The organism is Oligella sp. HMSC09E12, from assembly GCF_001808505.1.
In the GTDB taxonomy this organism is placed as follows: Bacteria; Pseudomonadota; Gammaproteobacteria; order Burkholderiales; family Burkholderiaceae_B; genus Oligella; species Oligella urethralis.
Window position 1 is genome coordinate 1 of the sequence record NZ_KV793577.1, and the last position, 57,671, is coordinate 57,671.

Sequence of the window (57,671 nt, forward strand, 5' to 3'; positions counted from 1 at the left end):
GTGTGTGCGTGGTTTTCCCCTCGTCGCTTCGCGTTTGACCCTGCCAGCCACCCTGAATATCAGCCGTGAGGTTAATGCCCACACTGCTCCCGTCATGCCCTGCGCGATTCACCAGTTTACTGGTCATTAAGGTACCCGTGATAAAGTGATTTTTGCCCTGTTGCTCTGCTTGGGCCGTCGAGGTCACCAGTCCGCCAATGAGTTCGGTATGATCGTTGACCACAATCTGATAGCCCCCGTCACCAGCATAAACGCCTGACGGCTGAATGACGCTTGCGTAATCGGCTTGGATCGTTGAGCGACTCAGGTTTGCACCCCCAGAAGCACCCACCCCCACCGTCAGCTGACCACCTAGGCTCTGTTGTTTGCCCTCATAAGTCGCTGTGTCCTGTACGCTCTCGATGTGAAGTCGCTCAGTGGCGATCTGCACCGTCTCGCCCAACACCTGCGCACCGCGCAAGGTGGTCGTATCCCCTGCCTGTAATGTCGTCAGGCTGGTGCTATCACCAGTCTGTGTCTGGCGGTGCCTGACGCTGTCGGCGTCGCTGTAACCTTTGCCTCGATTGGCACCCGCAGTGATACCCACGGTCGGTGCGCCTTCGCCTAAGCTCATCGCTACCCCAACGTTCCAGCCTGAGGTGCTGTTCTGACTGCGACTGCGCTCGGTTTCTGTGGCCGGCAGCAAGATAATATCGTTCTCAGCCACAAGGTGCGTACCCCCTAAACCCAACACATCTGAACCGATGACACGCAGATGAGAGTCCTCGCCCGCACCGTGCGCGATCACGGTGGCTGTCTTACCCGCCAGCATCTGACTAGGCGCCACCGTATGGCCACTGTGTTGTTGCGATACGTGACTTTTTTGCGAACCAAGGGTTACCGACACACTGGCTTTTTTTGCGGCATCAAGACCAATCGGCTGCCCCTGTAACAGCTCCACGCCCTCATAGAGTCGCCAAGCCCTATTCGCCACCGCCATGGCTTGAGTTCGATGGTTTTTACTCTCGCCAATCGACTCAATCGCATGCTGAATGTTCTTTGCCGCATCCACCACCGGTACACTCGCAGCCACGGTCAGACCACTTTGCTTATCCGTGCGTCGATAGTACTCAGAATACGGTTGCTCACCCGCAGTGATCGTGACAGCTTGGCCAGTGATCAGAACATCGCCTTGGGGTGCTGAGACCGTACTGGCTTCCTGCCTATAACGACGGCCTGCCTGAATCACCGTATCACCAGCTAAACTCCCGACAAGGCTACCACGTAAGGTGCCATCACGTCGGTCATGCTCGATTTCTGTTGATTGTCGACCAATCGTAAAGCCGAGACCACCAGTACCAAAAACACCTGATTTCTTCGTTTTCTCATAGTAATCACTAAACGCATACTCCTTAGCCGCACTAAGGCTAATGTCACCCGCAGCGTGCAACTGCGTGCCGTAATCCGAGATCAGGTCGCTACCCATAATCTGCATGTCTTTACCACTCTGTAGCACGACCTGAGCCGCGGTAAGCTCACTCGCCACGCTCTCATCTCGCTCACTGAACCAATGTGTTTCTTTTGATTTACTGCCCAAGAAGCGACGGTGTTTTGTCACATGGCGCTCATCATGACGCGACTCAGCACGCCCAGCTTCAATCGTGAGGTTATCCTTGGCTGTCACATGCAAGAGACCATGCTCGCTCGTCAGCTCTGCTGCTCGCAGCGTCGCTTGCTCACCGGCGTGCAAATGGATATCTCCAACGGTCTGAATCGCAGTCCCCGTCTCTTGCCAACGTGCTTCTTTAGTGTAATTGCGTGCATCCGCCACGCTGTCTTGACGATACCCCGTCGTTACCGTCCCCAAGCTAAGATCACGGCCCGCAACCAGTTGCGTCTGCCCGTCCTGACCCGTATTGCTCACTAACGCCGCCGTTAAGGTGAGGTCCTGAGCCGCGTCAAGTAATAGCTGCGCTGCGTCGTTGGTTACCTGCACACTGGCTAATCGGTCAATGCCTTGACGCACCCCACTAAAATACGTGCCACGATCACCAGTCACTTCCGCTTCGGTGTGATAAGTGGCACTTTCTAGCATGAGGTCCCTACCCGCACGAAGACTCGCAACCTCAGTCGCATGAACGCTACTACCACTTAAGGTCATATCCCGCTTCGCCGTCAGCCCCACGCGTTTTGCCTGCACTCGGGCCAAGGCCTGATCCATACGGCCCGCTTCAATCGTAACCAACTCTCGACCAGCCACCGTGCCACTGTTCACAAAGCCATCGGTCACGCTCAATTCAACGCGATGGCCTGCCAATAATGCACCGCTATGAGCTAGATCCCCTTGACGTGGTTTCACATACACTCGTGGCACCAGCACCTCTTGCCTTGTCCCATCCGGTAACGTTACTGTCTGCGCCTCTAACCAAACGATATCACTGGTTAAGCGCGACACCTGTGCCGCGGTTAACGCAATCCCTGGCGTTAACTGATGCGCCTTGGCAAAGGTCACGCCCTGCTGCATCAATGCTTTAAACTGCGCTTCGTCATTTTCATAACCGTCTAAAAAGCGCTGACCCGTCAATTGCAGAATTTGTTCATTTAACAATCGCTGCTCGTAGTAACCGTCGCCTAAACGTTTCATCATTCGCGCAGGGTCCGTCGCCAATGCCTGTAACATGTAGTCACTGCTTAGCCATTGGCGATGGTTTGTAAAGGCGGGATCGGTTTCAACTAAATAACTGCCATGTTGAGCATTCACGCGATAAAGACTCGAGTTTGGTAAATGTACTCGTAGCATCTCGCTAAGCGTGCCACCGATGGTTTGAACTTCACCGAGCTCACCTTGGGAACTCAATCGATCCTCCCAAGGCGCTTGATTCGCATCAGGCGCTGGCAGGCGCTCCAAGGAAGGTGCACCAATAGCCTCCGCATTACCCGCAACAACAGTCGATTGTTGCGCTCTCGTTACCACCTCAGCTTGCCTTGCTAAAGGAGTAGGGGTCTCTTTCTGCGTATCAACCCGAGTAAATGCCTGATAGACAGAAACGGGAAGATCAATGGTTTGTACTTCGATGGCTTCAAAAGGTACTATTGGGCCATACTCCCGTTGATGATAACGTCTGAAGCCTCCACGCCAGCGTTCCCAAGCATAACGACTGTTACCTTTATCCTCTATCGTCCGCAGCCCTTTTGCATCAATTTGCTCAATCTCACGCGCATTGACCTTTAAAGCCTGACCGGCCACAATGCGGCTTTTATCATTGCTCAGACGATCGGCATTAATCGTTAAATTACCGCCTGCAATCAAATCCCCAGGCCGCGATGTCACAATCTGGTCCTCAAACACCCTTCGCGTAATCCAGTATTCCGTATAGCGATGCCTAAATTGATGTTGGTACTGCTGATTATAGGAATTAAGTGCGTCATTTAAGGCATGCCAACGTTGACCATCAGTGGCCATCCATGCCTGATAGGCCTGCTCATACTCGGCCTGCTTGTGCTCATGGGTAGACAGCGCTTCTCGGTAAGCATTCCAAGTCTGCTGCGCACTACGACACGTTCTGCGATCATCAGTATCAAAAATAAAAGCGCAACTTGTCGGTTCAGCAACGGTTGGTGCAGAGGGCACCTGTGGTGCGACCGGTTCAGGCACAATACCTGGGGTAATACCGAAATAAGTCCACGCTGGGTTATCGGGCCCATATTTATCAAAATTAGTGAGTTGTGTCGATAAAAAGCAAGTCGCCCCAAAGCGTGGCATGCACGTATTTTTTATCGACCACAACGGCGTCTCACCGGGTATCAACTGCGCATAATCTTCTGGGCCCTTGCTGACAAATTCCGACGCACGACGACTCCATTTACGCTCTTTCAAATCCTTCTTATTCACACGTGTGTCATAGCTATTTGAATCGTGCACGATAAAGTCCATGCGTTCAGGCGTAGCCACTTCGACTCTTTCCAATGCAAATTGAGGATTTTCATTTGCAATCGTCTGCGCATTAAGCTGCATGTCCCCCACCGACTCAATCGTGGCGCCACGATTGAGGAGAAGGCGAGCTTGACCTTCTGCCTGCTGTTGATCATTTAAACGGCGACCAATCGCTAACTCACCCCCACTAAATATCAACCCCTCTGCTTGGTTTTGAAGCGTTTGCACACCGATATCCACCCGCTCACGACCGGCAATCACCGCCGCCTTCGTGGTGCCATCAGTTTGTTTTTCTTCGCGGTTAACTAAGGTCGTTGCTTGTAGTGCCACCATATCACCATAGAGGCGACCGCTACCAATATTATCGATAATGCCAGTGGCCGTCACTCTCGTCAGACCGTGGCTATTTATTAAGCCGAGATTGACCACATCCCCGTCATTGGCAATCACGCTAACCGCCGTCTCACCCAGCAGCTCGCCACTCGCCGTATTATCAATGCGCGCTGCTTGAGCCGTTAAGGTCTGTGCGCTATACACCGTGTCGCGATTCGTAAATTGCCCTAGCGTAGTCAACGATAAATCACCACCCGCTTGTAGGCCACCCGTGTTCGTCAAACTCTCTACCACATCCAAACGCAAGTCGCCCGGCGTCTCCAATCGCGCCTTACTTTGTAGATCACGCGCAACCAAGGTCGTTCCCACAGTCCCTTGAATGATGCCAGTCGCATCTTGCGCGATCACTAAACGACGTTGTGTTGGGGTGTGTGCGGGGTCACGAATTGTCACTGTGTTGGCAGCCAAGATTTCTCCGCCCTCATTCTTCAAGTGGCGACTGGCTTGAATCCGTACATCACGCTTGGCGTGAATCTGGCCCTGCTGATTGTCTACATGAGCCGTTACCACATCAATCGTCTGTTTGGCAACCAATACGCCGTGTTGATTATTGAGTTGAGCATTATCCCTCAGTCGCAAATCGGCTCCTGCTGACACCTGACCACCCTGATTATTTACCGTGGTCGCCTGCAAATGAACGTGCTCATCGGCGACAATCAGTCCCGATTGATTGTGAAGCCTTTGAGCTCCCTGCACGCTAAGACCATTTTGAGCAGATAAGGTACCCCCTTGATTATCCACCAATGCGGAGCTCAACTGCAGCTGTTCCTCCGCTAACAGCGTGCCCTCTTGGTTTCGAATGGCCTCTCGCGCTGTCACCGTCAAATCCTCAGCCGCCACCACATGACTTGCTTGATTGTTCACCGTCTGCGCTTGGATCTGGACCGATTGCTCCCCCACCATCACACTGTCTCGATGATTAAAAGCTTGATTTGCGCTCACACGGATGGTGCCTGCCACAGAACTCGTCTCGGTTACGTCAATCGCTTTCGCCTTCAACGTCAAGCTCTCATCGACTAGCCATTCGCTATGCGTCGCCTCTAAACGCTCCCCGGCATGGAATTCCACGTTCTTAGCCTGCGCTTGAAGCCCATGGAGGCGTAACTGTGTCTCAGCATGATGCCTCAACTGCTCCCCCGCTTGGAGCTGGCTCGTTTCTAAGCTCAGACTGCCGTCCGACAGCAAATCAACCGTATCCTGTCCTGACACCACCGTGTCGTGTAAATTAAGCGCACGATCAGCCGTCACACGCACCGACTTGCCAAGCAGCTGAGACTCTTGATGATGCATCTCCGTTGCGTCCATCACTAGACGGTCTTCTGCTGAAAAAAGCGTGCCTTGCGTCTGTCCCGTCGTCGTCCGAACGGTCAGTGCCTGCCCTGCTGACCATACACCTTGTTTCGTCTCCAGCGCACCGTCAAGCGTTACCAGCGCATCGCCTTTAGCACTGAGCGTGGCATTGCTCGCTGTCAACTGCCCAGCCTGCAAGCGCATGTCCTGATGACTCAGTAACTGCGCACCATCCGCCTGCACCGTTTGTGCCACCTGCAAATTCAAACTGCCCTGCGTTAAAAACAAGCCCTCTTGAGCCGCTAAAGAACCCGCCTCAATAGTAGCCGCCCCATCAGCCACTAACCGTCCAGCCTGATGCTGCAAACCGCCAAGCGCCTTGACCACCAAATCCCCTTGGGAACCAAGTAGTCCACTGGTATTATCCAGTTCTGTTTCAATGTCGACAGTCAACCCTCCTGCGCCTGCCGCTGAGATTATCCCTTGATTGGAATGTAAACGTTGCGCTGTCACGTGCATCGCTTGTTCTGCGAGTAACTGACCCTCACTATTATCCACATCGCCCGTCGTTGAAATACGTAAATCAGACGACGTGCTGATACTCCCTTGACGATTATCAAGTTTCTGAGCAGCAAGTGTGATTGTATTAGGGGAGTAGAGACGCCCTTGACTGTTATCAATTTGACGACTTGTTAATTTTAAATTTTCAACCTCAATCTTGCCGCGGTTCTGCCAATGCGTTCCAGATGTCTGAAGCGAGGCGACCCGAATGTCGCCGTGATTACTAAAGTCCTGATTCACCGCCAGATGGATATCCCCATTCGCTAAAAGCTGCCCACTTTCATTGCTCAGCATGCCTTTAATTTCGATCACACCGCTGGCTAAACTTGGTAGTTTCTTTTGTTCAAACTGAGATGTGCCCGCTGTCTTAGTGTCACTTGAGGGTGTAACGGCAACAGTTGAGCCGGTGTCAGAAACAGCGCCATGAGAAAGCGTTTGCTCGTCAGCAAGCTGTCTTGTCGTGCCTAACTCACCGCGTTGATTCAATTGCCCAGAGGAAATCGTCAGACATTGTGTGCCACTTTGCTCGATGGACGATTGTCGATTAAATAGCTCTTGGGCTTGAATATCCAAACGCGCAGCAACCACCTTGGCGTTATCAGTATTTGTCAATTGCTCAGTGTGCAGTCTTAGCTCATGACGCGCTGTGATTAAACCACTGTTATTTTTAATACGGCCCGCTTTTAAATTAACAGCCTGTGCCGCCATCGTGCCATGGTTTTCAATCGTTTGGCTCGCAACTTGTAACGCGGCAGATGGGTGACCCTCTGATCCAGCAGTGGCAACCATCTCCCCGCGATTTGTTAATTGCCCATCCGCACTTAATTGCAATTTCCCTTGACCAGCAAATAACTGCCCTGAGTTATTAACCCCGACCCCCTTGTCATTACTCACTAATACAATTGAATTAGCATACATGCCGCCTAAATGGCCAACATCAATTGCAATGCTCGCCTTGTCGGCGGAGCGCACTTGCTGGTTTGCCTCATTGGTATTGAGTGATTGCTGGGCGCTGTTTACTTGATGTGCTAAGGTTACCGACTGATTAAGATCAGACCCACTAAAGCTTACCGTTTGTGTACCCGTTGAGACACTTAGGTCATTAGCCCAAATACCACCTTGTATATCAGCGGTCTTGGCAATGAGTTGCGTATAATTGGCGTCCTTGCTATTAAGCCCATCAGCGCCAATCTGTACCGTGCCCTGAGTAACTGACATCCCAGTCAATTGGCCTTGTGCGTTTAATTGCACTTGGCCTGTGGCTAGGGTGACGCCCTGTGCGTTAATAAAGCCTGCGCCATTGACTGCAATGCCTGCTGGGTTAGCAATCACCACCTCGGCGCGACGACCCGCCACCTCGGTAAACCCATGTAAGTGGCTCGGCTCTCGACTATTGACCTGATTCACAATCACCTTGGCTTCACCACGCGCCAAATGTGGGTTACCCTGAACCCAACCGGCCAACTGGGTTGATACCGCTTGGCGACTATTATTTAAAATAACCCCTTGGCGCGCAATATCAAACTGACTGTACTGGTTAACCGACACCCCGGCCTTCGTGGGGGTCTGAATATTGACTTGTGGCAGACCATTTGCTGTTTGCAAAATTGTCGCTTGCTGATGCTTTGCCGCTGACTTATCCGCACGAATCTGGGCTAGCGCCTCGTGACTCATTGAGACAGCACTTAGGGCCAATAAGACACTAAATGTCAGTGCTCTAACCGGAACATACGTACAAATGGGTAACGTTGGCTTCGAACCTTGTTCTCTTGATGCCTTACCGTTGCGGCTGGCAATATCGCTCACCACCATTAATTGACCACGTGTTTTATTAAAAATAATGTGATAAAAAGACTGATTCATATGTATCTTGTTACGCCGTCAATTCAAACCGCGCCATTCTATTAAGTGAGATTAATACACTGTCTAATAAGAAAAATTTAAGCTAAATCCAATCACTACACGCTTCGTTTTAAAGCCTGACGGTTTTTTAATCGGTGTACCGACAAAGAAGTCGTAGTACCCTTGCGGGTTGCTATGAGGTGATGAGCCAAAAGTCAGCTGCCCACGTAAACCAATCACTGCCCCTGCCAAGGTTTGTCCTAGTAAGTAAGATGATGATGGGCCACTTACTCGACCCACGTCGGCGCCCACATAGACTTGATGATTGGGTCGATATTGCCAAGCCACGTCATTACGCCAATACCAACCGCGCTCAGCCATCAAATACAGCTCTCCATCAAAGCCGCGTACGCTATAACGCCCCCCGATCGCCAATTGATCTTGAGTAACGAGTGGGCTCTTATGCCACTGCGCATGGACACGACTATCCCAGACTAAACTTTCTTGACCCAAAGTGAATGGCATAGACCAATTCACGTCGGTGGTTAGCACACGCATGCGTGAGGTGCCTTCACCAAACAAGTGCTCAGCAGGCTGCTCACTATTGAATATGCCCGTGCCTCGACGGTAGGACAAATCAAGCCCTAAGGTATTGGCTCCTATGAATTCCTTATGAGAAACCGATGCTTGCCACCCGCCCATTTTTTTGCGTTGCACATCAATTTCGGCATCCGCAATGTAATTATTTGAACGACGTTGCCATAACTTAAAACTAGCTTGCGTTTTACGTCGTTGATCTCGGTATAAGGTGCGACTCACACCTAATTCACGATTTAAACTGCGTCCGTTATAGTCATAATGCTCATAAGCGCCAGCCACCGCCTGATGGTATCGATAGTAACTTTGATTATAAAAAAACTGCCAATAACCCCAAGGTATCGAGTAATGCAAAGAGTAACTGTCAGTTCGCCCTTTAGTTCGATGGCCATCGTCATCACGAAGGCTCAACCTATCACCTAGGCTACGGTTATATGACACATAAAACAAATCACTTAAACCCAAGAGACCATCGCCTGAGAAAGTGGTGGTGCCTATATAACGTCCAGTCTGTCGACTACCCGAATTATCAAAGCCCATACTGAGTCGAAATGGCACATGACGCTGCTGCCAATCCACATGCACATCACTGTACTGCGCCCTGTCTGCCGCTTCGATCCGTATGGATGTTTGCGCTGTAGGTAGACGTCGATAATTTTCTAGGCCTTGCTCAATATCGCGTAAATTAAACACCTCGCCGCGTCGGACTGGCATCTCATTTTGCAGCCATCGCATACGAGCATGTCCAAACCCTTGCGCACCGTCAGGACTAAGAATAACCTCCCCCACATAACCTGAGATAAGTGTTAGTCTTAGATGCCCCTGACTTAAGTCTTGCGCTTCAAGCACCACACGACTTGTGGTATAGCCACGATCAATTAAGGCATTTTGCGCATAGACACTTAAGAGCTCAATACCTTGAACGCCAACACATTGCCCCTCTTTAAACCCTGCGCGAGTTATTGCAGCCTCTAAAGCAAATTGAAAACGACTGGCCTCTTGGCCCTCCAAACTTAAGCTCTTGATCGGAAAGCATGGCGATTCCTCACCGATCGCTGCCAAGGTACGGAAAGACGGCTCCTCTAACTCAGGACCGACTAAACGCACATCGTCTTGGGATTGACGTGTTGCCTGCTGCAACGCCTCGCGTTGTTGCTGACGTTGCTCTTCAAATTGAGCCTCATTTGGGGAGGACACAACAGAACCAGATTGCGCCAAAGCGTTCGACATAAAAAAAGCCGACAGCCCAGCGACTATCGACCCACGTAAAAACAGAGAACTAACGACAACCAACGGATTTTCCTTATTCACTTTACGGGCTTAAATTAAGCAAACATCATAGACAAGTAATATGTAAAACTTATTAAATGGCAAATGATAGCTGCGAAAACCAACTTAACTATTAAAAATGGCAAACTCAAGCCTTGCTCTCGCTCTAACCCTAAAGTATGAGTCAATAACATTGATTTAAACACGCATTAATGGCGCATCTTTTACTTATGCAAATCAATAACTAAGCTATACCAAGGTTTAAATGCCATCTCTCATTTTATTGCCAACATGCAGCCTAAACCAATATTCTCTTTTTAATCTTATTATTGCTTACTGCAAAATGAGCACGTGCTTTATATGTTCAGTTCACTTATATTCAAGCCGTCTTAACCTGTCTCGCCACATAATTCGTCGGTCTATTTCCATGATAAATCCGACCCTGAGCATGCAAACGCCACCACGTCATAGCCGCCACTAAAATACCAAAGGTTTCAACCGCCCCCGCTGGCACCCACATAATCAAACCACCCCAGCCCTGATCCTGTACTGCTGAGATCGGAATAGCACGACCACAAATTTCAAACAAGGGATATAAATCGGTCGAGGTAAAAGCAATATAAGCACCTGCCACAATTTGCGGCGCCATGGTAAAAACAGGTGATAGCACACGCTCCAACGGTGACATCACCGCAGGACTACCAGGCAAGGTACGTTTTTGCCACCACCTACCCAAACTGCTTTTAGCCGTAATGACTGGTGGATGGTACGGCCGTCTATCCACAATCAAATTCCAATATAGAAGACCACTCACTACCACCGACCAGTTCATAAAACGATAGATATTGACATTTAACATCGAGTAAAACTGAATGGTCGGGAGCAACCAAATAATCACTAAAAAGACAAACAAAGAAGGGATAAAGAGTTTATGGGTGAGCCAATAGATCAACGCCTGACCAAAGGCGGTTTGATTAAAACGCTGAAGCTGTTGACGCATACCACGCGTCATGCCAGCGCGCATAACTTGACCTGGATAAGACAGCATAATCATCAGCGGCGCCAAGTGGTGTAATACCAAATGCTGCGCACGGTGAATAAAAAACACGCGCTCAGCATAGTAATCCACATGAGTATGCATCGAAAGATACAATAACACCCATCCCGACCAAAATAAAATCTGGCGAGATGCATTGATGTGCTTCCTGCGGCTTCCTATAAAAAACAAATAAGCCGAAAGCAAAAAACAAATAATTAAGGTCGGAGAAAATTCCCACGGCCTTAGCCAGTGAGCGAGTGTTAAGTTCATATTAAGAAGAAAAAGCGTTTACTACCATCTTTGTGATGTGAATGAGCGTTATAATGCTCCATCGATTTTACAACAAAATACTAATTTCCGTAATATTATTAAGCAGTTATGCAGATTGGTCCTTGGCAACTCCCCAATAATGTCTTTGTTGCACCGATGGCAGGTGTAACCGACAGACCTTTTAGGCGTCTTTGTAAACGCCTAGGGGCTGGTCATGCTGTGTCAGAAATGGCCGCGAGCAATCCCGAGTTGTGGAATACCATTAAAACAGCCAGACGCTTAGATCACCGTGGCGAGGTCGATCCCATTGCAGTACAAATCCTCGGTGCTGATCCTGAGATGATGGCACAAGCCGCCGTTTTTAATATTGAAAAAGGCGCCAAAATTATTGACATCAATATGGGCTGCCCCGCTAAAAAAGTCTGTAAGGTTGCCACCGGCTCTGCCCTATTACGTGACGAGGCACTGGTAGCACGCATACTTGAGGCCGTGCTGAGTGCCTGTCAACCTTATGAGGTACCGGTGACACTTAAGATCCGCACCGGTTGGGATGCTCAAAGCATTAATGCACCGACAATTGCCAAACTCGCCGAAAGCATCGGCATCAGCGCATTAACCATTCATGGTCGCACACGCTGTGACTTTTACCAAGGTCAAGCAGAGTATAAAACCATCGCTGCAGTGAAAAAAATTGTCAAAATACCTATAATAGCTAATGGTGATATTGATAGCCCTCAAAAGGCTAAGCAAGTGCTAGACTATACGGGAGCGGATGCCATTATGATTGGCCGCGCAGCCCAAGGCAACCCATGGATCTTCAGAGAAATTGCCCATTACTTAAGTAGCGGCAACTTGCTACCGCCCCCTACGCTCAAGGAGATGAAGGAGGTGCTCTTAGCGCATCTTGAGGAGCATTATCATTTTTACGGTGCACATACCGGTGTGCGCACTGCACGTAAGCATATCGGCTGGTATTTAAGTCGTTTCTCCGGCAGTGACACCCTACGTCGCCATTTAAATACGATCGAGTCTTGTCAACAGCAGAGCCAGGTGTTGGCTGATTGGTTTGAGCAACAAGCTGAGCTTGAACTAAGTGCTTAAGCCTCGATCACTCCAATGGTCATAACAAATAATCAGCTAATAACAATAGATTTTTCATCATGAATAAGCAGACCCAGACCCCACCATTGCATGATTGCGTGCGCGCTCATTTGGAGGCTTATTTCAACACCTTAGGAGACGAGGCGGAAGCCAGTCAGATCTGGAATATGGTCATGCAGTGCGTTGAAAAAGCCACGCTCGAAATGGTGATGGAAAAAAGCCAGTTTAACCAATCCAAAGCAGCGGAGATGTTAGGCATTACGCGCAACACCTTACGCAAAAAACTTCTTACCTACGACATTATTAATTAAACGACTATGAAACAAATCACTGCACTTCTTTCGGTATCCGACAAAACAGGTATTGTTGATTTCGCCAAAGCGTTAGCGGCACGGGGCGTAAAGCTTTTATCCACTGGCGGTACCGCCAAACTCCTCAAGGACGAGGGACTACGCGTGACTGAAGTGGCCGAGTACACCAACTCGCCCGAGATTTTGGACGGTCGCGTCAAGACTTTACACCCTAAGGTTCACGGCGGTTTATTGGCACGTCGTGATGATGAAAATCATCTACGTACCATTGCCGAGCATGGGATTGATACCATCGATCTCTTGGTGGTAAATTTATATCCTTTCCAGCAGACCATTGCCAAAGCTGACTGCACCTTTGCTGATGCGGTGGAAAATATTGATATCGGTGGCCCCGCCATGCTACGTGCGGCAGCGAAGAACCACGGCACAGAAAAAGGCGGCGTCACAGTGATTATCGATCCTAGTGACTATGCTGAGGTGTTGGAGGAATTAGACCAAAAGGGCGAGACTTCCTATGCTTTACGCTTACGCTTAGCGACCAAGGTTTATGCCCATACCGCTGCCTATGACGGCGCCATCGCAGCCTACCTTAGCAGCTTAGAAGCGGCTGAACCGGCACAACATGAGACCCCAGCGCAAAGCACATGGCCGGGTATTATCACGGTGCAAATGAAGCAGCAACAAGCCATGCGCTACGGTGAGAATCCACATCAAAGCGCTGCTTTCTACATCGACACGAATACCCGCGCCGCCGGACTACTGAGTACGTACAAGCAGCATCAGGGTAAAGAGCTTTCTTATAATAATATCGCCGATGCCGATGCGGCTTGGGAATGTGTACGCTCCTTTAAAGTACCCGCTTGTGTGATTGTTAAGCACGCTAACCCTTGTGGTGTGGCAATGGCCGAAGGTCCTTTACAAGCCTATCAAAAAGCCTTTAAAACCGACCCGACTTCTGCCTTTGGCGGCATTATCGCCTTTAACCGTGAGGTTGATTTAGCTACGGCCCAAGCGGTGAGTGAGCAATTCTTGGAGGTTTTATTAGCGCCAGCATATAGCAAGGATGCCTTAGCATTTTTAACGAATAAGAAAAATGTGCGCGTCTTGGAAATCCCTGCCGGCGACGGTCGTAACGCCTTTGATGCAAAACGTGTAGGCGGTGGTTGGTTAATTCAAGATCCGGATTTAACCCCTCTAGATCCAACCCAAATTGAAGTGGTCACCAAAAAACAACCGACTGAGAAGCAGATGAAGGATCTGTTATTTGCGTGGCAGGTAGCGCACTTTGTGAAGTCGAATGCCATTGTCTTCTGCGCTGATGGTATGACCATGGGCGTAGGTGCTGGTCAAATGAGCCGCTTAGACTCATCACGTATTGCAGCGATTAAAGCAGACGCTAATGGTTTAAGCTTAAAGGACACAGCGGTTGCGTCGGATGCTTTCTTCCCCTTCCGTGACGGTTTGGATGTGGTGGTTGAGGCCGGTGCCAATTGCGTGATTCAGCCGGGCGGTAGTATTCGTGATGATGAAGTCATTGCGGCCGCAGATGAGCACGGTATTGCCATGGTCTTTACCAAAATGCGCCACTTCCGCCACTAAGCAGCAGGGCAGAGGATGGTTAAAACTCAATGAGAATTTTGGGCGTTGACCCGGGACTTCGTAAAACCGGCTTTGGCATTATTGACTACCAGGATGCTAAGCTCAGTTATGTGGCTAGCGGCACCATTGTGGTGCCCACCGAAGCTGCACTTTACGAAAGACTACGGGCTATTGGCGACCACTTAGTTGAGGTGATTGACACTTACCAGCCCAATGTGGCGGTTATTGAAAAGGTCTTTCTCAATACCAATCCTCAATCCACCCTCTTACTCGGACACGCACGCGGTGCAGCCATGCTGAGCCTAGCGCAAAAGGGCTTAGCCGTGTCCGAGTACACCGCATTACAAATTAAAAAGGCCGTGGTCGGTCGTGGTCATGCTCACAAGGAGCAAGTACAAGCCATGGTGCAGTATATTCTAAAACTATCGGCACAACCTGCACCCGACCCCGCCGATGCCTTGGCTTGTGCCATTTGCCACGCCCATGCGGGCGCACTCTCGCACACATTACAAGCACATAAAAAAAGCTCGTTAACTGTTAAGCACCGTATTCGTCACGGTCGTTTAATTGGCTAGTTCAATACTCGGAGTACGATATGATTGGTCGTTTACGCGGCAAAGTAATTGAAAAATCCCCTCCCCTGATTTGCGTTGATGTCAATGGCATTGGCTACGATGTCTTTGTGCCAATGAATAATCTGTACGATTTACCGGCGCTAGGCGAAGAGATTGAACTTTACACCCATTTTGTGGTGCGAGAAGATGCGCAACAACTGTATGGCTTTTTGCAGGACGCCGAGCGTCAAACCTTTAGAACCCTAATTAAAATTAGCGGTATTGGTCCACGCACGGGCTTAGCGATTTTATCTGGGATCAGTGCTGAGCAATTAGCGATTGCAGTGGCTGAGGACGATCTGTCTTTACTCTGTAAAATACCGGGTATCGGTAAAAAAACCGCTGAGCGCATGGTCTTGGAATTACGTGGTAAATTAGGTGCATTACCTTCAGCCACAGCGACTAATAGCCCAGCACAACAACGGCAGGACATTGCCAATGCCCTTATGGCACTGGGTTACTCCGAGCGCGAATTACACAAGGTGTTGCAAGCACTAGCGCCTGAGATTGAAGTTGCCGAAGGTATCCGACAAGCGCTAAAGCTTTTGTCCAAGTAATTGATCGATAGGGTGATTATGGCGATATTTTCCGATAATTTAAGCACGCAAACAGAGGCTGATACACGGCTAGTCTCAGGCCATGCCACCTCCGGTGCAGAGGAATCGGTGGAGCGTGCCTTACGGCCTAAGCGCCTAGCCGATTACACCGGTCAGACTCGTGCCCGTGAGCAGTTGGAAATCTTTATTGAAGCCACTAAGCGACGCGGTGAGTCACTTGATCACGTGCTACTATTTGGCCCGCCCGGCTTGGGAAAAACGACTTTAGCCCATATTATCGCGCATGAGATGGGCTCGCAAATGCATCAGACCTCAGGGCCGGTGCTGGAGCGCGCTGGCGACCTTGCCGCCCTGCTGACCAATCTCAATAAAAACGATGTGCTGTTTATTGATGAAATTCATCGTCTTTCACCAGTGGTTGAGGAGATTCTCTACCCGGCGATGGAGGACTTTCAGATTGATATTTTAATCGGTGAGGGCCCAGCGGCACGCAGTGTCAAAATCGATCTGCAGCCCTTTACCCTGGTCGGCGCCACCACACGAGCCGGTATGCTGACCAATCCGCTACGCGATCGTTTCGGTATTACACAACGTTTGGAGTTTTATACCAGCCAGGAGCTGCAGCAGATTATCACGCGCAGTGCCCATTTACTCAATGCCGCCATCGCACCTGAAGGAAGTTTGGAAATTGCCAAGCGGGCGCGGGGCACGCCACGTATTGCCAATCGCCTCTTAAGACGTATCCGTGATTATGCGGATATTCGCAATAACGGTCTCATTGATGCCGCCACCGCCAGCGCCGGCTTAGCTATGTTGGAAGTGGATCCCGAGGGCCTGGATCTGATGGATAGAAAGCTCCTTGAGACCATCATTCATAAGTTTAACGGCGGCCCGGTCGGGGTGGATAACCTGGCCGCAGCCATTGGCGAAGAGCGCGATACCATTGAGGATGTGATTGAGCCCTATTTAATTCAAAATGGCTATTTACAACGCACCACTCGTGGTCGTATTGCCACCGCCATTGCCTGGCAGCACCTGGGCTTAAAAGCACCAAGCACCCTCGGCGCAGCGGATGATGAGGCACCAAGCCTATTTTAAGAGGGCTAAAATTGCCTCACCGTACTGACTGATTTTCTTATCACCAATACCTTCAATTTGGGCTAAATCGGCTTGCGTTTGAGGCTGCTTCATCACGATCTGATAGAGTGTAATGTCTTTAAAGATAACGTAGGCCGGCACCCCATTATTTTTCGCTTCTTGTAAGCGCCATGTTTTTAATGCCTCAAATAGCCTTGTCTCAGCCGGCCCTAAATCAAATAGCGGTCTATTCTGAACCGGCATTTGATTATTGGAATATGCTTTACTGAGTGGCGGGATTTTTCTTAGCCAAATCTTCTTCTTGGCAAACAATAAATCCTCACTTTTTTTAGTTAAGCTATAGGTATTTCTAAAGCCTTCAGAGTGCATATCCAAATAGGCTGCAGCTAGCAACTGACGAATCAGCCCACGCCATTGAGCCTCATCCAATTCACGGCCAATGCCAAAGACAGTTAGGGCATCATGCCCCTGCTGCATCACACGAGCGGTCTTTTTACCATGCAGAATATCCACCAAATGCTTCGCCCCGCTATACTCCCCATACTCATGCTGCAATCGGTAAATGGTTGATAACAACTTTTGAGCAGCAACCGTCGCATCCCACAAGACCGGTGGCTCTAAACAAATATCACAATTACCGCAAGCTGCAGCCGTCTCACCAAAATAGGCTAATAAACGCTGACGCCGACAAGACGTGGCCTCACAAAAAGCCAACATAGCATTTAAGGCATCCATAGATCGCTGCTTAAACGCCGCATCCCCTTGAGAAGACTCAATTAATTTACGTTGCTGCATCACGTCTTGTAAGCCGTAGGCTAACCAAGCCGTGGCTGGCAAGCCATCACGCCCAGCGCGCCCGGTTTCTTGATAATAGGCCTCAATCGAGCGGGGCATGTCGATATGCGCAACAAAACGCACATCCGGCTTATTAATCCCCATACCAAAGGCAATGGTTGACACCATCACCACGCCGTCTTCTTGTTGGAAGATGCGCTGATTTTCATAACGCACTTCAGCGCTCAGACCCGCATGATACGGTAAGGCTCGGATACCAGCTTGCTTTAAAAATGCGGCCACTGCTTCACTTTTCTGGCGCGATAGGCAGTACACAATGCCCGATTCACCTGCATGCCGCTGATTGATAAAGCTGAGTAACTGCTGCCTTTCTTTAGTTTTTTCTACCAGCTCGTAACGAATATTGGGGCGGTCAAAACTGCTAATAAACTGCTTCGCACCTTGTAATTGCAAGCGCTCAACAATTTCCTGACGCGTTAACTCCGTGGCGGTGGCTGTTAAAGCGACTCTCGGTGTGCTAGGCCAACGTGCAGGCAAAATCGACAAGTCCAAATACGCTGGTCGAAAATCATGGCCCCATTGCGATACGCAATGCGCTTCATCAATCGCAAAGAGCGCGATTTGCAAACTATCGAGTAGACGTAAAAAACGTGGATTATCAAAACGCTCCGGGGCCACATATAAAAACTTAACCTCACCCCGAGCAACGGCCGCTTCCGCAGCACGCATTTCATCCCAGTCCATCCCCGCATGTAAACTGAGGGCTGACAAACCAAGCGCCCGTAAGCCATCAATCTGATCGTGCATCAAGGCCACCAAGGGCGATACCACCACCGCAACGCCAGGTCGCAACAATGCGGGAATTTGGTAGCAAAGTGACTTACCAGCGCCAGTCGGCATTAAAATCAAGGCATCCTCACCTTGCGTTAGATGCGCTACAATCGCCTCTTGCTCACTACGAAATTCATCATAACCAAATACATGCCGCAACACTTCTTTGGCTGATAGCAAATCACTCTGCATTAATCATCTTTGATCGTCGTTTAGAAACATAGTAGTGTACCATTTCGCTTCACGCCTCAAGCAACGCAAGCGCATTTGCGGTAGGATATAATAATTCTTTGCTTTCACTGGATGTCTTATGCAAATTGGAATTGCCGGAGCCGGCTTAGCCGGACGTTTACTAGCCTATGCCTTATCGACACATGGCTATCAGGTAGCGGTTTTTGATCCAGCGCCTGACGCTCACGCACGGGTCGCTGCCGGTTGGACCGCTGCTGGGATGCTATGCCCCTTAGCAGAAATGGATACGGGTGATGATGATGTGTATGCCTTAGGTCAGCGCTCCTTAGCGATTTGGGCTGCGCTTGCCGAGCGCATGGACAATCGCATTGATCTACGTCTCAAAGGTAGTTTGATGCTTGCCCACCAGGGTGATGAGGGTGCCGCCGAGCAGATGATTCATTTATTACAGCGTAAGACGCCTAATCCAGAGGATACGCCCAGAGCCATCACGATCAAGGAGCTGAGGGACTTAGAGCCTGCTATTCAGGGTCCGGCGCATGCGTGGCTGCTACCGCAAGAGGGACAGGTTGACACAGGTCTAGCCATGCGTGCCTTATGCGCAGAAGCTAAGGACGTGAGCTGGCATTGGGGCGTGCAGGTGGATAGTTTACATCCCGGCGAGATAGTGGTGGGTGATAAACGGCATCATTTTGATTGGGTCTTTGATTGTCGAGGCGTTGGTGCCAGACGCTTGAAATACCCACATCCCACCGAGCTTTCCTGTCAAAATGTACGTGGTGTGCGCGGTGAAATTTTTTGGGTGCAAGCGCCCGAGGTGGCGTTACATCGACCGCTGCGCCTATTGCATCCACGCTATCAGGTCTATATCGTACCACGTCAAAACAATATTTTTGTGATTGGTGCGAGCTCCATTGAAAGCGAGGACCGATCACCGGTTTCTTTACGGACCACCGTGGAGCTCCTAGCCGCGGCACATAGTGTGTTACCTGGCTTAGCCGAGGCACGATTAGTTCACACTGAAACTAATTTACGCCCAGCCTTGGTGGATAACTTCCCACGCATTGAAACTGAGCAGGGTTTAAGTCGCATTAATGGTCTCTTCAGACATGGCTGGATGATTGCGCCCGCCATGATCGAGGATGCCCTCAATGCGGCTTTGGAGATACCCGTTTTAGCAACGCTTTAAGGTAAAGTTAAGCATGATTACGATAAAGATTAATGGAGAAGACAGACAGTTCCCAGCCGACATCACCTTGTCGCAAGTGGTCGAAGCATGGCAGCGTGAGACGGCACAAGCGCTCGACCCCAGCTTAGTTGCGACCGCCGTCAATGAGGTGTTTGTGCCGCGTCAGCAGCGCGCTGACTACATTTTAAAAGCACACGATGAAGTGTTTACCTTTTCACCGATCACTGGGGGCTAAGTCACGATGTCAACTACTTTTAACATTGGTGGCGTCAGCCTCAACAGTCGTTTTTTCCTAGGTACCGCACTCTACCCCTCGCCTGCTGTTTTAGCTCAGGCAATTGAGGCAGCCGAGACGGATGTAATCACCGTTGGACTTAAGCGTCAGCTACCAGCGGGGGCAAATCCTCTAACCCAAAGCACGACGGAGGGGGTGGATAATCCTTTTTTCCAGATTCTTAAGCAAAGTGGCAAGCACTTACTGCCAAATACCGCTGGCTGTAAAACTGCCCGTGAAGCCATTACCCTTGCCCATATGGCGCGTGAAATCTTTGAGACACATTGGATTAAGCTCGAAGTCATTGGTGACGACTACACCCTGCAGCCCGATCCGATTAACTTAATTGATGCGGCCGAGCAGCTAGTTAAGGACGGCTTTGAGGTCTTCCCCTACTGCACGGATGATTTAGTCACCTGCCGCCGATTATTAGATGTGGGTTGTAAGTTATTGATGCCATGGGGTGCGCCTATCGGCTCGGGTCAGGGCTTGACCAATCCTCATGCCTTACGCATTTTGCGTAACCGCTTACCCGATGTCCCGTTGATTGTGGATGCCGGTATCGGCTCCCCAGCGGATGCCGCCATCGCCATGCAAATGGGCTTTGATGGAGTACTACTGAACTCAGCCGTGGCCAAGGCGCATGATCCCGTCAAGATGGCGGAAGCCTTTAAACTGGCTGTGCGCTCTGGCCGTCTAGCCTATGAGGCTGGCATCATGTCCAAGCAGGATATGGCCTCACCAAGCACACCGGTCACTGGCAGACCCTTTTTGTTAGACTAGCGGATGCTAGCACATAAGTAAATTTAAGGCCCGAGCGACTTAACGCTACGGGCCTTAATTAAATGAAGCAATGACGCTTTAAGCTGCGTGGCGCCAATTACTTAGACGGGCACTTAGCAAAACGTAGATAAGGCAGAACCTTATTAAGCTCACCGAATTTTGCTTCAGCTTGCGAATCATCAAGGCTTAAAGCCACAATCACATCCTCACCCGGCTGCCAGTCAGCAGGCGTAGCAAGGGCCACACCATCTGTCGCCTGAATGGCGTCTAAGGCACGTAAAATTTCGCTAAAGTTACGACCAACAGACATTGGATAGGTTAAGCTTAAACGAATCTTCTTATCAGGACCAATAATAAATACCGTACGTACGGTGGCACTGTCTGCTGCCGTACGACCGTCAGGCAAATAAGCCTCAGCTGGCAGCATATCGTAAAGCTTTGCCACGTTTAGTGAGGTATCGTCAATAATCGGGAAGTTAGCAGGCACCTTGGCAAAGTGACTGATGTCATTTTTCCACTTCACATGCTCGTCAACACTATCCACCGACACACCGATCACCTTGGTGTTACGCTTTTCAAACTCAGCCGCTAATCTTGCAACAGCACCGAATTCAGTCGTACATACCGGGGTAAAATCCTTAGGGTGAGAGAAAATAATTGCGTAGCTGTCACCAATCCAATCGTGGAACTTAATTTCGCCCTCGGTTGTATCAGCAGTAAAATCTGGTGCGATATCGTTAATACGTAATGACATAAACACTCCTTCGTCTGGTAGATAATTCAATACAGCTTAAATAACATAACACATCAAGCCGTAAATAATTAGAATCGCCGATAACTCTGATAGACTTAATCAGCGAAGCGATAATTAAGATACTAACATAGTCACTCATTACCGCTAAATAAAAATATCTACCATTTATATAACGCATAGCTATTACTGATATCTATATACTTTTGCTTTGTTATAACCCGGATTTATATCAATGATCACGATTCTCAACATTACCCTGCCGCTTTTTCTACTGATCGGCGTAGGTTACGGTGCGGTTAAGTTAGGCTTTTTAAGCTTGGAAAATAATAAGGGGCTAGGCAGTTTTGTACTTAACTTTGCCTATCCTGCCTTGGTGTTTAATGCCATTTCTACCCTAGATATTAGCAGCGCCTTTTTATTTGACTATGTGTTTGTCTATGGTGGTATCACCATCTGCCTATACTGGGCCGGACTACTCATCAGCCTTAAAGTACTGGGTCGCACGGCGGTACAATCTGCGCTCAATGGCTTAGGGCTCATCTTTTGTAATACCGCTTTTTTAGGCTATCCGGTATTAGCGCAGGTCATCGGCTTAGAACAAGCCGCTATTTTTCTCAGCATGAACCTGCTTTTTGAAAATTTGTTGGGCGTACTACCCACCATTTTGCTCTGCGAACTATCGTCTGGTAAAAAGAAAAACCTCTTTAAATTATTTCTCACCGCACTTAAAAAAATCGTTAGCAGTCCACCCATTGTTGCCATTCTAAGTGGGATCATTTTCTCCCTCCTGGGTCTGGGCGTGGTAGAACCCGTCAGAAAAACACTTACGATGCTGAGTATTGCGGCAGCGCCTGTCGCACTTTTTGCCATTGGTGCCAATCTTAACGCCATTCGTTTCCGCTCCAGTATCAAAGCGGCGATTCCAATTTGCCTGGGCAAATTAGTGCTTTTCCCAGCGCTTATTTTTGCTGGCTTTACGCTTTATGGCGTCACCGATCATATCACCGTGATGTCAGGCGTATTGCTGGCCTCCGCGCCCGCTGCTACGCTCTATGCACTTATCGGGATGCAATACGGTGAGAGCCATACCTCGGGTCATTTGATCGTCATGACCTTTGCCTCATTCTTTAGCCTCAGTACGGTCTTAGTGCTGTGGAATTACTTCTACGGCTTCCCTAATGCACTCTAGTAGGCTCAGACGTCCGTTCCTGGCTAAATTGTAACAAAAGGTTAACCCAGCCTTGAAAGAACAAAATTCGCCCATATAATTAGCACTCATTGGGGCAGAGTGCTAAAACTCTCCCGTTTTCATGAGTTTTATAATTAGTTATTTAAATTCTTTAAGGAGTTTCACATGGCATTACGTCCTTTACAAGACCGCGTAATCATCAAGCGTTTAGATAATGAGCGCACTACAGCCTCAGGTATTGTGATCCCTGAAACTGCCGCTGAAAAGCCGGATCAAGGTGAAGTGATTGCAGTTGGTGCTGGTAAAAAAGCTGATAACGGCTCCATTATCCCAATGGAAGTAAAAGTTGGCGATAAAGTACTTTTCAGCAAGTACACCGGTCAAACAGTGAAAGTTGACGGTGAAGATCTATTAGTCGTTCAAGAATCCGATATCTTGGCAATTATTGACTAATCACCGACGACAGATACTCTGACGCTGGGTTAAGACTCAGCGAGTATTTATAAAGAATTTTTAATCTATCCTGAGATATCAGGCTCGATCAATAAAAGGAAATTAAACATGGCTGCAAAGCAAGTATTTTTTGGTGATGATGCCCGTTCACGTATTGTTCGCGGCGTAAACATCCTCGCAGATGCTGTTAAAACAACCTTAGGCCCTAAGGGTCGTAACGTAGTACTTGAGCGCTCTTTCGGTGCCCCTACCGTAACCAAAGACGGTGTTTCTGTTGCTAAAGAAATCGAACTAAAAGACCGTTTCGAAAATATCGGTGCGCAATTAGTTAAAGAAGTTGCTTCTAAAACCTCTGACAGTGCTGGTGATGGTACTACCACTGCGACTGTATTGGCTCAAGCCATCGTACAAGAAGGTATTAAGTACGTTGCTGCTGGCATCAACCCAATGGATCTTAAGCGCGGTATCGACAAAGCCGTTGCAGTTGCGGTTGAAGAGCTTAAACAGCTTTCTAAGCCTTGCACTACTTCTAAAGAAATTGCCCAAGTTGGTTCTATTTCTGCTAACAGCGATACTTCTATCGGTGAAATCATCGCTAACGCCATGGACAAAGTGGGTAAAGAGGGTGTGATCACGGTTGAAGACGGTAAGTCTTTAGAAAATGAATTAGATGTGGTTGAGGGTATGCAGTTTGACCGCGGTTACCTCTCTCCATACTTCATCACGGCGCCTGAAAAGCAAGTGGCTGCACTAGATGAGCCTTTTGTTTTAATTTACGACAAAAAAATCAGCAATATCCGCGACTTATTGCCTATCCTAGAGCAAGTTGCAAAATCTAGCCGTCCGCTATTAATCATTGCTGAGGATGTTGAGGGCGAAGCTTTAGCTACCCTAGTGGTTAACAATATCCGCGGTATTCTTAAGACCACTGCAGTGAAGGCACCTGGCTTTGGCGATCGTCGTAAAGCCATGCTTGAAGATATCGCTATCTTAACTGGCGGTACCGTTATCTCTGAAGAAACTGGTATGTCTTTAGAAACAGCTACCATTGAAATGCTTGGTCAAGCGAAGCGCATCGAAGTGGCCAAAGAAAGCACGACCATTATTGACGGTGCTGGTGATGGCGCTAACATCCAAGCTCGTGTTAAGCAAATCCGCGCACAAATCGAAGAGTCTACTTCTGATTACGACCGCGAAAAATTACAAGAGCGTGTGGCTAAATTAGCCGGTGGTGTTGCTGTTATCCGCGTGGGTGCTGCCACTGAAGTTGAAATGAAAGAGAAAAAAGCACGTGTTGAGGATGCGTTACACGCAACTCGCGCAGCGGTTGAAGAAGGTATTGTGCCTGGTGGTGGTGTTGCGCTTATCCGCACCAAAGCCGCTATCGCCGCACTTAAAGGTGACACGCCTGACCAAGACGCTGGTATCCGTTTAATTCTACGTGCCATCGAAGCACCTTTACGCACCATCGTTGCTAACGCTGGTGAGGAAGAAAGTGTGGTTGTGAACGAGGTTATCAAAGGCGAAGGTAACTACGGCTATAACGCCTCTACTGACCAGTACGGTGACTTAGTTGAGCAAGGTGTACTTGACCCAACGAAAGTAACCCGCTCTGCATTACAAAACGCTGCTTCTGTGGCCGGTTTACTACTAACCTCTGAAGCTGCTGTTGCTGAGCTACCTCAGGAAAATCCTGCACCTGCAGCAATGCCTGATATGGGCGGTATGGGTGGTATGGGTGGTATGGGCTTCTAAGCTAGCCACTATCACACAGCATCGCTGCTTATAGCATAAAACGGCGCCTCTATCTACGAGGTGCCGTTTTTTATTTTTTATTTTTATTTTGCGCCTATCGCAAGCGTTAAAGAGCGGTTAGCCCTACAATAGGGGCAGCTGATTTGATTTAATGACTGCTCTTCTCTAATTGATTGTATGTATAAGTTTACTGATAAATTACAAAACGCTTGGGATAAACAAAACTCTTTACTGGTCGTAGGCTTAGATCCAGATCAGCAACGCATGCCAGAGTCCATTTTACAAAGCAAGACCCCCATCTTTGACTTTTGTAAGGGCATTATCGATGCGACCGCTCCATATGCCTGCGCCTTTAAACCGCAAATTGCCTATTTTGCCTCGCAGGGTGCAGAGATGGCCTTAACTCAGCTATGTCACTACATCAGCACCACCTACCCGGATCTGCCCATTCTCTTAGATTCCAAACGTGGTGATATCGGTACCACCGCTGATCATTACGCCAAAGAGGCGTTTGAGCGCTATCGCGCTGATGCGATTACGGTCAACCCCTACTTAGGCTTCGATTCAATTGAGCCCTATTTGGCATGGGAAGATAAGGGGGTGATTATTCTATGTCGCACATCCAATCAAGGTGGCTCGGATTTCCAGTTTTTTGAATCAGCAGACGGCACCCCGCTTTATCTTGAAGTCGCTAAAACGGTTGCTGACAAATGGAATCATTCTGGTCAATGTGCGCTGGTGGTGGGCGCCACCTTCCCTGAGGAAATCGCCAAGGTACGTCAAGTGGTCGGGGATGAGATGCCACTCTTAGTGCCGGGTATTGGTGCTCAGGGTGGTGATATTGAAGCTACGGTGATGGCGGGCGCCAACAGCAAGGGGCAAGGACTACTAATCAACTCCGCCCGTGCAATTCTCTACGCTAGCTCAGATATTGATTGGCAAGAAGCGGCAGCAGCAGAAGCAAAGGCCACACGTGATGCGATTAATGCCGTCCGCGAGCAGTTTTTAGCGCAACAAGCATAAAACCGCTAGCGCGTCGAGCCGTCAGCCATTAACTTGCGCTAGACGGCTCAAGTACATTAATCAACTGATCAATAATAAAATAGCAACTTTGTAAGCGCACCTCAGTACGATCACCCTCAAAATAACGGGTATAAGGCAGGGTCACAATGCCCTCACTCGTGCGCTTAGCCAACGCAAAGCACACCATCCCCACGGGCTTCGCCTCGGTCCCCCCACCCGGTCCAGCAACCCCAGTCACACTCACCGCAAGGGCGGAAGTAGGTACATTAAATAAGACGCCTTCAGCCATTTGTATTGCCACTTCCTCACTCACAGCGCCATGCTTTTCAAGGGTATTAGCAGCCACATCTAACATCGCCATTTTTGCGTCATTACTATAGGTCACAAAACCACGATCAAACCACTGGCTTGAACCTGGGGTCATGGTAATAATGCCACTGAGCAGACCGCCGGTACACGACTCCGCAGTACTTAATAAAACGCCATGATGCTGCAAATACTCGCCTAAACGCGCTGACTGCTCGGCAAACTCATAAAAAACATCCTTCATTAGCCTATTATCACTCCCATCAAACGGACTATCACCGCCACAGAAAACAGCACATAGAGGGAAGCGACGATATCATCCCACATGACGCCGAAACCATTTTGTAAACGCTCATCAAAGTACTTAATTGGCCAAGGTTTTAATATATCAAACACCCTAAATAGTACGAAATAAATCAAATACCATGAAGGTGAGTCGGCAATGGGCGTGGTGATAAAAAGCACCAACCAAAAAGCCACCCATTCATCCCACACAATCCCGCTATGGTCGACCACACCCAACTCAGCGCAGACCTTTTGAGTGCAGTAAATACCATATAAAAAGCAAAGTAATAAAAAGCCACCCATCAGCCAGTCATTACTCAACACATGGGATAAAGGTAACCATAAAAATAAAGCTAATACCGTGCCCCACGTCCCCGGTGCGGGTCGAATCAATCCGGAACCAAAGCCAAAGGCTAAAAAACGGTGTGGACTCTTAAAGATCCAAGAAAGACTCGGCTGAATTGCCTTATCTGGCGAAGTACTTTGATCGTTCATAAAAAATTAGGTTATGGAAAGTGATTAAAGCCCTGAGGCAAATTTTCTACCACTTGCCCTGCCGCGTCAAGCAATATCAACTCCCTCGCTGCAGTAATTTGTCCTATTCGCTGCACTGCGGTACCAGCTTGCAAGCCACATTGCTCAATCTGCCTGCGATAATCGGGCGCGGCGCTAAAGCATAGCTGATACTCATCGCCCCCCGCCAACACAGCTTCCAGAGCATGCTTTGCCTCTACCGCCTGCAAGGCCGGATGCACTGGCAACTGTGCAGCATGAACAATGGCGCCAAGCTGAGAGGTTGTCAATAGATGTGATAAATCCTGCAATACGCCATCGGAGATATCGATCATGGCATGCACATAAGGCCTTAATAATTGGCCTAAGTGGACTTGTGGCTCTGGCTGCTCTAAACGCAGCCGTGTGGCTGCCAGCAGCGCCAGCTCTTGCTCGCTAAGACTTGCTTGCTGCTGCTTTAATAAAAGCCCTAAGGCGATGTTAGGCGCGCCTAAGTCGCCACTCACCCAGATATCATCACCGACCTCGGCATTAGCGCGTAAAGGCAAGGGTTGCTGCGCCAAGCCAAGCGCTGTGACACTGATAAATATGCCTGCGTCACTACGGGTGGTATCACCGCCCACTAAAGCGCAATCATAACGCTCGGCAAGACGGTTAAAACCTCGGCTAAAGGCCTCTAACCACGCCTCATCTGCCCGCGGCAAGGCCAAGCCTAATAGACAAGCAATGGGCTTAGCAGCCATGGCAGCAATATCGGAAAGATTAACCGCTAAGGCTTTGTGGCCCAATAAAAAAGGGTCGACATCTGAAAAAAAATGTCTACCCTCAATTAACACATCCTTGCAGATAACCAGTTCGCCCTGCGGTGGCTGCAACAACGCACAATCATCGCCAACACCCACATAGGAAGCACTCTTTGCGATCGAGGCCGTGCTATGGCTAAAGTATTGGCGAATTAAGGCGAACTCATCCACTAGCGACCGCCCTCTACCTCAACCGCACGCAACACCGCTGCTAATTTGTCTAGCACCCCGTTAACGAACTTAAAGCCGTCAGTGCCGCCAAACTCCTTGGTCATCTCTACCGCTTCATTAATCACGACGCGGTATGGCACATCCAAGCAATTCTTAAACTCATAAGTGGCAATCATTAACACACTATACTCAATCGGCGAGAGCTCCTTGAGCGGGCGGTCTAGATACGGTTCAATATCCGCCTGCAAGGCACTATGCTCTTGCACGACACCATGCAATAAGCGCTCGAGTAATTCCTGATCGGCCTTTTCATAGCCCTCTAGATCTCTAAGATTGGCCTCGATGAGACCAATCTCAGCACCATCGCCAGCGATAAAATAACCGTACAAGCCCTGCAAGGCCAATTCTCGCGCACGACGCCGTGCGCTTTTTTTAATACTCAACTTGATCCCTTCTACTTGTTATCGTCTTCGTCCGCCTCATCGTCGTCGAAGTCTTCATCCTCAAAATCATCCTCATCGTCGGTCTCTACCTCGGGCGCTAAATAACCGACAAGATTTGCCATTTCAATCGCCACTACTGCACAATCGATACCCTTTTGTGCAGCACGCTCCTGAGCTTGCTCCTCATCTTCCGTGGTCAGAATGCCGTTAGCAATCGGGATACCCGTGTCTAAAGCCACCCGAGTAATGGCAGCAGCGGATTCATTACTAACCACCTCGAAGTGATAAGTCTCACCACGAATCACTGCACCTAAAGCAATTAAGGCATCAAACTCGTCTGTTTGGGCCATCTCATTCAGCGCAAAACCGACTTCTAAGGCACCGGGCACCGTGACGACCATGATATTTTCCTCTTGCACCCCTAGATCACCTAGCTCAGCCAAGCACGCTTCTAATTCCATATTGGTAATCGACTCGGTAAATCGAGCGCAAACAATACCAATGTGCAGATCCTCACCATTTAAATCAGGCGCTATTTTATAAGGTTTCATATAAAGTCCTTTATCGATAAATCATGCTTAAGCTCGATGAGCCGCTAGGCATCATGAGATTGCTCTTGATAAAAACCGGTTATGGTCAAACCGAAACCAGCCATACTTGGCATTTTAACTGGTGTCGCCATTAAACGCATTTGAGAAACATTCAAATCCTTTAAAATTTGTGCGCCCACACCATAGGTACGTAAATTATAACGATCATGCTTACGCCCTTTAGGCGCATCTGGCACCACCTCAGCCCCCCAAGTCGAGACCTGATTAGCCACCTCGGCACTGCTATGGCTTTGATCACAATTTAACATCACCATCACCCCGCTCTCGGCATCACTAATCGCCTTTAGGGAAGCCGCTACGCCCCAGCTGTGTGACTTATCCTCACAATCAAGAATATCCAACATCGTCACCGGTTCATGCACTCGCACCAAGACCTCACGCTCAGGATGAATCTCACCATGCACTAAGGCAATATGGGTCGCACCGCTGGTTTTATCCTGATAAGAGACCGCTTGGAAGCTACCCCAAGGAGTCATCATCTGCTTGGAGCCCAAGCGTTTGATCATGGATTCATGCTCACTACGGTACTGAATCAAATCCTCAATAGTACCGATTTTGATGCCGAACTCCTTTGAAAACTCGATCAAATCCGGCAAACGCGCCATCTCCCCATCGGGTTTTAGAATCTCACAAATCACCGCTGCCGGCGTCAAGCCCGCCATTGCCGTCAGGTCACAACCTGCCTCGGTATGACCGGCACGAATCAAAACACCGCCAGGCACCGCCCGCACCGGGAAAATATGACCCGGCGACACCACATCCTCCGGCGTCGCATCCGGCGCTACCGCTGCCTTAATGGTGGTTGCTCGATCAGCGGCAGAAATTCCGGTGGTCACCCCCTCTGCGGCTTCAATGGAAATGGTAAAGTTTGTTTCAAAGCCGCTCTGATTATTACTTGTCATCAAGCCTAAACCAAGCTGATCGCTACGCTCACCGGTTAAGGTCAAACAGACTAAACCACGAGCATGGGTGACCATAAAGTTAATCGCTTCAGGGGTCACAAAATCCGCCGCCATCAGCAGATCGCCCTCGTTTTCGCGATCCTCTTCGTCAACCAGAATCACCATCCGCCCCTGACGTAACTCCTCAATAATCTCAGTGACAGAGGAGATAACGGAGGCACTTTCACCGCTTTCAACAAGGTCATTAGAAAGACTGTGTGCAGAACTCATCATGTATCATTCCAACAATTAAAAAAGATATTGCTATTGTACCCCTTAGCGCATAGCGATAGAACTAAAGCGCATTTATTTTTAGGACTTGCAACGCCATCCAAGGCACGATAATCTGTCCGGCTAATTAAATTTAAATCCACCCTTACTACTCTTCATTTTTACTTCGATGTTCAACTTCATGCCTCGCTCAGCGGCACTGTTAATGTAAGAATAGTTTACATTTAAGCTATCGCTATCCAATGATTTTTATGCAAAAATCATATAAGACAATCTAGTTAGGCGTTACTGCCGCAGGCCAACATTTTTTACTGGCTTGTTGAGATATACAAAACAAAATCAGCCATTAAGGAATCCCCATGAACATTGATTTAGAGACTCGAATCAACGATTCAAGTAGCGATGATCTACGCTTAGTACTGAGACTCGCTGCCTTTAACAGCTTAATTCAAAATGAGCTACGTAATCGTTTGCGTCTACATTTCAATATGACCACACCGCGTTACGATTTACTGGCTCAACTCGCGAGTGAGCCTCAGGGTCTAAAAATGGGTGAACTATCAGAGCGTTTAATGGTAAGTAACGGTAACATTACCGCCATCAGTCTCCAGCTAGAAAAAGCGGGACTTATCAGTCGCAACACAAGTCGTCAAGATCGTCGTAGCACCTTTATTAAAATGACAGCCAAAGGTAAAAAAGCCTTTGCCAAGATGGAAACTGCCTATAACCAATGGCTCAGTGAGTTATTGGCACAGCTACCCGAGAGCGCTAAAACTAGGCTTTACCAAAGCCTAGCCGAGGGCAAAGAAGCCGTGACCAAGGCCGTAGAAGAAAGCAAGGTAGACGCCTAGTCCTATGTCAATTGAGCAAGAGCTTAAACTCCATATCCTGGCTTCGTCGCGCTCAACCGTCGAGAAACTACTGCGCACGCCAGACGCCGAAACCATTCATTTGCATGCGATTTATTTTGACACCGATGATAGAGCCTTAGCTCGTGCTGGCATCGCCTTACGTCTGCGCAAAGAGGCAGACACCTGGGTACAAACCATCAAATTACCCGGTACGGATGCGCTTAGCAAGATTGAGTATAATCACGTGCGCCCTGATGCCACCTTGGATCTCAGCGTTTATCAAGGCACGCCCGCAGAGAAAACCTTTAACCACCTTAAGCACGTAGGTACTGAATTAACAGCGCGCTTTGAGACCGATATACAGCGCCACTTAAGCTGCCAACGCAGCCAACACGGTCTGGTTGAACTGGCTTATGATGTGGGCGTGATTCGCGCTGCAACCCTAGAATTACCCGTTTATGAGTTGGAATTAGAGCTTAAAACGGGTCAATCCAGGGCGATTTTTGAATTAGCAGCCTCTTGGCAGCATGAACTGCAATTTATCTTAGATTTTAGAAGTAAGGCTGAACGTGGCGATAGCTTAGCGGCTCAGGTGGTGGCGTTAAAGGCTCGCGGTCTCACCCCTAATCACCATGAGTTAAGGCAGAGCTTTCAAGATTTTAAGCTCTGGCAGCCGGCCGTCGCTCCTCAGCAGGGCAATCGCACTGATGTGGTAGTGAGCAGTGCACAACTTAAAAAAGACACGCAGCTGTACTTGGAGCTGATTGCCCGCAATGCAGCGGTAATAGCTGCCATTGACCGCAACGATATGGCAACCCGCATTGATTTGGATTGTGCTGCCCACCTAGTTGCACTGTGTCAGGCCATAGAGCAATTACAAAGACTTTGGTCACATTTTATGGAGCTTAATTCGGCGACGGATGTGACCTCATCTAGCGATGCTCGATTCCATCAACTACATCAGCAGCTTAGCGCCTACCAACAACGCTTAGCACAAGGCAGCCCTGCCACAACGGAACTCAGCCACCCTAGTGAGCAGCAAGCTCAAAGCGAGGCATTTGCGCTAGCAGCAAGTCATGAGTTACAGCAATGGTTACTCAAGGCCTTGGCGTGGAGCATGGTAGAACTAACCGTCTAAGCGCCTGCGCCCGGCCATGCCGCACTCAGTCCGGTAGTATGCATTTAGCCAAGCAAGGCATTGGCAAACTCAGCCGCAGAAAAAGGCTGAAGATCGTGCAATGACTCACCACCCCCAACCCAATAGACCGGAATCGGTCGCACGCCTTGGCTACCTGCTGCCACAGCGGCTAAGGTACCGCCCTTGGCCGTGCCGTCTAACTTGGTCACTACTAAACCGGTTAAGCCCAAGGCCGCATCAAAGGCCTTAATTTGAGTAATCACGTTTTGGCCCGTATTACCATCAACCACTAATAACACCTCATGCGGCGCTTCGCTATCAGCCTTATTAATCACCCGCTTAATCTTTTTAAGCTCTTCCATCAAGTGTAATTGAGTCGGCAAACGTCCGGCCGTATCGACCATCACAACATTAGCCTTGCGGGCTTTACCGGCATTGACCGCATCAAAGGCAACGGCGGCTGGATCACCGCCGTCTTGCGCTATCACCGCCACCTGATTGCGCTTACCCCATTCGACCAATTGCTCCCGTGCCGCTGCTCGGAAAGTATCCCCGGCGGCTAACAACACACTCGCACCAGCGGCTTGGAAATGATGTGCTAACTTACCGATGGAGGTGGTTTTACCCGCACCGTTAACGCCAGCAATCATAACGACTGAGGTGCCATCCAACGGCAACATAAAGTCTTTTTCTAAGGGCTTCAAATGCTCGCTTAATAAGGCTTTAAGCGCTTCCTTAACCTCTGCAGCATCCTCGATACGCTGTTGCTTAACCTTGGTTCTGAGCTTAGCTAACAAGGACTCGGTCGCCTCAATGCCGGCATCCGCCATCAACAATGCCATTTCCAGCTCTTCAAATAAGGCCTCGTCAACCTTGACGCCCACAAACAGTGAACCAATGCTGGAGCCCGTACGAGAAAGGCCCTGACGCAAGCGCTGCATCCAAGAGCTCTTGGCTGGCGCTACCTCAGTCACCACTGGACTTGGCGCCACCTCAGCGTCAGCGACTGGCGCCGGAGAGCTTGCCTCAGCCTCCGCCTCAACCTCAGTCACGAGCACCTCGGGCTGCGGCTCAAGGGGCACGGGTGTCACACTCGACTCAACTGTAGGCGCCACCGTCTCCACTCGCTCTATCGCGACGGCAGACTCCTCCACAGTTTCCGCCGTCACCGTGTCAGTACTCGTGGTGACGGGCTCCTCAGGTACTATCGCTTCTGAAGCTGCGGGCTCCTCCTGCTCATGCGCTTGCGCAACTTCAGCTTCTTGACTCGCTTGATTTTCTTCTTTTGCTTTTTTACGCTTAAAAAATCTAAACATACACTCTCACTAAACAATAACCCCATTTTGGTTCATATTATACTGGTTTATACAGGGCAGATAGATTAATATAAAAGCATCAGCCATGAGTGGAGTATAGGATACGATTCTATCAATGAAAAAAGCAGCTAACACACGCTCGATGCCACAAAAAGTTCGCATTATCGGTGGCACCTTAAAGCGTAGCAACCTACCCGTCGTTAGCGTTGAGGGTTTACGCCCCACGCCGGATCGTGTGCGTGAGACACTTTTTAACTGGTTAAACTACTTTTGGGATGGCGATTTTTCCGATAAATCGGTGCTTGACTTATTTGCCGGTAGCGGTGCTTTAGGCTTTGAGGCTGCATCACGTGGGGCACAGCATGTACAGATGGTGGAAAGTCACCCTAAGGCCGTTGCTGCACTACGTCAATTCCGCGACAAGCATCAACTGCATCAGGTGCGCATTAATGATCACGATGCTCGCTTAGTGCTTAAGCGTATGGACCACAGTCGCTTTCATCTGATTTTGATAGATCCCCCCTTTGCTGATGATGAGCTGCTGCAGCATAGCATCGCTGCCCTGCCCTCGATTTGTAAAAATGGCACCTTGGTTTATCTCGAAAGTGCGACGCCAGTGCTGCTACCTGCTGATTTTGAACTACTGCGACAGGACCAAGCGGGTGCCAGTCACTTTTATTTGTATCATTATATTTCTGAAACAGCTAGCTAAATATCTTATAATATTTCGTTCAATCCATTCAGGGAAAATATAATGAAAATTGCTATTTATCCGGGTACGTTTGACCCATTAACGCGTGGACACGAGGATTTAGTACGTCGTGCCGCCGGTCTCTTCGATCATGTGATTGTGGGCGTAGCTCGTAGTGCCGGTAAAAATCCCTGTTTTACCTTAGAAGAGCGCCTTAAAATTGCCCATGAGGTATTGGATCATTACCCAAATGTCACGGTCAAGGGCTTTAGCGGTCTACTCAAAGACTTTGTCCGCGAAAATAATGGTCGCGTGATTATCCGGGGCTTACGTGCCGTATCGGATTTCGAGTATGAATTCCAGATGGCCGGTATGAATCGTTATTTACTGCCAGACGTAGAAACGATGTTTATGACACCATCCGATCAGTACCAGTTTATTTCGGGTACCTTTGTGCGTGAGGTTGCCTTGATGGGTGGTGATGTGAGTAAATTAGTCTTTCCTTCGGTCGAGCGTTGGCTCAAAGCAAAGGCCGAGGAGCGTAAAGACGCCTTAGCTGAGGCCAAAGCGCAAGTAGCGCTATTAAATGAGACGCTAAAAAAATAACGGCCCAGACTAAGCTTTTTTGTTTAAGGTAAATTATGGCTCTCTATATTGATCACGAATGCATCAATTGTGATGTATGCGAACCCCAATGCCCAAATGAAGCGATTTATATGGGCCCGGAGGTCTATGTGATCGACCCTAGTAAATGCACGGAGTGTAAAGGCCATCATGACGAGCCTCAGTGCCAAGTGATTTGTCCTATTGATTGCATTCATCCCGACCCTGAATGGCGAGAGTCCGAAGAGGAATTGATGGAAAAATTCCGTCGCCTCACCGCCAATAGCAAGCTACCGATTTAGCAGATGACCTACGCAAGGTCTTGCCATGATGTGCCACTTGCCTTATCAAGGCAGACCTTGCGCCAAGCAACGGCTATAGCTCCTGTAGCGCTGTCTCTACCTGAATCAGCTCTGCATCATTCCACAAGCGAATGGGGATGCTAAAGCCTTTAACCTGCACGTTAACGCCTTGACGGCTCACGCTAACAGGCTGCTTTGCGTTTAATTGCAGATTGAAATCGAAGTGCCCATCAAGCATATTGTATTGACTGGACTCATCCTTATTTACTAGGGAAAAATCACTACTATCCGCATGTAACTTGCTAAAGTGCATAATGCCATTATTCACATCAGCAGCAAAGCGTAAGCGCTTAAAGGGGGTGGTTTCACTCTGCTCAAAGCGCAACTGCTGAGAACCGGTGTCAATCATATGAGTCACATCATCCAACACTCGCTTCATGGAAAAACCATGCCACTTGCCCTCAGCACTATCAAGGCTTAATTGACCGTTTAAGTTTTGCAGTAATTCCTTTTCACTAAGGCCTTGTGTTGCTAGCGCCAAATCAATATCAGCGCGACTACTCAATAAAGCACGTGCTTTAAAGCCCTGTAGCAAGGATGCCATATCGACATCCTTGAGCTTTAAATCCACCTTGAGTGAACCATCATCTAAGGACATTTGACTATTAGCGGCAAGCTCACCACCAAAGAACTTAGCACGCAAGGCGTCGATTTTAATATCACTAGATGAGTCGAAAAATAAAGTCGCACTCAAGTCCTGAAAATCCAGACCACGATAGCTCATCTTGGCAATATCAAATACACCCACGCCACTTAAGCGTGCCAGAAGCTCTTGCTTTAAACTTAAACTTCTTGATTTGTTAGGCTTAGCGCTAGGAGCCTCCTCAACTGCTGCCGCTGTGCTAGTTTGATTCGCCGCTGCAGCCGCCTGAGACTTATCCTTCGCATCCGATTCAAGCATCAACGAGGCTAAGGGCAAATCAGAATCCACCCCGAGGATGTGATCTAATGCCAGTGATTCTGCACTTAATTTAAAATCGATGGAAGGCTTGGAAAAACTTTTTAGGGTGCCAGATAAATTCATGCGCTCCGCATCCATCACCGCATCCACATTAAAGTCCATCGAACTACTTCTTAAATCACCACGAATTGAGGCGATCACCGGCGCTTCTTGGAGCAAGTCCCCATCACTTAAGCGGAGTAAACCACGTAAGGCAGGATAACTAAACTCCCCACTCAGTAAATTAATGCTTAAAGGTGAACTTAAATCAATATCAATGGCTCGATTAGCCGAGGTCAGATACCGTCCCTTAAGCGTGTTTTCTCGTATTTTGAGATTGGAGGCAAGACCGCTAAAACCATCTAGCGAGACATTCACGTCCATGCTCTCCTCCCCCCTAAACTGCACGGTACCCGTCAATGGCTCAGCAGCCGCATCAAAGCCGGAGAGATTAAGATTAGGACTATTTAGCTCCCACGCCAAACTGCGTTTCTGATGGTCGGCGGTACTTCCCTTAATACTTAAATTTTTAGCCAATAACTGAGTGTCGATACGATTTAAACCAACCTCATCCGCACGCACATCGAGATCAATATGGGACAGCCGCTTCGATTCGTCTAAGGCATTTAAATTAAGCAACAAACGCAAGGCTTTGCCATGGGCATCACCAGCAAAATTATCCACACTGAAGCGACCGTTTAAGGCAGCTTCAGCTACGCGGTAGCCCTTAATCTGCCCCTGTAACGTCGCATCAATCTGCTCCACCTGATATATCGAAGCCACAGGTTCAAAACGCAAGCGACTGCGTACATTTAGGGTGGCATCATCCGTCGGGTGTCGAGCATCCAGCTTGGCATTTAAAGCCAGGGAAAAAGGCTCACCAAAGGTGATACGGCCAGTATGAATACTCATATTATCCAGGCTAAATTGACGCTTGCTGGCTTGATCCTCGACTAGCACCGTGCCATTTTCCAAGTCCAAACCGGCAATATCGATTTTGAACTCATTAGCCGCCATACGTGCGGCACGCTCGGCGATAGGCAACTCCTCGGCGGCGGCCTGCTGACGACGACGCGCCATATGCTCTTTATCAAAGTCGAGGGGCAGTGCATAAAAATCATCAATATTTAAACTGCCATCCGCATAGCGTACAATATGCGATTTAAAGCCATTGACCTTCACATGATCGACTAAAAAGCGATCAAATAAGAGAGGCCACAGCGCCACGGCAAAGCGCACCTCCTGCATGGAACTGAATTCAGTCTCAGCGTTTTTATTGGACAAGCTGACATCAGTCACACGCAGACCGATACGAGGAAATAGCGAGAGCTCTATCTCGCCGTTAATTTTTAAATCCCGCTCATAGCGCAGCTTAATCTCCTTAACCAGACGATCCTGATACACCTTAGGGTCAAAATTAAGTAAGAAAATCGCCCCACCCACAACTGCGGTCAATATCAGTAGCACCAGTACGATACCACTGCGCTTAAGCCATTTATTCATGAGTCATTAGACATTAAATAAGAAGTTAATCACGTCGCCATCATGCACCACGTAATCCTTGCCCTCGGCACGCATTTTACCCGCTTCCTTGGCGCCGCTCTCACCCTTGAACTGAATAAAATCATCAAAGGCAATGGTTTGGGCCCGGATAAAGCCACGCTCAAAATCGGTATGGATCACGCCGGCCGCCTGCGGAGCAGTATCGCCAATACGAATCGTCCACGCTCTCACCTCCTTGACACCAGCAGTAAAGTAAGTTTGTAGACCTAAGAGCTTATAGGCTGCGCGTATCACACGATTCAGACCCGGTTCAGCCATCCCCATATCCTCTAAGAATACAGCTTTGTCTTCATCATCTAGATCAGCGATTTCCGCCTCCACCGCCGCACACACAGCGACCACCTCCGCATTTTCCGCCGCAGCGTATTCCTGCACTGCTTGCAGATGTGGATTATCGCTAAAGCCGTCTTCGCGTACATTTGCCACGTAAAGCACCGGCTTCGCTGTGATAAAGCTAAAGCCCTTAAGCATGGCCAAATCATCCTCATCCAGATTCATACTGCGGATCGTTTTTGCCTCGTTTAATACGGGCACAATGCGTTCTAATAAGGCACAAAGCTTTTGCGCCTCCTTGTCGCCTGAGCGAGCGGTGCGTTGAGCGCGATCCAAAGCACGCTCAACTGAGGCCAAGTCAGCTAAGGCCAACTCGGTATTAATCACTTCAATATCGCCAATGGGGTCGACTCGACCGGAAACGTGAACCACATTATCATCTTCAAAGCAACGCACCACATGCGCAATGGCATGGGTCTCACGGATATTTGCTAAGAACTGATTACCCAGTCCCTCACCCTTAGAGGCACCGGCTACTAAACCGGCAATATCAACAAATTCAACGGTGGCGGGTAAAATACGTTGCGGCTTAACAATCTCAGCGAGTTGATTTAAACGCTGATCGGGCACTTCGACAATACCCACATTAGGCTCAATCGTACAGAAAGGATAGTTTTCTGCGGCAATACCCGCTTTGGTTAATGCATTAAATAAGGTTGATTTACCGACATTAGGTAAACCGACGATACCACATTGAAGTGCCATAGTAATCCTGAAAATTCATTAGATAACGATAAAGAATAATCCGCTATTTTAACCCTTAATACGCTTGGACACAGCGAAATCACGCTTTGTTCCTTTTAGAAAAAAGTGCTTTAAAAACCTCTACTTAGCTGAGCGGAATACCAGCTAGCTTGGCCCCAAGCAGCAATAAAACCGGGCCACCATTAAAAATCGCATGTAAATAAATCGCATTAGCAATGCCATAGCGGATACGCATCCACATCAGTGCGAGCCCAGAAAACCACTGCGGCAATACCATCGCCAACACAGCAACGACACTAATGTGCTCAAACTCATAATTGTAAATATGCATATAGGCAAAGCCAAAGACCAATAAATGCATCAGCCACACAAAAACGTGGCGATACAGCTTTAACACCTTAAAAGGTAAGCGTAGGCGCGCCTCAGCAGTGGTGAGACCGAGCCTTGGATACAGTTGCATAATAATGGCTAGCACCAAGATTAAGCCTAAGGTGCCAATCACCGTACCCTGCCGCAACAGCACAAAGAACATTAGTGGCACCAACCAAATCGCCACGACTGGTCTGCGTGCACTGTAGCGAAAGAGTATTTCCTCCACAATCGGTGCCCAAATCACCGCCAAAGGCACCATACTATAAGAAAATTCTAGCCGATGGGTCGCCCCAGCACCATCCGCTGCGACTAAGGCAATGGGCGCAAGTACTAAAATATTCACCGCCCACATAAAGGCCGCCCACTGTAATAAGCGCCGCCAAGGCAGATTTAGCTGCCAATCCTTAAACCAGCCGTCACCGCTACCCCGTCCATGACCGCGCCGGAAATCTGGCTTCACAATAAAGCGAAAAAAATCACGCATTTGCTCACGGAAACGCTCGGCTTGATGCGGTGCAGGGGGTCTTTTACGCCCCTGCGGTACTTGTGGTTGAGTAAATAAGGAATTCTGACTCATGCTAATCCCTATGCTTTAGGCTCTGCCAACAGCCGATTGGCCCGATCCTTATCGCCATCTAATAAGGCAGGGATTGCCTGTCGCGCACGGTACAAACACGCCACAATATGCTCATGATCCACCTTTGAGGGCATATGCAAGACAAAGTCAGCTACCCCTTGACTAAGATTTAAACTACGCGGATGACCAATACCGACGCGCAAACGCCAGTAATCGTTACTACCTAGCTTGGATTGAATATCACGTAAGCCATTATGACCTGCATGACCACCGCCGCGTTTTAATTTAATCTGTCCCGGCATTAAATCCAGCTCATCGTGCACCACCAACATACTTTGCACTGGTATTTTATAAAAATGGCTAAGCGCCTGTACTGCCTTACCAGACAGATTCATATAGGTGGCAGGCTTTAACAGGTAAATCGTCTCCCCGCCTCGTCTAAACTTCGCTACTTCACCGAAAAAGTTATGTTCTAGCTTAAAATCCGCATGAAAATCCTCGGCTAATAAATCCAGCATCCAAAAACCGGCATTATGCCGAGTCGCCTCATACTTAGCGCCTGGATTACCTAAACCCACAATTAAACGAATTGCTTCAGTCATTTATTTAAAACCACATAAAAAAACCCTTGCATGCAAGTTTAACGCATGCAAGGGCTAAGCACTATTGCCTGTCGAAATTATTCTTCGCTAGGCTTCTCAGCGTCAGCTTCTTCGCCTTCGGCGGCGTCTTCAGCCGTATCCTCTTCCTCAACCTGAGCGGCAACGATATGAGCCGTTGCAACCGTCTCAGTTTCAGGCGTTAGGAACTCAACGCCTTCAGGCGCTGTGATACTAACCACATCCAACACATCGCCATTTTTCATTTCGCCCAGATCAACAACGATTTCGGCTGGTAAATCACCTGGCAAGCAGCTAACCTCAATATCGTTAAGTACGATGTTGATATTAGCACCGTCAATCTTAACCGCAGGAGATTCATCTGCATTAATAAAGCTAAGTGGTACACGAGTCACAATCGCAACGTCCGCACGAACGCGCTGGAAGTCAACGTGTAATACGATAGGCTTATATGGGTGCCATTGAACAGCACGTAATAATACCTTTTGAGTTTTACCATCTAAGTTCATATCCAGTACAGAAGAACCGAAACCTGGTTTACGTAATGAGTGGTAAATCTCGTTGTGATCTAACTCAATGCTCTGGGCCTCACCCTTACCACCATAAACGATGGCAGGTACACGGCCGGCGCGGCGCAGGCGGCGGCTCGCACTCGAACCCTGAACGCTACGCGAAGTGGCTGAAAATTTCATAACAAACTCCAAAATAAAAAATACCTGATCAGTATCAGGCCTAATTAACGCCTATCGTCATCACTGACAATAAACGCTCGCTTAGCGCCGCGACCAGCGCCTAAGCTAAAAACCTTAAAATCACTTGCTGCTAAAATCGACTCACTGATGAGCTTAGTCCACAAATAAGGAGCTCACAGACTCAGCAGAGGCAATGCGCTCAATGGTTTCACCTAAAAGCGCAGCGGTAGAAAGCTGACGAATCTTAGCACATGCTTTGGCATCATCACGTAATGGAATCGTATCGGTCACAACTAAACCATCCAGGGCGGAATCAGCCACACGCTCAACCGCACCACCTGATAGCACAGGGTGTGTACAGTAAGCATACACTGCCTTGGCGCCACGATCCTTAAGTGCGGCGGCAGCCTTACAAAGCGTACCTGCGGTGTCGACCATATCATCCATCAATAAGCAGGTACGACCCTCAACATCACCGATAATATTCATCACCTCGGAGACGTTAGCGCGCGGACGACGCTTATCAATAATCGCTAAATCCGCTTCTAATTGCTTAGCTAGGGCACGGGCACGCACCACACCACCGATATCTGGTGACACCACTAAGAGATTTTCATAATTCTGCTTTGCAATATCTGCTAATAGCACCGGACCCGCGTAAATATTATCCACTGGGATATCAAAGAAGCCCTGAATCTGATCGGCGTGTAAATCCATGGTTAATACCCGATCCACACCAACACGCTGCAGCATATTGGCTACCACCTTGGCAGTAATTGCTACTCGCGCTGAACGCGGACGACGATCCTGGCGCGCATATCCGAAATAAGGGATAGCCGCTGTGATACGACCCGCAGAAGCACGTCGTAGGGCATCCACCATCACCATAATCTCCATGAGATTATCATTGGTCGGCGCGCAGGTCGGCTGCAATACAAAAACATCGCGACCACGGACATTTTCAAGAATTTCGACCATCACCTCCCCATCAGAGAAGCGACCTACTGTCATCTGTCCTAAGGACATATTTAAGTGATTGACAACATCAACGGCGAGACGAGGATTAGCGGTCCCCGTAAAAATCATAAAATGAGGGTGCTCGCTGGCTTGCTCGTGCAAATTAGGGCTATAGGTCATGACAATACCTGAGATTGTGTCCGCTAGAAAATTTTGGCACAAAAAAACCGTACTAGCTACAACCAAGAAAGGCACATAATCTGTGTTGAACTAGTCGTAAGCGTACGGTCAATCAAAAAAGCATAATCAGTGTGGCTGGGCTGGAAGGATTCGAACCTTCGCATGCCGGAATCAAAATCCGGTGCCTTAACCAGCTTGGCTACAGCCCAACACCTGAAAGATAAAATTATACATCGTTTTAAGATAAAGACAAGCGCTTTAAGGCTTTTTATCTAAAAGAACAAGGTATTTGTTTCAAAAGTGCAACATAAAGACGACATACCCTTGCCCTACGGCTATCAACTAGATCGCCGCTACGGCTACACAACGCAATGCCAAGCTACACAATAGCTCGGCCACAGCATCTGTGCGCTGTAGCAATTCAGCATAGGCTTGTCTTACTTGCGCCACCATCTCCTCAGCCTGCTGTGACGTCTGACACACCGCAAAAAACACGGAACCGGCCCCACTCATCCGCACCTCAATCCCTACATCACGCAACCATTGCACCATTGCCTCTAAGGCAGGGTGCTGCGTACGCGCTACAGACTCCAGATCATTATGCCCATAACGCCAAAGTGGCTCGGTTTCAGCCAGCGCCTTTTCAAGTTGCGCCACGCTCAGTTGCGACGTATCTCTTTTTAAGCGGGGATCGCGAAAAATACTGACCGTGGGAATGGCTAGTTTAGGCACCAACAATACATAATGCGCCCCCGCCAAGCGCTCCCTTAAGTCCTGCCGTAGCGGTGTAATACGCTCACCAATCCCCTCAACCAACGCTGCTTCTTGATACAGAAAAAAAGGCACGTCAGCCCCTAATTGCAAAGCCAAAGGCAACAACTCATCACGCCTTAGCTGCAAATCCCAAAGCTGATTAAGCGCCATTAAGGTCGCTGCCGCATCGCTTGAGCCACCACCCAAGCCTGCGCCGCTAGGGATGTTTTTCTGTAATGCTATCGCCACGCCCAAATCAGTGCGTCCCACCAGTTTTTTTAAGCCATGTGCCGCTTTAATCACCAAGTCATCGGCTTCCGCAATGCCGGCATTGTCCGTGAGACGACGAATTTGCCCATGCACATTAAGCTTGAAGCTTAAATGATCGTAGCATGCAATAGGCACAAAAAGACTTTGCAGCAGATGATAACCATCCTCACGTCTGCCCGTCACATGCAAAAAAAGATTCAGCTTGGCGGGGGTCTTGATCGTTAATGCACTCATCATGCCCTAGCGATCGACACTCAAACGCACACTAATACGCTCGGCCGGCTCATTGCGTAGCAAATGCATTCGCGTAGGGCCCTTGGCATCATACTCACTTAAGCTAATCTGCCAACCATTTTGTTCGGCCGTGAGTAAGCGCCCTTGCTCATCGTGCGTTACCCCCAGCGCTTGGGCCGTCGGCATTAACTCCCCTTTGACCCAATAGCGTATACCACTCACCGGCAAAGGGCGACCGTCTAGGACTCGTGCCAACAAATCATCCGGACTCGGTGCCACCATGCGCTGCCCAGCACTATTAATTAAGACCGATTGAAAACCACTGACCTCCACCCGGGCTAAGGTACTACCCAAGGGATTGGTCAGATCCAATACTAGATTGGTGCCAAGATCACGCCATACAAAGCCGCCTTGCACGGCGTCCTTATTGACTCCTTCGCGCTTATCAAAGGCCAATACCGCAAAGCGACCAATGCGTGTTTGCTCTGTTATCTGCTGTTGGTCCACGCTTGGCGTCACACTACACGCCGCTAACAGCGCCGTGGCAACTAAGCATAAACAAATAAACGCCTTCCTTGGGATAAACTGCATAATATTCCTTTGTGATTAATCAGGTGTTGTTGATGAGCTCGCTTCCTGCGGGGCGCCATCCGTCTCAACTGAGACAGCCGGCGCTGGCGGCTCGCTAGGGGTATAGCCCAAACGCTCAATCGTATCGATTAGTGTAAGATCCTCGGCATTGAGCTCATAACCCTTTTGTAAATACTCAAAAGCCCGGTCTTTATCACCCATTTGATAATAAACATCGGCCAAATGCGCTGCCACTTCGGCCATCGGCTCTTTAGCCCAAACCATTTCCAAATAGCTCTGCGCCAAAGCGAAATGCCCTAAGCGAAAATTCAGCCAACCGTAACTATCCTGAATATGTACACTATCCGGTGCCATCGCTAAGGCGCGCTCAATCAATTCCGTCGCCTCCGCTAAGCGGAGATCATTATCCGCTAACACATAACCAAGGCCATTATACGATTCGGAATCAAAAGGATCCTCCTGCAAAATCTGCTCTAATAAGGCAATGGCCTTATCCACCTCACCCATCTGCTCAAACAGCATCGCTTGGCTATAGCGTATAAAGAGATTATTAGGATAGTACTTTAGGGCTCGCTCAATGTATTCCAAACCCATCGTGTACTCGCCCCGATCCCGACTAAGCGCAGCATTCATCAATAAGGCACGCACATAGCTCTGCTCATCATCTTCGGGTTGAATTTGCTCTAATAAGGCATGCGCTTGGGTATAGCGTTTTAACTTAATGTAGAGGGCAGCCTGCTCAATTAAGGCATCATGCTGCGCTGCTGGCTCATCAATCAGTGTCAACTGCTCAATCGCCTTTTGATATTCACCTAAATCCTCATAGATTTTTGCCATTAAAAAATAGGCATCGGTCGCCGAGGCTTGAGCATTTGTCCGATCATCGGGCAAGGACTCACGGCGCTGCTCCTGCACTGCCAAGTACTGCCCTAAATACAGTAACGCATCCTGCAGATTTCCTGCTTGATAATCAACCTGGGCACGATAGTACAGTAAATCAAAGTCTTCAGGATTAAGCTCATTCATCTTAGCCAACTCTTCTAAGGCTAAATCGAACTTTTTATCCCGCGTCAACACATGCGCATACAATAAGCGTACCGCACGCTGCTCAGGATGGGCCTCAATGTATTGACTCACTAGGTGCAAGGCCTGTAAATTACGCGGTCCCTCAGAGAGCTGCAGGATACGCCTAGCCGCCATTGCGCTCACCTCGGGCGAGAGCGTTTTATCATGCAGCGCCCGTAATGCTTCATTCCATGCCATTTCCTCATCGTTAGCATACATCGCAAAATCCGATAAGAACACACTGATAAGACCAGGTGCGACCGCTAAAGGCTCAGCAATCAACTCCTGAAATATCTCCAAGGCCTTTTGCGGCTGATTCAGACGACCTAAAAACTCCGCCACCTCAGCTAAGGCCACATCTGGTGCAGCCACATTTAGGGCTAAGCGACGTTTTAACTCCTTGGTCAAGCCCTCATACTCACCCGTTTGGGCTGCAACAATTAAATAATTCAGATGAGCCTCTTCACTTTCATCATCCAAGCTACGCCATAAAGCCGCCGCTTCTAAGGCGCGCTCAGGCTCTTCCAGCATGGCATAAATGGCACTCGCCATCTTAGCCAGCTCTTTAGAACCCTTGGATTTTGCGAGCTCTAAGGCAATCGGTCCAGCAATATCATAGTACTCGTCCTCGATCGCCAAATGCATGATAGTGAGCTGATAAATATCCTCTACGCTCACATAGGGCTTTAATACAATCTCCCCCATCTCCTTTGGCGTTTTGAATAAGAGATTGGAATGACGTGCAGCAAAGGGAGCAGTATCAAGCGCTTGGGCGTAAAAAGGCGTCGCCAGACTACCTGCCTGAACAGAAAGTGATAGAGTAAGAAGCGTTAGTATTTTTTTAAGCAAAATCGAGTTGCTCCAACAAATAAACTAGTTTAATCACACATTATGCCAGAATTACCTGAAGTCGAAACCACGCGTCGCGGACTTGCACCGGCCATTGAGGGTCAACGCCTACAGAAGCTCAGCATTTATCAAGCACAGCTCCGTTGGCCCATTTTACCTGAGTTGGCAGAGATTTTGAGTGGTCAATTATTAATAAAATGTGAACGTCGTGGCAAGTACCTGCTCTTACACTTTGAAAGCGGTGTGTTATTAGTGCATTTGGGCATGTCCGGCTCCATGCGTCTATGCCACGCCGAGGAGTTACTGCGAAAGCATGATCATGTGATTTGGGATTTCGGTCATATTACCGTACGACTCAATGATCCACGCCGTTTCGGGGCAGTGGTCTGGCATCCTCATGGCGATGGACCCGTGTTAGCGCACCCCTTATTAAAGCAGCTAGGGGTGGAGCCTTTGAGTGATGATTTTACGATCGCGCATTTATACCAAGGCTTAAAGCGCAAGAAAAAAGCCATTAAAACGGCGCTGTTAGACGGCGATATCGTAGTAGGCGTAGGCAATATTTACGCCTCCGAAAGTCTTTTTTTAGCCAAGATCAACCCAAAGGTGAGTGCCCAATCGCTCTCCAAAGCTCGGGTTGAGCGCTTGCACGCTGCCATTTTAAGCACTTTGAATGCAGCGCTAGCCAGTGGTGGCAGCACCCTCAGGGACTTTTTAAACGCCAACGGTGAGCCCGGCAACTATTTTGAAATTCATGCCAATGTCTATGATCGGGAAAATCAGCCCTGCCATGTCTGTGGCACGCCAATTAGAAAAATCGTCCAGGGTCAACGCGCCACCTACTATTGCGTGAAATGTCAACGCTACTAAAACGTTCAACACACAAAAAACCCGGTAAAACTCGCTTACCGGGTCTGCTATGAGATTAAGCCTTGGACTCAATTAATAATCAAAATCCACGCTATCAATGACTTTACCTGGGTTCATCAAACCTAGGGGGTCAAGTGCGCGCTTAATTTTGCGCATCACAGCGATCTCAACCTCGTCTTTGTAGTCAGGTAGCATATCCTTTTTGAGCTGACCGATACCATGCTCAGCACTGATTGAACCATCGTAGTCAACCACACTATCAAAAACGATTTTAAAGGCCTCTTCCTGCTTCGATAAAAAGCCCTCTTCTTCGCCAACCGGGGCACCGATATTATAATGTAAATTACCGTCACCTAAATGACCGAAAATAATGTGTCGCACGCCTGGGTACCATGACTGTAAGGCTGTATTGGTATCATCCACAAAAGGCGCAATTCTGGAGATAGGTACTGAAATATCGTTTTTAATCCCTTGACCTACCATGGCTTCAGCCAAAGGAATACTCTCACGCAAATGCCACAAATCATGCGCCTGCTGTAAGGACTCGGCTAAAACTGCATCCTGAATAATATCGTCCTCTAAGGCTTGCTCTAACACACGGTGGAAAATCTCGCGTGCCTGCTCCTCACTATCGCTGTCGGCAATATGAATTAAAGCATACCAAGGATAATCCAAACTCAATGGCAAGGACTGCTCAGGGAAGCACTCATTCACAATTTTCAGACAATAGTCCGACATCAACTCAAAGCCCTCCAAGCGTGAGGCAAAGCCTTTGCGTGAATAGTTCAGCATATATAAGGCATCTTCCAAGGACTCAAAGGCAACTAAGGCAGTGCACTCGGCAGCCGGCTGTGGATACAGCTTTAAGGTCGCCGCCGTAATAATACCTAAGGTACCCTCGCTACCGATGTATAAATTGCGTAAGTCGTAACCGGTATTATCCTTGCGTAAGCCCTTAAGACCATTCAAAATATCGCCTTCGGGTGTCACCACCTCAAGACCTAAGGCTAAATCGCGGGCATTACCATAGCGTAGCACCTGGGTGCCACCAGCATTGGTAGCAAGATTACCACCGATAGTGCAACTCCCCTCGGCGGCCAAGCTTAACGGGAATAAACGCTCATGCTTAGCGGCGGCCTCCTGTACCTGTTGCAAAATACAACCCGCCTGTACCGTGATGGTATCGTTAACCGTGTCGACGTTAAGAATATGGTTTAGACGAGTCATCAAAATCAGCACCGCATCGCCTTTGTTACTCGGGGTGGCACCGCCGCAAAGGCCTGTATTACCACCCTGTGTCACCATCGGCACTTCATAACGAGCGCATAGCTTAACAACATCAGCCACTTCCTGCGTATTAGCCGGACGAACCACCGCTTGGGCACGACCCTTGTAGCGATTACGCCAATCGCTTAAATATGGCGCCGCTTCCTCACCCTCTAATACGTGCTCGGCGCCGACGATACTAACTAAATCATTGATTAAACTCATTATGAAACCTAAATAATAGATGAAATGCGGACATATCCTAATGTACTGGTATTATACTTCTTTAACTGTTTAATGTACTGTACTTCATGCAAAGGTGATTTTGTGACACAATTTCTCGAGCTCCCGCCACAAGTCTATAAAGCCTATGATATTCGCGGCATTGTGCCCAGCGAATTAAATGCCCCGTTTGCGCAGTTACTAGGGCGCGCCTTGGCACAACGCGCACTGACACTGGGCATTCATGAGGCCGTGGTGGGCTATGATGGCCGGCACAGCAGTCCCGAACTCGCAGCGGCACTCACGGCAGGCATGCGTGCTGAGGGTATCAATACGCTGGATATCGGCATGGTGCCTACGCCGATGGTTTATTATCAGGCAGCTGAGCATGCCATCGGCCTAGCGGTTGCCATTACCGGCAGTCATAATCCGCCCGCCTACAATGGTTTTAAAATCATGCTAGACGGCAAGGCCATTTACGGCGAAGATATTTCCTCACTGCATAGAGAGATGCAGGCCTTAAGCGGTACAGCAAGTGCAGCGGAGCGTACACCCGAGGCGCAGGGCCAAGCCACTGCAGAGAATGTGATCGAAGCGTATATTGCCCGTATTAGCCGTGATGTCAAATTAGCCCGCCCCATGAAAATCGTTATTGATTGTGGTAATGGCGTAGGTGCGGTGTCGGCCACCAAGCTTTTTCAAGCCTTGGGCTGTGAAGTTGATGAACTCTATTGTGAGGTCGATGGTAGCTTTCCTAATCACCACCCCGATCCAGCCGATCCAAACAACTTACAAGCGATTATCAAGCATCTACAAAATACCGATTGTGAGCTTGGCTTAGCCTTTGACGGGGATGCCGACCGCTTGGGTGTGGTCACTAAAAGCGGTGAGATTATCTGGCCCGATCGCCAATTAATTCTCTTTTTAAGAGATGTATTAAAGCGCGTTCCTGGCAGCACCATTATTTATGATGTGAAATGCAGTCGGCATGTCGGTGAAGCGATTAAAGCTGCCGGCGGTAAGCCTTTAATGTGGAAGACCGGTCACTCGTTGGTCAAAGCAAAAATGGCCGAAATCGGCAGCCCCTTAGCCGGTGAAATGAGTGGTCATATCTTCTTTAAAGAGCGTTGGTACGGCTTTGATGACGGTCTATATGCGGGCGCTCGTTTATTAGAAATTCTCTCCCAAGTCGAGGATCCGAATGGCACCCTAGCAGCACTACCGCAGGATCTTTCCACACCGGAACTAAAGCTAGCCATGCAAGAAGGCGAGCCACATGCCTTGATTGAACGACTACAGCGTGAGGGCCAATTCCCTAGCGCACTCAGTACCAATCAAATCGATGGCGTACGCGCAGAATATGCTGACGGCTTTGGCTTAGCACGTGCTTCCAATACTACCCCGGTGGTGGTACTACGCTTTGAGGCACAGAATGAGGAGGCGTTAAGACGTATTAAAGCAGAGTTTAGAGCAGCTATTTTAGCAATTAGACCGCAGAGTGAATTGCCATTCTAAGCCAATAGATTAAGCAAGTAGTGCCTGATAAAGGGCTACTTGCTTATTTGCGATCAGCTTTTCGTCAAACTCCTCCAAAGCCAATTGATGACCGGCACGCCCCATGGATTGACGTAATTCCTCATCGTCTGCCAATTTCAACACCGCCTCATAGAGTGCTTCAGCATCACACACTTCCACTAAAAAACCGGTGACGCCGCTCTCGATGGCATCTCGACAACCCGGCACATCAGTCGTCACCACCGCCCTACCGCAGGCAGCAGCTTCAACTAAGGACTTTGGTAAGCCCTCGCGATAGGAGGGCAAGGTCACAATGTGAGATTGACTATACAGCTCAGCGATATCCTCCACCTCACCTAAATAGCGAATCTCACGCTGCCATTGGGCCAGCTCCTGCTCGCTAATAGAGGCAGGATTACCAGGATCGGGACTCCCCGCTAATTGCCAAATAATATCATCACGCCCTTGGGCCTTAGCAAGACGCGCTGCACTTACAAACTCCCTAACCCCTTTATCTCGTAGTAAGCGTGCTGCCATCGTCACCACGATAGGTGGGGCCGGGGGTTCCGGCAAGTATTGATAATGATTTAAATCCGCCCCCGAACCACGGATTAATACTAATTGCTCATCCTTAAGCTGTGTCATCGATTGCAAGGTGGCTTTATCCGTTGTATTTTGCACAATAATGCGACTATTCGGGTGCGCTAGCGCTAAACGATAGAGTTGACGTGTAATCAAGCTAACCACATTCAATTGGCTGCGCTCACCGGTAAATAAAAAACCCATGCCGGAGACCGCATAGACCACCGCCTTGATGCCAGCTAAACGAGCGGCAATGCCACCGTAAAGCAGCGGCTTAATCGTTACCAAATGCACTAAATCCGGTTGTACCCGCTTAAACATTCGATAAAGCGCCCAGATACTCGCTAACTCAATCACGGGGTTCATGCCACTACGACGCATTGGGAATACCACATGCTCAAAGCCATGCGCTTTAATCGTGGCTACTGCCGGACCATCCATGGTGGCAATCACCACCTGGTAACCTTGCGCCTTAGCGGCTAGTGCAACATTTAAACGGTGGGAGAGAAAAAATGCTGGGTTATTGACCACCATAAGTATTTTTTGCATACGTACCGTTCCCTTATTTGTCTATGGCTTCACGCCAAACTGCTTCATAGGCTTGAACCATTTTGGGTAGACTGAAATTATCCAATACCCGTTGACGGCATTGCCGCTTAAACTGAGCGGCTTCAGCACCGGTTAAAAACGTCAGTGCTTGATCAATGCCTTGCGCTAGGGCAGCCGCATCCTGTGGTGGCACGACCCAACCTACCTCCCCTACAATAAAGGCGGCATCGCCTACATTGGTGACCACATTTGGCACTTCACAAGCCATGGCTTCGGCCACCACATTGGGAAAACCCTCGGCCAAGCTCGCTAATACATGCAGATCTAAAATAGGCATTAAGGCAGGCACATCATCCCGCCGTCCGAGCAGCAACACCTGCTGCCCCACCACTAATTGAGCCTCAGCCAAGAGCGCCATGAGCTCTGCATTACTGCTATCCAAGCCCTCACCGATAAGCAATAATTTAAGACCTGGACGCTGTGCTTGCAAGCGTGCCATCGCTTGAATCAAATTGGCATGATTTTTTAATGGATTCCAACGAGCCACAAAGCCGATCACCTCATCCTCAATGGCCAGACCCAACTGCTCTCGCATGGCCTTTTTATGTGCAGGGCTTGCTGGCTGCCAACGACTAAGATCATAGCCATTAGGAATCACACGAATTTTAGCAGCTTGATAACCCCAGGCACGATGCCGCTGTGCTGCCAACTCGGCACAGACCACAATCAAACGGGGAATCAAATACGAAGTCCAAGCAAAATAGCGGGCTAAAATATAGGAGGAACGGCTACTGCTGGCTAGATTATCGCCGGAGTTACGCACCCCCCAAAGCACCGTCCTAATACCCGCCAAACGCGCTGCCAAACCACCCACCATATCGGCATGATACATCCAGCATTGCACCACATCGGGAGCTAACTGCTTTAAGGTCTTGCGTAGGCGCATAAAATCGCCGATGGACATTTTGCCGGGTGGCATGTTTAAGCAATGCAATTCAATACCCGCTGCCCGCAGTGCGGGGCCAATCACCCCCTCATCCTGCATACTAAGCACACAATGCTGATCTTTTTTAGCATGAGTCACCAAGCGCTGCAGCACCGTTTCTGCGCCACCATGGCCTAAACCACTGATTAAATGCAACACCTTTAAACCCTTAGGCGCTGGGCTTTGCGCAGTCACACTGGACTTAATCCCTAAGGTTTGAAACAAGGCCTCCCAATGCTGCAAAATGCGTTCAGTGGCGTATTCCTTAAGCACATAGGCTTGACCCTCTGCCGCCAAACGTTGCCTAAGCGTATCATTTGCCAGCAACTTTCTTAAGGCATCAATAAATGCCGCCTGCGTGCTGTGATCATAGTGCCCTGCACGGTTCTTGGAGAATGGCACTAATAGGGCCAAGTTACCCCCTTGGCTAACCTCGGCTGGACCATAGGGGCAATCAATGGCAATCGAGGCTAAGCCATTCGCCATGGCCTCTAATAACACATTAGGAAAGCCTTCACGCTCAGAAGCCATTACAAAGGCATCAGCAGCACGCATACATTGCCAGGGCGTTTTGGTCGCTCCCTTTAATAGCACTTGATTTGATAAGCCTAGCTCATCAATCTGCGCTTGCAAGGATTCCGCTAAGGGACCTGAGCCATAAATATGCAATTGCCAATCGGTAAAATCCTTGGCCACTGCCGCAAAGCAATTGATTAAAAAAGCGTATTGCTTAATCGGCACCAAGCGCCCCATCGCCAATAATACCTTAGGCGGCGACTGAGCTGCTTCCGACCTTGCTTGAGCGCTTGCGCTTGCACTTAATTCCGCCACCAAAGCATCAGATAGCGGATTAGCAATGGTCGGCACCTGCTTAATGGCGGGATTTAACGCTGCATAATCGCTAGCGGCAGCCTGCGTTTGTAGCATCACCGCAGCCGCTTTGGGATAAAGCACTTTTCTAAGCTTTCTCAATATCAGTGGCAAATGGCTTTCTGATAAGGGATCGGTGCGTTCACAAACAATGACCGGTTGTGTTAGGCCGAGCGTCGCTAGCAGCGCCGTGACATTGACATTTGTTAAAAAAGAAACGACCACATCCGCTTGCCATTGTTTAAGCAAACGACGCAGCACCAAGGGCTTAAGCAAACGAGCCAGTAGCTTGGACTGAGGTAGGTCTTGGGCCAGCCAATGCAAATCAATACGCTCATCAAGGGGGTAAAAAGACTGACCGGTGCCTTGCGCAAAACAAGGCACAATTCGTACCTCATGACCTAGACGCACCCAATTATTCGCCAAGGTGGCCACCACCCGTTCGGCGCCACCGACGTTCATTGAGCTGATCAGTATAAGGATTTTTCTGCCGGCTACTGCGGCGTCAAGTGGCTGCATTGGATGGCCTTTTAGCGTTTATCTTGTAAGACGTCTTGGAAGAGCTTATGCCACATACCGCTAATGCGGCGCATACTATAGCGGTCACGCATATCTACCGCACGCCGAGCATAATCCTCCATGCGTTGAGGGTCTCGAATCAAGCTGACAATGCTGTCTTTTAGTGCATCAACGGACTCGGTTTGCGACACCAAATAGCCGTCAATATCATGGCGAATTAATTCGCGTGGACCCACATCACAGTCATAAGCCACGCAAGGCAAACCACAGGACATCGCCTCTTGCAGACTATTTGATAAACCCTCGGAGCGCGAGCTCAGCACAAATAAATCAGCTTGACTATACCACCACTGCATATTACCAACACGCCCTACTAAAAAGACACGTTGTTGCAGACCAGCACGCTCAATTTGTTGCGCTAAACTATCACGCTCTGGCCCCTCACCTAAAATCAATAAATCCCACTGGGGATAGGCGTCAGCAAACTTAGCAAAGCTATTAATCAATAAATCAAAGCCTTTGACGGGCTGCAGCCTACCGACGGCTAAGAGCCATTTTTTACCCTCCCCCTTGGGTATTTGCACTCTAGGTTCATGCTGCTCCAGAGGCCATTGCACCGCATTTGGAATTACGCAAAAGGAGGCTTTGGGAATCTCTTTTTTTAAATAATCGGCAGTCGCTTGGGTTAAGGTAACAACGCGCGCAGCTTTAGGATAAAAAAATCGTCTGAGACGCTGCCAATGCTTTGACAGCTTTTGAAAAGGTGGATAAGCATGCTCCGTCACAATCACCTGACAAGGTAAGCCCATCGCCGCTATCACCGCAAAGATCGACCCGGATGTCATAAAAGACACCAAGAGATCTGGACGATAACGCTTAAGCTCACGACGTAGGCGTCGAATCTGCGTCAAATGCGCAAACAAACCAGTCCTACCGAAAGTATCCAAACTGACGCGCTGCACGCGCGCATCCAATGGGTAAACATCGGTGGCGGGATCCGCTTGCGTCAATACAATCACCTCATAGCCATCGTACGCCCAACGCCTAGCCAACTCAACAGCGACACGCTCCGCTCCCCCACCACGCAACGAGGGAATATATAGCAGAATGCGACTATGTAATTGATTCCTTAACATAAAACCTATTGAAACTTAAGCACGCCCATCGTAATTTTAAGTAATTTGTCCCAGCTTGGCTATCACAATACCGATCCGTTTCAGATTTTCACAAATCCTGGCTTAATCACCGTCACTGCCACAAAATAACAGCAAAAAGATAGTAAATACATCATGGCTGTGGCCAACATAATACCCTCAGCACCCATGATAGGAGCTAAGTAGAAACTTAATACCGCTTTAAGTGCGAAATTTGCCACGGCGATGGCTGCCATCAAGGTATAGCGATTTTGACTGGCCATCAATTGAACTAAAATCAACACGCCAAAATAAAAAGGGAGTTGTAATAAGCCATAACGCATGACGGAGGTGACAGTAGCAGTATTGTCCGCACTAAAGGCACCACGTTGAAAGAGTAATTGCACCAAGTAAGGACTCAATAACCACAGCACTAGCACCGCCAACACGCCAAGCCCCATCATCCCCAAGGCCCATTTCAGGGCCATTGAACGCGCTTTGGTATACTCACCTTGTGCCTGTACATCGGCCAATACCGGCAAAGCGGCACGCCCCACTGAGGCTGCCCCCAAGCCGATAATTAACGATAGCACCCGTGCCGCATAACCCAAAGTGGCATTCGCATTATCACCGAGTTTTGCGGCAATCATTTGATCCAAGGGTCCCACAAAGCTCATGGCGACCTGCCCGATTAACATCACACCGGCAGCACTAATCACCGCCGCCCAATACGGTGACGATAGACTAATCGAGGGCTTAAACCAAGCGCGATGCGGTTCAGCCCGCGCGGCTAATATTTGTAAAACGAATGCCTGCACCAGATAGCCTAATAAGGTACCCCATAACAGAGGCACCACTGAGGTATCGCCTGGACTCAGTAAAATCCACAACAAAATAAAGAGCGCAGGCAAACTATCTAATAAAGTATTAATATGTTTTTCACGCGCTCTTAAGCGGGACATACTGAGGCCAATCAGCAGAATCAGAATCACCGTGGGGGCAAAGCCATAAATCATGCGTTGACTCAAGGCCTTGGTCTCCGCACTAAAGCCCTCGGCCGCATGCGTTAGCACCCATGGCCATAAGTAAAAAGTCAAGCCGCTTAGCAACACCCCGAGCAGCAATAAGATGCCCTCACATTGGGAAATAAAGCGATGCTGCTCTGCTTCAACATCATGCCGCAACTTCACAAAGCTAGGAATTAGCACCATCGAAAAAACGCCCACCAAGGTGCTCGGCAACCAGGTACTCATGGTCATGGTGAACTGGTAGGCATCGACCACATCACTCACCCCATAGCGATTTGCCACCGCCATTTCTTTGAGCGCACCCGCTATTTTCCCGATAAACAAGAAAAAAGCCACCCGCAAAGCGCCTTTGGCAATTCGCAGGTGGTCTCCGTCCAGAGCTTTAAGACGCTTAGACAACACGACTTACTTCAGAAAATTGATATACCACGGCATAGCCTCAGCCAAGCCCTCTCGAATACTATGCGTTGGCTGATAACCCAGTTGCTGAGTGATTTTAGAGATATCGGCTTGGGAATGTCGCACATCACCTGCTCTAAAGTCCTGGTGAATAGGCGCTTGCTCATAAGCAATGCCATTTTCCTGCAACAGCTCCTGTAAAAAGCCAAAAAGCTCATTGAGTGAGGTACGGTGATTTAGGGCCACGTTATACACTTCAAAACCAGAGTCTGGCATCTGCAAGGAGCTGAGAATATTTGCCTGCACCGTATTATCGATATAGCAAAAGTCGCGACTGGTTTCGCCATCGCCATTAATCACCACTGGCTCACCGTGGATCATCGCCGCCGTCCACTTAGGAATCACGGCCGCATATGCGCCGTCCGGCGTTTGACGCTTACCGAAGACGTTAAAATAACGCAAACCAATGGATTTAAAACCATAACTCATGGCAAAAACACGGGCGTATAATTCATTGACATACTTAGTCACCGCATAAGGCGACAAGGGATTACCAATGATCGGCTCCTGCTTAGGGAGCGCCGGATGATCACCATAGGTCGAGCTAGAGGCTGCAAAAACAAAGGACTGTACCCCCTCATCACGCGCCGCCACCATCATATTTAAGGCACCGTCAATATTGACCGCATTGCTTGTGAGCGGGTCATTTAAGGAGCGCGGCACCGAGCCTAAGGCTGCCTGATGAGAGACATAATCCACGCCCTTGACCGCTTCACGACACGTCGCCAAATCACGTATATCGCCCTCAATAAAGCGAAAACCCGCCCACTGTTCAGGCGTCACCTGAGCTTGCACTTCATCAAGATTATGCTGAAAGCCGGTGGAAAAATTATCCACACCCACGACTTTTTGCTGATGCTTTAATAAAAACTCCAATAGATTGGAGCCGATAAAACCAGCACAACCCGTAACCAACCATGTTTTGGGTTGGGCTAGGAGTTGTTGCTTGACTGCTTCAAATTTAGTACTCATAACGATGTTAAAAATAAATTAAGCAAACCCACAAAGACTACAGACGCAAATCAGTCTCAGACTCATCAAAGAGATATTTGAGATCGTACAGTACATGCTCAGGTTTACCGGTGGCGTGGATTTTAGCTGCCCCCATCGCTTTAAATTGATGATGCCCCACCGCCAGTATGATCGCATCATACACGCCCTCTGCTAGGCTTTGAATGGGTTTAATACCGTATTCACGCTCACACTCTTCTGGATCTACCCATGGATCATAGACATCAACGTTAATATTGTATTCGGCCAGTTCATGAATAATATCCACTACCCGTGTGTTACGCAGATCCGGGCAATTTTCCTTAAAAGTCAAACCCATGACTAAGACGCGAGAATCTTGCACCTGAATTCGCTTTTTTGTCATGGCTTTAATCAGCTGAGCCACAACATAGGTACCCATGCTGTCATTTAAACGACGACCCGCCAACACAATCTCGGGATGATAACCAATAGACTGCGCTTTATGGGTTAAATAATAGGGGTCCACACCAATACAATGACCACCCACCAAACCCGGACGGAATGGCAAGAAGTTCCACTTGGTGCCGGCAGCTTTTAGCACGGCTTCCGTATCAATGCCCATACGATTAAAAATGATCGCTAATTCATTAATTAAGGCAATATTGACATCACGTTGTGTGTTCTCAATCACTTTGGCCGCTTCAGCCACCTTAATACTCGGTGCCTGATGCGTACCGGCGGTGATAATTTGCTGATACAACTGATCAACTAAGGCTGCCACCTCGGGCGTAGAGCCTGAAGTCACCTTCACAATATTGCTAACGCGACGCTCCTTATCACCTGGATTAATACGCTCCGGACTATAGCCGGCAAAAAAATCCTGATTAAACTTAAGACCAGAAAACTGCTCTAGCACTGGCACACAATCATCCTCAGTCGCCCCGGGGTAAACCGTGGATTCATAAATCACAATATCACCCCGCTGCAAGACCTTAGCCAACATCTCCGAGGCCTTAATTAAGGGGGTCAAATCAGGACGCTTA

48 protein-coding genes and 1 tRNA gene (1 of these 49 running past the window's edge) are annotated in these 57,671 nt (G+C 48.9%); 20 read left to right on the top strand and 29 right to left on the bottom strand.

Annotation, left to right across the window (positions count from 1 at the left end):
- From HMPREF3179_RS05770 to HMPREF3179_RS05780, 3 genes are all read right to left on the bottom strand, one after another.
- On the bottom strand, window positions 1-8,020 hold an 8,020-nt coding region (locus HMPREF3179_RS05770), incomplete at its 3' end, for a two-partner secretion domain-containing protein (protein WP_141743446.1).
- A gap of 63 nt (window positions 8,021-8,083) precedes the next feature.
- Complete coding sequence (locus tag HMPREF3179_RS05775) at window positions 8,084-9,826, bottom strand: ShlB/FhaC/HecB family hemolysin secretion/activation protein (RefSeq protein WP_083290701.1); 1,743 nt, start codon at window positions 9,824-9,826, stop codon at window positions 8,084-8,086.
- Between the two features lie 418 nt (window positions 9,827-10,244).
- On the bottom strand, window positions 10,245-11,174 hold the full coding sequence (locus tag HMPREF3179_RS05780; RefSeq protein ID WP_070470015.1) for a cytochrome c oxidase assembly protein: 930 nt from the start codon (window positions 11,172-11,174) through the stop codon (window positions 10,245-10,247).
- Window positions 11,175-11,282: 108 nt separating this feature from the next.
- Here HMPREF3179_RS05780 and dusB point away from each other — a divergent pair, with 108 nt between their 5' ends.
- The 6 genes from dusB to ruvB are packed head-to-tail and all read left to right on the top strand — an operon-like array spanning window position 11,283 to window position 16,454.
- Window positions 11,283-12,275, top strand: coding sequence for a tRNA dihydrouridine synthase DusB (gene dusB / locus HMPREF3179_RS05785; protein WP_036558076.1), 993 nt, complete (start codon window positions 11,283-11,285; stop codon window positions 12,273-12,275).
- 59 nt (window positions 12,276-12,334) lie between these two features.
- Window positions 12,335-12,586 (top strand): helix-turn-helix domain-containing protein, encoded by a 252-nt coding sequence (locus HMPREF3179_RS05790; RefSeq protein WP_018025814.1) that lies wholly within the window; start codon window positions 12,335-12,337, stop codon window positions 12,584-12,586.
- Window positions 12,587-12,592: 6 nt separating this feature from the next.
- The gene (gene purH / locus HMPREF3179_RS05795) at window positions 12,593-14,185 is read left to right on the top strand and encodes a bifunctional phosphoribosylaminoimidazolecarboxamide formyltransferase/IMP cyclohydrolase (protein ID WP_070470017.1); all 1,593 of its coding nucleotides are present in this window, start codon (window positions 12,593-12,595) and stop codon (window positions 14,183-14,185) included.
- A gap of 29 nt (window positions 14,186-14,214) precedes the next feature.
- A complete protein-coding gene (gene ruvC / locus HMPREF3179_RS05800) occupies window positions 14,215-14,760 on the top strand; it encodes a crossover junction endodeoxyribonuclease RuvC (protein ID WP_070470018.1) in 546 nt (181 codons plus the stop codon).
- Window positions 14,761-14,780: 20 nt separating this feature from the next.
- Window positions 14,781-15,356, top strand: a complete 576-nt coding sequence (ruvA, locus tag HMPREF3179_RS05805; protein ID WP_036558068.1) for a Holliday junction branch migration protein RuvA — start codon at window positions 14,781-14,783, stop codon at window positions 15,354-15,356.
- An 18-nt stretch (window positions 15,357-15,374) separates the two neighbouring features.
- Window positions 15,375-16,454, top strand: a complete 1,080-nt coding sequence (gene ruvB, locus HMPREF3179_RS05810; RefSeq protein WP_070470020.1) for a Holliday junction branch migration DNA helicase RuvB — start codon at window positions 15,375-15,377, stop codon at window positions 16,452-16,454.
- Here ruvB and recQ read toward each other — a convergent pair.
- On the bottom strand, window positions 16,446-18,272 hold the full coding sequence (gene recQ / locus HMPREF3179_RS05815; protein WP_070470022.1) for a DNA helicase RecQ: 1,827 nt from the start codon (window positions 18,270-18,272) through the stop codon (window positions 16,446-16,448). The two genes, ruvB and recQ, sit on opposite strands and share 9 nt — an antisense overlap.
- A 118-nt stretch (window positions 18,273-18,390) precedes the next feature.
- On the opposite strand from recQ, the gene HMPREF3179_RS05820 reads away from it, so the two are divergent.
- The 3 genes from HMPREF3179_RS05820 to HMPREF3179_RS05830 are packed head-to-tail and all read left to right on the top strand — an operon-like array spanning window position 18,391 to window position 20,518.
- The gene (locus HMPREF3179_RS05820; RefSeq protein ID WP_070470024.1) at window positions 18,391-19,461 is read left to right on the top strand and encodes an FAD-dependent oxidoreductase; all 1,071 of its coding nucleotides are present in this window, start codon (window positions 18,391-18,393) and stop codon (window positions 19,459-19,461) included.
- A 13-nt stretch (window positions 19,462-19,474) separates the two neighbouring features.
- The gene (gene thiS, locus HMPREF3179_RS05825; RefSeq protein ID WP_052043567.1) at window positions 19,475-19,696 is read left to right on the top strand and encodes a sulfur carrier protein ThiS; all 222 of its coding nucleotides are present in this window, start codon (window positions 19,475-19,477) and stop codon (window positions 19,694-19,696) included.
- Between the two features lie 6 nt (window positions 19,697-19,702).
- A complete protein-coding gene (locus tag HMPREF3179_RS05830; protein WP_018025822.1) occupies window positions 19,703-20,518 on the top strand; it encodes a thiazole synthase in 816 nt (271 codons plus the stop codon).
- Between the two features lie 97 nt (window positions 20,519-20,615).
- Here HMPREF3179_RS05830 and HMPREF3179_RS05835 read toward each other — a convergent pair whose 3' ends face one another.
- Window positions 20,616-21,272 carry a peroxiredoxin gene (locus HMPREF3179_RS05835; RefSeq protein WP_018025823.1) on the bottom strand — a complete coding sequence of 219 codons (657 nt, stop codon included), beginning with the start codon at window positions 21,270-21,272 and terminating at the stop codon, window positions 20,616-20,618.
- A 232-nt stretch (window positions 21,273-21,504) separates the two neighbouring features.
- On the opposite strand from HMPREF3179_RS05835, the gene HMPREF3179_RS05840 reads away from it, so the two are divergent.
- From HMPREF3179_RS05840 to pyrF, 4 genes are all read left to right on the top strand, one after another.
- Window positions 21,505-22,461 carry an AEC family transporter gene (locus HMPREF3179_RS05840; RefSeq protein ID WP_036558061.1) on the top strand — a complete coding sequence of 319 codons (957 nt, stop codon included), beginning with the start codon at window positions 21,505-21,507 and terminating at the stop codon, window positions 22,459-22,461.
- 165 nt (window positions 22,462-22,626) lie between these two features.
- Window positions 22,627-22,914, top strand: coding sequence for a co-chaperone GroES (gene groES / locus HMPREF3179_RS05845; protein ID WP_018025825.1), 288 nt, complete (start codon window positions 22,627-22,629; stop codon window positions 22,912-22,914).
- Between the two features lie 108 nt (window positions 22,915-23,022).
- On the top strand, window positions 23,023-24,669 hold the full coding sequence (groL, locus tag HMPREF3179_RS05850; protein WP_048766791.1) for a chaperonin GroEL: 1,647 nt from the start codon (window positions 23,023-23,025) through the stop codon (window positions 24,667-24,669).
- A 177-nt stretch (window positions 24,670-24,846) separates the two neighbouring features.
- Entirely contained in the window at window positions 24,847-25,692 is an 846-nt protein-coding gene (pyrF, locus tag HMPREF3179_RS05855; protein WP_070470026.1) for an orotidine-5'-phosphate decarboxylase, read from the top strand.
- A 28-nt stretch (window positions 25,693-25,720) separates the two neighbouring features.
- Here the strand turns inward: pyrF and HMPREF3179_RS05860 are convergent, their stop codons facing one another.
- The 6 genes from HMPREF3179_RS05860 to ribBA are packed head-to-tail and all read right to left on the bottom strand — an operon-like array spanning window position 25,721 to window position 29,996.
- The gene (locus tag HMPREF3179_RS05860) at window positions 25,721-26,242 is read right to left on the bottom strand and encodes a CinA family protein (RefSeq protein ID WP_070470028.1); all 522 of its coding nucleotides are present in this window, start codon (window positions 26,240-26,242) and stop codon (window positions 25,721-25,723) included.
- The gene (locus HMPREF3179_RS05865; protein ID WP_048766789.1) at window positions 26,242-26,778 is read right to left on the bottom strand and encodes a phosphatidylglycerophosphatase A family protein; all 537 of its coding nucleotides are present in this window, start codon (window positions 26,776-26,778) and stop codon (window positions 26,242-26,244) included. The genes HMPREF3179_RS05860 and HMPREF3179_RS05865 overlap by 1 nt, the downstream gene beginning before the upstream one ends.
- Before the next feature lie 11 nt (window positions 26,779-26,789).
- Window positions 26,790-27,770, bottom strand: coding sequence for a thiamine-phosphate kinase (gene thiL, locus HMPREF3179_RS05870; RefSeq protein ID WP_070470030.1), 981 nt, complete (start codon window positions 27,768-27,770; stop codon window positions 26,790-26,792).
- Window positions 27,770-28,213 carry a transcription antitermination factor NusB gene (nusB, locus tag HMPREF3179_RS05875; protein ID WP_083290702.1) on the bottom strand — a complete coding sequence of 148 codons (444 nt, stop codon included), beginning with the start codon at window positions 28,211-28,213 and terminating at the stop codon, window positions 27,770-27,772. The genes thiL and nusB overlap by 1 nt, the downstream gene beginning before the upstream one ends.
- An 11-nt stretch (window positions 28,214-28,224) precedes the next feature.
- Window positions 28,225-28,764 (bottom strand): 6,7-dimethyl-8-ribityllumazine synthase, encoded by a 540-nt coding sequence (gene ribH / locus HMPREF3179_RS05880; RefSeq protein ID WP_070470032.1) that lies wholly within the window; start codon window positions 28,762-28,764, stop codon window positions 28,225-28,227.
- Window positions 28,765-28,808: 44 nt separating this feature from the next.
- Complete coding sequence (ribBA, locus tag HMPREF3179_RS05885) at window positions 28,809-29,996, bottom strand: bifunctional 3,4-dihydroxy-2-butanone-4-phosphate synthase/GTP cyclohydrolase II (protein ID WP_070470073.1); 1,188 nt, start codon at window positions 29,994-29,996, stop codon at window positions 28,809-28,811.
- 359 nt (window positions 29,997-30,355) lie between these two features.
- On the opposite strand from ribBA, the gene HMPREF3179_RS05890 reads away from it, so the two are divergent.
- Both HMPREF3179_RS05890 and HMPREF3179_RS05895 read left to right on the top strand, forming a co-directional pair.
- A complete protein-coding gene (locus tag HMPREF3179_RS05890; protein WP_070470034.1) occupies window positions 30,356-30,847 on the top strand; it encodes a MarR family winged helix-turn-helix transcriptional regulator in 492 nt (163 codons plus the stop codon).
- 4 nt (window positions 30,848-30,851) lie between these two features.
- The gene (locus HMPREF3179_RS05895) at window positions 30,852-31,985 is read left to right on the top strand and encodes a CYTH domain-containing protein (protein ID WP_070470036.1); all 1,134 of its coding nucleotides are present in this window, start codon (window positions 30,852-30,854) and stop codon (window positions 31,983-31,985) included.
- Between the two features lie 44 nt (window positions 31,986-32,029).
- Here the strand turns inward: HMPREF3179_RS05895 and ftsY are convergent, their stop codons facing one another.
- On the bottom strand, window positions 32,030-33,301 hold the full coding sequence (gene ftsY, locus HMPREF3179_RS05900; protein WP_070470038.1) for a signal recognition particle-docking protein FtsY: 1,272 nt from the start codon (window positions 33,299-33,301) through the stop codon (window positions 32,030-32,032).
- Between the two features lie 115 nt (window positions 33,302-33,416).
- Between ftsY and HMPREF3179_RS05905 the strand changes: the two genes are divergently transcribed.
- From HMPREF3179_RS05905 to HMPREF3179_RS05915, 3 genes are read left to right on the top strand one after another with little or no spacing between them, the layout of a single operon-like run.
- A complete protein-coding gene (locus tag HMPREF3179_RS05905; RefSeq protein ID WP_115075409.1) occupies window positions 33,417-34,013 on the top strand; it encodes an RsmD family RNA methyltransferase in 597 nt (198 codons plus the stop codon).
- A gap of 42 nt (window positions 34,014-34,055) precedes the next feature.
- The gene (gene coaD / locus HMPREF3179_RS05910) at window positions 34,056-34,598 is read left to right on the top strand and encodes a pantetheine-phosphate adenylyltransferase (protein WP_018025838.1); all 543 of its coding nucleotides are present in this window, start codon (window positions 34,056-34,058) and stop codon (window positions 34,596-34,598) included.
- Between the two features lie 35 nt (window positions 34,599-34,633).
- Entirely contained in the window at window positions 34,634-34,897 is a 264-nt protein-coding gene (locus HMPREF3179_RS05915; protein ID WP_026156768.1) for a YfhL family 4Fe-4S dicluster ferredoxin, read from the top strand.
- Window positions 34,898-34,970: 73 nt separating this feature from the next.
- Here the strand turns inward: HMPREF3179_RS05915 and HMPREF3179_RS05920 are convergent, their stop codons facing one another.
- From HMPREF3179_RS05920 to HMPREF3179_RS05965, 10 genes are all read right to left on the bottom strand, one after another.
- Entirely contained in the window at window positions 34,971-37,400 is a 2,430-nt protein-coding gene (locus HMPREF3179_RS05920; protein WP_070470040.1) for an AsmA family protein, read from the bottom strand.
- A 6-nt stretch (window positions 37,401-37,406) separates the two neighbouring features.
- Complete coding sequence (gene ychF / locus HMPREF3179_RS05925; protein ID WP_018025841.1) at window positions 37,407-38,498, bottom strand: redox-regulated ATPase YchF; 1,092 nt, start codon at window positions 38,496-38,498, stop codon at window positions 37,407-37,409.
- Window positions 38,499-38,622: 124 nt separating this feature from the next.
- A complete protein-coding gene (locus HMPREF3179_RS05930) occupies window positions 38,623-39,447 on the bottom strand; it encodes a hypothetical protein (protein WP_070470042.1) in 825 nt (274 codons plus the stop codon).
- 8 nt (window positions 39,448-39,455) lie between these two features.
- Window positions 39,456-40,049: an aminoacyl-tRNA hydrolase gene (gene pth / locus HMPREF3179_RS05935; protein ID WP_070470044.1), complete on the bottom strand. Its 594-nt coding sequence runs from the start codon at window positions 40,047-40,049 to the stop codon at window positions 39,456-39,458.
- Window positions 40,050-40,126: 77 nt separating this feature from the next.
- Complete coding sequence (locus HMPREF3179_RS05940; protein ID WP_070470046.1) at window positions 40,127-40,759, bottom strand: 50S ribosomal protein L25/general stress protein Ctc; 633 nt, start codon at window positions 40,757-40,759, stop codon at window positions 40,127-40,129.
- 153 nt (window positions 40,760-40,912) lie between these two features.
- A complete protein-coding gene (locus HMPREF3179_RS05945) occupies window positions 40,913-41,845 on the bottom strand; it encodes a ribose-phosphate pyrophosphokinase (protein ID WP_026156769.1) in 933 nt (310 codons plus the stop codon).
- A gap of 183 nt (window positions 41,846-42,028) precedes the next feature.
- Window positions 42,029-42,105 (bottom strand) — tRNA-Gln (locus HMPREF3179_RS05950).
- 133 nt (window positions 42,106-42,238) lie between these two features.
- Window positions 42,239-43,156, bottom strand: coding sequence for a 4-(cytidine 5'-diphospho)-2-C-methyl-D-erythritol kinase (gene ispE / locus HMPREF3179_RS05955; protein ID WP_070470048.1), 918 nt, complete (start codon window positions 43,154-43,156; stop codon window positions 42,239-42,241).
- Window positions 43,157-43,159: 3 nt separating this feature from the next.
- Window positions 43,160-43,744 carry an outer membrane lipoprotein LolB gene (locus HMPREF3179_RS05960; protein ID WP_070470051.1) on the bottom strand — a complete coding sequence of 195 codons (585 nt, stop codon included), beginning with the start codon at window positions 43,742-43,744 and terminating at the stop codon, window positions 43,160-43,162.
- 15 nt (window positions 43,745-43,759) lie between these two features.
- Window positions 43,760-45,658, bottom strand: a complete 1,899-nt coding sequence (locus tag HMPREF3179_RS05965; RefSeq protein WP_246824392.1) for a tetratricopeptide repeat protein — start codon at window positions 45,656-45,658, stop codon at window positions 43,760-43,762.
- A 42-nt stretch (window positions 45,659-45,700) separates the two neighbouring features.
- Here HMPREF3179_RS05965 and mutM point away from each other — a divergent pair, with 42 nt between their 5' ends.
- On the top strand, window positions 45,701-46,528 hold the full coding sequence (gene mutM, locus HMPREF3179_RS05970; RefSeq protein ID WP_070470054.1) for a bifunctional DNA-formamidopyrimidine glycosylase/DNA-(apurinic or apyrimidinic site) lyase: 828 nt from the start codon (window positions 45,701-45,703) through the stop codon (window positions 46,526-46,528).
- 72 nt (window positions 46,529-46,600) lie between these two features.
- Here mutM and HMPREF3179_RS05975 read toward each other — a convergent pair whose 3' ends face one another.
- A complete protein-coding gene (locus HMPREF3179_RS05975; RefSeq protein WP_070470056.1) occupies window positions 46,601-48,019 on the bottom strand; it encodes an FAD-binding oxidoreductase in 1,419 nt (472 codons plus the stop codon).
- A 72-nt stretch (window positions 48,020-48,091) separates the two neighbouring features.
- On the opposite strand from HMPREF3179_RS05975, the gene HMPREF3179_RS05980 reads away from it, so the two are divergent.
- Entirely contained in the window at window positions 48,092-49,531 is a 1,440-nt protein-coding gene (locus tag HMPREF3179_RS05980) for a phosphomannomutase/phosphoglucomutase (RefSeq protein ID WP_070470058.1), read from the top strand.
- Window positions 49,532-49,540: 9 nt separating this feature from the next.
- Here the strand turns inward: HMPREF3179_RS05980 and HMPREF3179_RS05985 are convergent, their stop codons facing one another.
- The 6 genes from HMPREF3179_RS05985 to tviB form a co-directional block, all read right to left on the bottom strand.
- Window positions 49,541-50,662, bottom strand: a complete 1,122-nt coding sequence (locus HMPREF3179_RS05985) for a glycosyltransferase family 4 protein (protein ID WP_036558031.1) — start codon at window positions 50,660-50,662, stop codon at window positions 49,541-49,543.
- 13 nt (window positions 50,663-50,675) lie between these two features.
- Entirely contained in the window at window positions 50,676-53,036 is a 2,361-nt protein-coding gene (locus HMPREF3179_RS11975) for a glycosyltransferase (protein ID WP_083290704.1), read from the bottom strand.
- A gap of 11 nt (window positions 53,037-53,047) precedes the next feature.
- Complete coding sequence (locus HMPREF3179_RS05995) at window positions 53,048-54,172, bottom strand: glycosyltransferase family 4 protein (protein ID WP_070470060.1); 1,125 nt, start codon at window positions 54,170-54,172, stop codon at window positions 53,048-53,050.
- Between the two features lie 80 nt (window positions 54,173-54,252).
- Window positions 54,253-55,599, bottom strand: a complete 1,347-nt coding sequence (murJ, locus tag HMPREF3179_RS06000; RefSeq protein WP_048766778.1) for a murein biosynthesis integral membrane protein MurJ — start codon at window positions 55,597-55,599, stop codon at window positions 54,253-54,255.
- 3 nt (window positions 55,600-55,602) lie between these two features.
- Complete coding sequence (locus HMPREF3179_RS06005; RefSeq protein ID WP_070470062.1) at window positions 55,603-56,628, bottom strand: SDR family oxidoreductase; 1,026 nt, start codon at window positions 56,626-56,628, stop codon at window positions 55,603-55,605.
- Window positions 56,629-56,665: 37 nt separating this feature from the next.
- A protein-coding gene (tviB, locus tag HMPREF3179_RS06010; protein ID WP_018025857.1) for a Vi polysaccharide biosynthesis UDP-N-acetylglucosamine C-6 dehydrogenase TviB crosses the window boundary here: on the bottom strand, window positions 56,666-57,671 show its 3' portion. 269 nt of this gene lie beyond the right edge of the window; only the last 1,006 of its 1,275 coding nucleotides appear in the window; its start codon lies off the right edge, out of view; its stop codon occupies window positions 56,666-56,668.

Coding starts and splice junctions, on each gene's coding strand:
- HMPREF3179_RS05775 (WP_083290701.1), bottom strand. CDS start 9,826: ATGTCGAACGCTTTGGCGCAATCTGGTTCTGTTGTGTCCTCCCCAAAT.
- HMPREF3179_RS05780 (WP_070470015.1), bottom strand. CDS start 11,174: ATGAACTTAACACTCGCTCACTGGCTAAGGCCGTGGGAATTTTCTCCG.
- dusB (WP_036558076.1), top strand. CDS start 11,283: ATGCAGATTGGTCCTTGGCAACTCCCCAATAATGTCTTTGTTGCACCG.
- HMPREF3179_RS05790 (WP_018025814.1), top strand. CDS start 12,335: ATGAATAAGCAGACCCAGACCCCACCATTGCATGATTGCGTGCGCGCT.
- purH (WP_070470017.1), top strand. CDS start 12,593: ATGAAACAAATCACTGCACTTCTTTCGGTATCCGACAAAACAGGTATT.
- ruvC (WP_070470018.1), top strand. CDS start 14,215: ATGAGAATTTTGGGCGTTGACCCGGGACTTCGTAAAACCGGCTTTGGC.
- ruvA (WP_036558068.1), top strand. CDS start 14,781: ATGATTGGTCGTTTACGCGGCAAAGTAATTGAAAAATCCCCTCCCCTG.
- ruvB (WP_070470020.1), top strand. CDS start 15,375: ATGGCGATATTTTCCGATAATTTAAGCACGCAAACAGAGGCTGATACA.
- recQ (WP_070470022.1), bottom strand. CDS start 18,272: ATGCAGAGTGATTTGCTATCAGCCAAAGAAGTGTTGCGGCATGTATTT.
- HMPREF3179_RS05820 (WP_070470024.1), top strand. CDS start 18,391: ATGCAAATTGGAATTGCCGGAGCCGGCTTAGCCGGACGTTTACTAGCC.
- thiS (WP_052043567.1), top strand. CDS start 19,475: ATGATTACGATAAAGATTAATGGAGAAGACAGACAGTTCCCAGCCGAC.
- HMPREF3179_RS05830 (WP_018025822.1), top strand. CDS start 19,703: ATGTCAACTACTTTTAACATTGGTGGCGTCAGCCTCAACAGTCGTTTT.
- HMPREF3179_RS05835 (WP_018025823.1), bottom strand. CDS start 21,272: ATGTCATTACGTATTAACGATATCGCACCAGATTTTACTGCTGATACA.
- HMPREF3179_RS05840 (WP_036558061.1), top strand. CDS start 21,505: ATGATCACGATTCTCAACATTACCCTGCCGCTTTTTCTACTGATCGGC.
- groES (WP_018025825.1), top strand. CDS start 22,627: ATGGCATTACGTCCTTTACAAGACCGCGTAATCATCAAGCGTTTAGAT.
- groL (WP_048766791.1), top strand. CDS start 23,023: ATGGCTGCAAAGCAAGTATTTTTTGGTGATGATGCCCGTTCACGTATT.
- pyrF (WP_070470026.1), top strand. CDS start 24,847: ATGTATAAGTTTACTGATAAATTACAAAACGCTTGGGATAAACAAAAC.
- HMPREF3179_RS05860 (WP_070470028.1), bottom strand. CDS start 26,242: ATGAAGGATGTTTTTTATGAGTTTGCCGAGCAGTCAGCGCGTTTAGGC.
- HMPREF3179_RS05865 (WP_048766789.1), bottom strand. CDS start 26,778: ATGAACGATCAAAGTACTTCGCCAGATAAGGCAATTCAGCCGAGTCTT.
- ribH (WP_070470032.1), bottom strand. CDS start 28,764: ATGAAACCTTATAAAATAGCGCCTGATTTAAATGGTGAGGATCTGCAC.
- ribBA (WP_070470073.1), bottom strand. CDS start 29,996: ATGAGTTCTGCACACAGTCTTTCTAATGACCTTGTTGAAAGCGGTGAA.
- HMPREF3179_RS05890 (WP_070470034.1), top strand. CDS start 30,356: ATGAACATTGATTTAGAGACTCGAATCAACGATTCAAGTAGCGATGAT.
- HMPREF3179_RS05895 (WP_070470036.1), top strand. CDS start 30,852: ATGTCAATTGAGCAAGAGCTTAAACTCCATATCCTGGCTTCGTCGCGC.
- ftsY (WP_070470038.1), bottom strand. CDS start 33,301: ATGTTTAGATTTTTTAAGCGTAAAAAAGCAAAAGAAGAAAATCAAGCG.
- HMPREF3179_RS05905 (WP_115075409.1), top strand. CDS start 33,417: ATGAAAAAAGCAGCTAACACACGCTCGATGCCACAAAAAGTTCGCATT.
- coaD (WP_018025838.1), top strand. CDS start 34,056: ATGAAAATTGCTATTTATCCGGGTACGTTTGACCCATTAACGCGTGGA.
- HMPREF3179_RS05915 (WP_026156768.1), top strand. CDS start 34,634: ATGGCTCTCTATATTGATCACGAATGCATCAATTGTGATGTATGCGAA.
- HMPREF3179_RS05920 (WP_070470040.1), bottom strand. CDS start 37,400: ATGAATAAATGGCTTAAGCGCAGTGGTATCGTACTGGTGCTACTGATA.
- ychF (WP_018025841.1), bottom strand. CDS start 38,498: ATGGCACTTCAATGTGGTATCGTCGGTTTACCTAATGTCGGTAAATCA.
- HMPREF3179_RS05930 (WP_070470042.1), bottom strand. CDS start 39,447: ATGAGTCAGAATTCCTTATTTACTCAACCACAAGTACCGCAGGGGCGT.
- pth (WP_070470044.1), bottom strand. CDS start 40,049: ATGACTGAAGCAATTCGTTTAATTGTGGGTTTAGGTAATCCAGGCGCT.
- HMPREF3179_RS05940 (WP_070470046.1), bottom strand. CDS start 40,759: ATGAAATTTTCAGCCACTTCGCGTAGCGTTCAGGGTTCGAGTGCGAGC.
- HMPREF3179_RS05945 (WP_026156769.1), bottom strand. CDS start 41,845: ATGATTTTTACGGGGACCGCTAATCCTCGTCTCGCCGTTGATGTTGTC.
- ispE (WP_070470048.1), bottom strand. CDS start 43,156: ATGATGAGTGCATTAACGATCAAGACCCCCGCCAAGCTGAATCTTTTT.
- HMPREF3179_RS05960 (WP_070470051.1), bottom strand. CDS start 43,744: ATGCAGTTTATCCCAAGGAAGGCGTTTATTTGTTTATGCTTAGTTGCC.
- mutM (WP_070470054.1), top strand. CDS start 45,701: ATGCCAGAATTACCTGAAGTCGAAACCACGCGTCGCGGACTTGCACCG.
- HMPREF3179_RS05975 (WP_070470056.1), bottom strand. CDS start 48,019: ATGAGTTTAATCAATGATTTAGTTAGTATCGTCGGCGCCGAGCACGTA.
- HMPREF3179_RS05980 (WP_070470058.1), top strand. CDS start 48,092: ATGTACTGTACTTCATGCAAAGGTGATTTTGTGACACAATTTCTCGAG.
- HMPREF3179_RS05985 (WP_036558031.1), bottom strand. CDS start 50,662: ATGCAAAAAATACTTATGGTGGTCAATAACCCAGCATTTTTTCTCTCC.
- HMPREF3179_RS11975 (WP_083290704.1), bottom strand. CDS start 53,036: ATGCAGCCACTTGACGCCGCAGTAGCCGGCAGAAAAATCCTTATACTG.
- HMPREF3179_RS05995 (WP_070470060.1), bottom strand. CDS start 54,172: ATGTTAAGGAATCAATTACATAGTCGCATTCTGCTATATATTCCCTCG.
- HMPREF3179_RS06005 (WP_070470062.1), bottom strand. CDS start 56,628: ATGAGTACTAAATTTGAAGCAGTCAAGCAACAACTCCTAGCCCAACCC.